Raw genomic sequence first — 57,671 nt, forward strand, 5'->3', positions numbered from 1 at the left:
GCATTAGAAATGCATCGTAAAGCACATGAGCATCTTACAACGGAACGCCGCTACACCGCCTTAGAATCCGTAATAGGCATGGACATTCGTCATTTATCTCTTGTGGATCATGTAACAGCAGTAATGTTGCCACCAGAGGATCAAAAAGTTCGTAGCAAAACGCATGCACAACTTGTGCGCCGTTATATCATTGAAAATGAACCGACTGTTGAAGAATTGTTAGCACGCCCAGAAGTAATTGGCTCTGCACATCTAGTAGCAATTGGTACACCACAAGATATTGTGAATCAGATTGTCACTTTTTATGAAGAGGGAGCATTGGATGGCTTTATTGCTGTGCCAGGTGGTCCTCCAAAATCTTTAGATTTATTCTTTAGCGATGTTATACCGATGCTAGTCGAACGTGGCTTATTCCGAGCTGAATACAAAGGAAACACTTTGCGCTCACACTTAGGATTAGATGCATAATTACTTATTTAATTGAAACAAATTGATAGAATTGAACGAAAAGGGCAAATGGTGTTGAGCAAAACACACTTTTGCCCTTTTGTTGTTGGTAATCGCATGTAAACAGGTTGAACAGCTATAATTCGTTAAATGGTTAAGAAGAGCTGTAAATCATATGCAAAACTCCAGACCGTATCAACCGAGTAATTTTTTATGATTTCAATATACAAAAAAAATTCTTCAATGGCCGCATGTAGATGCAAGTATATACAATGTAGACGGTAGTAGAGGTTTTGTTTAACGAACGAGAGCTTTCATAAAAGAACAATAACAACTTACAAACAGCTAACTGGACTTTGGTATTAATTCATAAAATTCGGACAAACTAAATAATAGTTTCAAAGTAATAGTGTATACTTATTGTATGCAATTAATTTTTTATCGGAGGAATAATATGAAACTAGGAGCATTCTCTGTAAGTTTAAGTGTAAAGGACATTAATATATCAAAATCATTTTACGAAAATCTAGGATTTAAAGTATTGATGGGTGACATTACCCAAAAATGGCTCATTATGAAAAATGATAGTTGCGTAATTGGTCTATTCCAAGGAATGTTTGAAAAGAACATTTTGACGTTTTATCCAGGATGGAATGACAATGCCGAAAATCTTGATTCGTTTACGGACATTCGAGACATCCAAAATCAACTTAAAGAAAAGGGAATTAAAATACTGTCTGAAGCAGATGAAACAAGCGATGGGCCTGCGAATTTTACAATTGAAGATCCTGATGGTAATACCATTCTTTTGGACCAACACAGATGAAATGAAGGGAGCGATTCTTTATAAGAATTGCTTTTTTTGTATAACTGAAACCCTCTGCTGTGTAGGGGGTTCCGGAAAGCTTTAGCAATGGACAAAAAAAACCTTTCGTACAATAAAGTCTGGTCAACCGATTTCGTACGAAAGGAGTATCCAAATGGATAATAAAAGTTTAATACATACAAAATGGAATTGTCAGTTGTGTCAATACAAAATCAAAAATATGCTCTATCAGTTTTAACAGATATTAATCACCCAACTGACAATACTGTAGCAAAAATATCAAATATCCATGGATTATTAATCAGCATCTCAGAATCTAAGAATCGTGCTCATTCTATAAAGGGTAATTTTGACCAATAGCTATGTCTACAATTTTCAATCATTATGGTAAATAATACTTGAATGAATAATGAAAACAAATAATTAATAATATTAAACAACGAATTAATATTATTGATTTTTTTAATAAAAAAATTTAATTTTATTATTTATATTTTTGATTTCTTGTTATATAATCAAATCAACTAAAAGAAAGGAATTTCATAATGGCTTATAAAGTAATCACAAATTGTCCTGTCTGCAGTAAAACATTAAAAATTACAAAGTTGCAGTGCTCTCATTGTCACACTACGATTGAAAATGAGTTTGAATTATCTAAGCTGGCATCCTTATCGACGGATCAGCTTCATTTTGTGGAAGTATTTTTAACATGCAGAGGGAATATCAAAGATGTTGAAAAGGAACTGGGTATTTCGTATCCAACGGTTCGAGGCAAGCTAACAGACATCATTTCATCCCTTGGCTATGTACAAAAGAAGAAGAAAAATGAAGTAGACGAGAAAAATGTTGTTACCATGTTGGAAAATGGCGAAATCACACCAGAAGAAGCCATTAAGCTCTTAAAAGAGGAATAAGGAGGAATTTATCATGAAAGAGGAAATTACAAGAGTGTTAACAATGGTTCAAGAAGGGAAGATTGATGCAGATAAGGGATCAGAACTGATTCAAATATTACAAGGAAAAGAAGAAACAGGTAATAAACTGTTGGAAAAACCGACGAAATATTTAGATAAAACATTAAAAATTCGTGTAGTATCAACCGAAAATGATAACGTCACGGTCAATTTGCCTATAAAACTTGTCAAGGTCGTATTAATGGCTGGACACAGCATCGCAGCGAGTATTCCTCAAGCGGAAAAATACGTGAAAGATATCGACATCAGCCTTATTATTGAAGCAATCGAAAACGAACTAGATGGCCAAATCGTTGATATTAAATCGGCAAACGGAGACACCGTTTCGGTCATCATTGATTAGTGATTTGCTTATGATGCATGTAAAAGTGAAAACAAAAGACGTTCGGTTTACCATCCCAGTTCCATATGTTATTTTAAATATTGCTATTTCCATTTTATCGTCAAAATTTTTACAGCAAAATGTAAACAAATGGACAAAAGAGCACTTTGAAAGAAAAAAAATCGACTTTACCTTTCCACTAATAGACAAAGAATCGCTAAAGCCTATTGTCAAGGAACTAAAAAATTATAAGGGAATCGTGCTAGTAGATGTCAAAGCTAAGGACGGTACTGAGGTTAAGGTTAGACTATAATTTATTATAGAATACACCAACCACAGACTGGAGTTTTAAAAAAAACCTAATTTCTAGCTTACTATACCGAGAAAATTGTAAAAAAGACAAAAAAGGTATTTAAGCTCAAACAAACATAACCCCGTTCTAAATTTAGGACGGGGTTAATGCTTGTTTGATTTTTGATTGTAAGAATATTAGCCACTTGTACGTGGACAAGAACTTCCGGACTTTGTATAATAAACACAAGAATTTCCATACTTTCATATTGGTTTATAATCGATAGAAAAAAACTCGCATCCGTCTCTAAAATATTTGCAATTTTGTTAATAGAGCAAGAGGGTAAACTGAGTTTAGACGATTCAATGTATACTATAAATTATCCAAACAGAACAAGGAGGGAAAGTAATGACTAGAAAGCAAAAAGTTATAATTGTTGGTGCAGGGATTGTTGGTGCATCTATTGCTTATAATCTATCAAAGGAAAATCAGGATGTCACTTTAGTTGAGAGCCATTCAAAAGCAGGATGTGGTGTAACATCAACTTCCTTTGCTTGCTTGGATTAATCCTTCAGGGCGTGTTCCAGATAACTTTCAACATTTGTATGACGGGTCATTAGCAGAATATCATGTATTGGAAAAAGAGATCCCAGAATTAAAGGTAGATTGGAACGGCTCCCTTTCATGGGGAATTCCTGTAAACAGCCATAAATCTTATATAGAAAAAATAACTCGCCAGCAAGTATCAGACTTAGAACCTCATTTAAAAGAATATCCAAAGGAAGCTCTATATGCTTTTAAAGAAGGTGCGGTTGACCCTAATATTCTAACGAATCTTTTAGTAAAGAAAGCGCAAGAAAATGGGGTAAATATATTGTTCGACACAAAAGTAACACAAATTAAAAAGGAGGACGCTAAAGTTGTTGGCATACATACTTCAAAAGGCTTTATAGAATCAGATGTCATTGTATTGGCAACTGGTACAGCTATACCTGAGCTTTGTAAGCCTCTTAGTATCGATGTTCCTGTTGAGTCATCACCTTCTATTATTATTCGTATGAAATCTCCAAAAAAGCTTATTCACACATTAATTTCTAATTCAAGGTTTGAGGCAAGACAACTATCTGATACTACTATAATTGCTGCTGAAGATTATTTGGATGACCATGGAGAAAACGGACCAGAAGAGGTTGGAAGAAGAGCTTTTGATACCCTTCGAAATGATTTTATAAAAGGAGAATATCTCGAGCTAGATAGTATTCAAGTAGGTAAACGACCAATGCCTAAGGACGGCTATCCTATTGTTGGTTTTCATGATCAAATAAAAGGACTTTATTTAGCAGTAATGCATTCCGCAATCACGTTATCTCCTATTATTAGTCGATTGGTTGCGAAGGAGATCGTAGATAATGTGCAGTTAGAAGAACTAGAAGCTTGTAGACTATCTCGATTTTACCCAGTAAATGAATAATGCCTGATTTTACTTAAGTGGCTTTATAATCATCTGGACATTCTTGTCCCTATTAAAAATACATTTAAATGTGATCTGCCTAATTTTAATAAAACATTGGCGCAGAATCCCTTTTTTATTGGGAATTATACGGCATAACCCTTAAAATTTAATTATTTTGAAATATTAATTATTTAAGATGCCAACAGAAGTTAAACAACTTTAAAGAGCCTTACTACAAATAAAATGTAGCAAGGCTCTTACAATTTTTTGAAACTAATCCATCTACTCTAAATCATTAGCCAAAAAGGGGAAATTAAACGGAGAAAAAGTATTTTTATATTCATAATAATCAAATAAATATTACGGGAATCACCATTTGTGTTAATTGTACAAGTGGTGATTCTTATAAATTTTCAGTCAAGGAGTGAAGTAAATGAAGGTAGTAAAAATTACCGACAGAGAAGCTTTCCCTATATAAACTTAGTGAATAAAACTAAGTTACCCATTTAACCCATTTCATCATAGCTTTCATTTACCAATATAACATTCGAAGCTGTTTTCAGAAATGCCTTTAATGCACGCGTTTTATAGCTATTTTTTTTAACTACAATACCTATTTTCCAAGGTATATATTGACTACTAATTCTTTTAATACAAAGATCCTGTGAGTGTACTTTAACTAGGGGACTTGGAAGAATGGTAACACCTAAATCATTACGAACCAACGCCATTAACAAATCCCATTGAGTCGTTTTATATACAGTATTAGGCACAAAATTTTCTTTGCAACAACTTTCTAAAATTACTTGACTAAGGGCAAAGGACGAATCAAAAGATATCCAATCATCGTTTTGTAGTTGTGAAAGTGTAATAGACTGTTCATTTTGTAAAATGTGATTCTCGGGTAAACAAGCAACAAACGGTGCTTCAAATAATAATTGTTCTTCTAGTTCTTTGCTTTTAGTTGGAATTACAACAAAAGCTACATCTATTTCTCCTTTTTCAACTAGTTTTTCAATAGTCAAACCACCATCTTCAACAATTTCAATAGTAACCTCGGAGAAAGCCTGAGAGAAAGCTTTAGCAACTTGTGGAAAGAAAAAGGTACCAATAATTTGTGGAAGTCCTACTCTTAAATGTCCTTGAATGTTTTTTGTTGTATCTTCTAGTTCTATAGATAACTCTTTCATTTGTTGTAACATTATGATGGCTTTTTCATAGACAAGTTCCCCTTCATCAGTTAAACGAAAAATTCGGTTTGAACGATCAAATAATTTTACACCAAGATTTTTCTCCAACCTTTGAATGGTCTTAGTTAGAGAGGGTTGTGCAATAAATAATTTTTCACTTGCTTTTGAGAAACTTTTGCAATCTGCAATGGTCTTAAATACCTCAAGTTCACGTATATTCATTTTTTTCCCTCATTATTCTATTTAGTTATACTTATTATGATTAATATATATTGTTCATTATAATTGATTTCTTTTAAAATGTTTAAAAATAGGAGGATGTTACATGACAACTTGTAAAGTGGCCGTAGTTCAAGCAGGTTCAGTAGTTATGAGTAAAGTGAAGACTATTGACAAGGCAGTGAAATTAATTAAAGAGGCAGGTGAACAAAATGCCAATATTATTGTTTTTCCTGAAGCCTTTATTCCAGCCTATCCACGTGGAATGAGCTTTGGAGCATTGGTTGGAAGTCGGTCAGACAGTGGACGAAATGATTTTTTACGGTATGCAAAAAATTCTATAACGGTACCTGGTCCAGAAACAGAACAATTAGGTGCTGCGGTAAAAAAAGCTGGCGCTTATACAGTTATCGGTGTCATTGAACGCGACTCTCAAACTAGTGGAGGAACACTCTATTGTACTGTAATTTTCTTTAGTCCAGATGGAAAACTGATTGGTAAACATAGAAAATTAAAACCAACTGGTAGTGAACGTCTCATTTGGGGTGAGGGGGATGGTAGCACGCTCCCAGTCTTTGATACACCGTATGGTAAAATAGGAACTCTTATTTGCTGGGAAAACTATATGCCTTTAGCACGTGCTGCTATGTATGAAAAGGGCATACAAATTTATATTGCTCCAACTGCCGATGCGCGTGATACATGGTTTGCATCTATGAAACATATTGCCATTGAAGGACGTTGCTTTGTACTATCATGCAACCAGTACAGCACAAAGGAGATGTATGAGGAGGATTTACTAGAAACAGAGGAAATGCAACAGATGCCTAATGAGATCACAAGAGGAGGCAGTTGTATTGTAAATCCATTTGGTGAATTTTTGGTTGAACCTGTATTTGGCAAAGAAGAAATTCTGTATGCTACTTTAAATTTAGATGATATAACACGTGGGCATTTTGACTTTGATGTAGTAGGGCATTATGCACGCAAAGATGTATTTCAATTGAACGTGAATGAAAATAAAAGAGGCGTAAGTCAAAATTAAATTGATTTTAACAAAGACATACCCAAAATATGAAAGATTAAAAAGAAAGTTATTGATTGATTAAATTACAAAGGAAACATGAAGTAATAAAAAAATGTAAAAACTAATGAAAAAAACAGATAACCAATTACTGTTATCTGTTCAGACAAAGTCGATTTTTTTTTGATTGGGCTACTATAAACACAATCTTTTTAGATTTTTAAAATGTAGCTTTGTAAAGAAGATTGATCGTTTATATTAAAGATTGATAATTAGTAATAAAGTTTGATAATAATCATCTCTTAAGTTATTCTTTGAGATGATTTTTTTATTGGACATTTATGTTAAAACTGATGTTCCTGTAGTGAAGAATTTTATTAAGTATGTCTTTGTTCAACAATCGAGCCATTTAGTTGAATAAGGTGTATTGAGATAACCGGGCAGAATAGTTCAGCAATTTGCCTGCATGAATATAATTATAATAAGGTATATAGGATTTTTTCTCGAATGAACTAAACCTATTACTGATGTAGGCTGATATGCGGTTGTAATGAACACATACTTAGGTTGAAAGGAGGTTTTTATTTGTGACACAAACATCAAGAACTATTCCTGATGCCGCAGTACGCGGAACGGCATCTGGTGTATTTTTCATGGCGTTTTTTGGTACTCTGTGGGCGTACACAGGAATTATGGGATTGCAGGGCTGGGGAGTTCCATTATTGTTAGTTACTGCTGTTGCCATAGGTATAGCGTTGTTCATCGGTGGTGTTTCATTATTACGCGCATCGGGAGAATTGACGAATCAGGTTTCAAAAACAGCCTTAAGGCATGGGAAGCGTACGAGGTTTTGGTTTAACATTATTTTTGCGGCAGAGGGTTTGGCTATAGCAATCACGATTGCTGTCAGTAACGCTACTCGTCACCCTGAACTTATACCTGTCGTAATAGCTATTATTGTCGGTGTTCATTTTCTCCCATTGGCACCTCTTTTTCAAATCAGACTCTATTATTTTACAGGCACATTCCTTTGTTTACTTGCTATTATTACATGGCTGTTTGTACCTGCAAAAGTCACACTGGGGGAACATCAGATCAATGCATTTATGTCTGTAGTGGGCTTTGGCTCTGCCCTGATTTTGTGGGGAACTGGTCTTGCAATATGGCTAATGGGTAGAAGATTGCTAGGTATCGTCCCAAAATAAATAACATAAAAAGTGAGATTGGACTTTACACCGAAAAAATATGTTTATTATACAATAATATGAAAAGCAGAGTTACTTTCTTATTCAGCTAACGGGCGCAATTCTGTAGCAAGAATTGTGTCTTTTTCTTTAGGGAAGGACCATTTAGTTGAACAAGGGAAAAGTAAGTTATTATTAGAGAAGAATGAGGAAAAGAGGTGGGGAAAATGGACATGAATGCACGAAAAGCCAGATTAGAGCTGCTCTTACAAAAGCAAAAAGAGAAAGAAAAAAATGATGAAATACAGATGCGATTAGTTTGGATGTTAGAACCTTTCTCAACTAAAGAAGGTATTAGGTTGTTAGATGATAAGGAAAGGGAAAAAATGAAAACTGAACTTATAGAGAGCATCCCAATAATTGAGTGGGTAAGTCTAGATTTAGAGAAAATGAATAACAAGTTCGTGATACACAATGTTAGTAGGGATAAGGTGGCATCGTTTTTTAAAGATAAAGAACTATACACGGAGAATTCAGTTTATCTTTTCTTACAAGACGACCTGCCACCTTTTAGCACATGGCCGTGGGTAAAGATGCCACTATCAAAGATTATTGAAAATAGTATTGATCTAGCAGCAGAAGATGCCTATCCACAGTATGTATTTAGCCCATCACCCAGATTTGTAATAGAATTCGTTGAATCGGACTTAATCACCATTGCTTGGTAACGGTGAACATAACTTAGTTACTCCATAAAAGGGCGCTTTTCTGTAAAAAGGAAAGTGTCTTTTATCTTGTATTTGAAGGTCTCTCATGGTTCGGCAATATCTCATATTCATCGTGATGTATGGATCGGCTGTGCCTTTTTACTTTGCTCTCTATCAGGCTTTTAATCTTTTACGATACATTGACGAGAACACAGCGTTCTCGGAATTATCTGTAAAGGCGTTAAAGAACATAAAGTGCTGTGCCATTTTAATCAGTGGTTTGTATGTATTAGGTTTGCCAATCTTCCATTTTATAGCAAAGAAAGTTGAACCTCCTATTGGAATAATGGGACTCATCATCATTTTTACTTCGTTGATTATCGCCGTTTTTGCTGCTATCCTCCAACGGCTTCTACAAGAAGCGATTAATATAAAATCAGAAAATGATTTAACGGTCTGAGGTGGATGATATAGCAATTATTATTAATAAAGGTGCCGAAAAAATAATGATTTAAATTATGATACAATAGCGCCCTCTGAACAAAGGTGGGTGCTATTTGACGCTTTCATTTATTCTTTCTTTGCTTTAAAATTGTGCGGCTTTCCTCGGATGAATCCTTATATTTGGTATAATAAAGTGTAGATTTTTGGGAACGGAGCGATTGATATGAATGTAGCGCAAAAAGCGTTTTTTGAAGAAAAGGAGCGTTCACTTGGCGTTCGTCTAAATGATGTGCAAACGAAGGCAGTGTTGCAAACGAATGGGCCGCTGTTACTATTGGCATCTCCGGGTTCAGGAAAAACGACAACGATTATTATGCGTATTGGCTATATGATCGAGGTGCTTGGTGTGAAACCTTCTCGCATAAAGGCTGTCACGTTTAGTAAGGCATCGGCCGGTGATATGAAGGCACGTTTTGCAACGTTTTTCCCGCATTTGCCACCGGTTGATTTTTCGACGATTCATAGTTTAGCATTTCAAGTTGTGCGACAGACACTTGAACGCCAGGCTATTTCGTACGGCATCATTGAAGAATCGGACAAGCCTGATGTTGTTTCAAAAAAACGAGTGCTTCGCGGGATTTTTGAACAGTTAAATGGCACAAAAATTACTGAAGATCAGTTAGATGATCTACTAACGTACATAACGTTTATCAAAAATAAAATGCTGCCAGAACAGGAATGGGATATTGCAGAAGTAAAGGTGCCAAGAAAAGTCGAGATTTTACATCGTTATGAGGAATATAAACGCACAGGAAGTGACCGTTTGTTAATTGATTTTGACGATATGCTATTAATGGCGAATGATATTTTCTCGAAAAATCGAGAGGTGCTGGCGCAATACCAACGCCGCTACGATTATTATTTAACGGATGAAAGTCAGGATACATCGCCCGTTCAACATGCGCTCATCGCGAAGCTCGTCGCAGTCCATCAAAATTTATGCGTCGTTGCGGATGAGGATCAGGCCATTTATAGTTGGCGCGGTGCAGAGCCAGATTATTTGTTGAATTTCCAAAAGATATATCCGGAGGCGCATGTGTTACTTATGACGCAAAACTATCGTTCATCTGCAACGATTGTAGAGCCAGCCAATATATTCATTCAACGAAATAAAAAGCGTTATAACAAACAAATGTTTACGGAAAATCCTGCAGCAGAGCCCATCTCGTTTAAAATCCTAGAGAATTATAATTTACAGGCCAAATATTTAGTGGACCAGTTGAAAAATCTGTCTAAGCGCGGCTCAACGGCGATTTTATATCGAAATAATACGTCAGCCATTCCGCTTATGGACGCGTTTGACAGAGCAGGTTTGCCTTTCTATATGAAAGATTCCACGATTCGCTTTTTCACGCATTGGGTCGTGGAGGATATTAAGAACTTCATGCGTCTAGCATACAATACAAAAAACATCAAGGTATTTGAAAAAGTTTACAGAAAAATGAATGCTTATATTACACCAATGCAATTGAAGGCACTACAGAAAGTGCCGGAGGATGGCTGTGTATTCACACAGTTGTTAGAGCATGTTGAATTAAAGGATTATCAGCCTGAATATATTAAGCGGATTCGTAAAACATATGATAGCATTCAATTTGATAAAACGACACCAACAGCCATGCTAGAGCATATCCGTTATGATTTTGGTTATGAGCGTACTTTAAAGAAAATGAGTGAGAAACTCGGTTTTAATTATGAAAATTTGCTAGATATTGTGAATGTACTTTGTTTAATTGCTCGTTATACGCCGACGATGACCGAATTTGCGGGTCGTTTGAAGCAGCTTGAAAATTTAGCACGTTCGTCTCATATGAAAAATGAATTGAATGCAATTACACTGACAACATTGCACAGTTCAAAAGGCTTGGAATTTGACCGTGTGTATTTGATTGACTTGATTGAGGGGATTCTACCTAGTGAGGCAGAAGAAGAAATCGAGGAAGAAACACGACTCTTTTATGTCGGTATCACGCGAGCGATTCACCATTTGGAATTAATTTCGTATAGTAAGCGCTTTAAAACAAGTGTGGTGCCATCGATTTTCATGAAGGCGTTAAAACAAATCGTCTCACCGCAGGAATTGCCAAAGAAAGCGCCGAAAAGTCCAAGGAAAGAACTGAAACAGTACCGTAATGAGCGGACGATTACAACCGAGTCAACGTTAATCGTTGGCTCAAAAGTAAAGCATATGATTTTTGGAGAAGGGGAAATATTAGCTGTTACGAGTAGCACGATTGAATTGTCATTTGCTTCCGGGATTAAGAAGTTTTTGACGGATACATGTTTACAGCAAGGCTATTTAGAAACGGAAGATTAAATGAAGCGTATTCGGGATTTTTTCGAATACGCTTTTATAGTAGTGCTATTTTGAAGGGGAAGTATTCCTCTTGGTCAGTGCTACACCGTATCATCATTACAGTGACAAGTAAATTGGCAAAATCTAGTCTTCTGCTGGCACAGCTGTAGCTACAACTAAAAAGCCTGAGACGCATCAAGAATCAATAAAATGTACCGTCGCTTATCTCAATTGCTCTCATAGCCCTAAATAAAAAGCGCTTTTAAACACGAACTATTTTTAGTGAATCTAATTAAAAAGTTCGTTTTTAAGTAATAGAAGTGCTATTCGTCCATCGGCTGGATGCTTCATAATTATAATAAAACACGAATATTGCAGTATATTTAAACGTAACCAATAAAGACTGTTTTCACTAAGAAAATAAACTTAAGAGAGAATCATTCGAAACTTATACTTATTTGTTTAGTCGAGATTAACACTGATGAAGGGAACTTTAGAACAAACTCAGCCTTTAAATGAGTGCATTTGAGTTATGATTGTTGCTATAAACAAAACACTTTGGATTATGTTGAAATGGGAATAGATGTCCTATTAAGTATCTTAATACCAAATTTTAGTAAATTGCGTGAAATCATTAACAAGATAGTATTCTTTAAAATTCAAAGACAAGAATGTACAGACAAACATGTTAAATTTTTTATAAAGAAATAGTTGTTGATGGATAAGATCCTTCTCAGTTGGATAAAATATTTGCGAACTTAAAAAGTTCAAATTTCAAGGATTGGGAGGACTAAACATGTCATCTGAAATGGGAGAAATACATCGTACTGGTCGAGACATTAACGACGTAATAGTACATTTTGGTGGGCAAGCTGAGAGTGTTTTTAGTTCATTGGCTGAACCAGGTCGACTTTCAATACAAAAGAAAGCAGACGAATTTGCTGCACAGTATCTTGAAAGTAATCCTAATCCAGACTATTATGATTGTGTAAAAATTGTAGCAGAGGGAGTTTTGACAGCAGGGAACGAAATAAAGGCTAGCAGTGGTTCTTGGGGGGATTCAGTAGATGCAGCACTTGGTGCTGGTGTTGGAATTCCAGCAGCAAAAATAGCTTGTAAAAGAATAACGATGTCTTAACATTAATTTTTGAAAAAGCGTAGGCGTAAAAAGCTTATGCTTTTTGATATTTATTGATTTCTTTTATCCTCTCCTCAATAGTAATTTTAGTTGTCTGGACATTCTTATTCGTATATATTAAATGAATTAACTTAACCATTACAGAATCAGAACTATTTGTCCTTTTAACCATAAGGAACTTATACATTTTTTATGCACCTTATATGAGTATAAATTACTGTAAAATAGAGTGGACTTAATTTTAAATATAAAAAAGTCGGAATGACTAACTGTGTAAACTTTGTGTCCCGAAGTGAGACATCCTTGTGTCCTTTTACACTAAACTCGCTTCGTTTACTAAGAATTAAGTAATCTAAAGACACCAAAGATTTTACTTCGGTGTCTTTAGATTTTAGACATAAGAAATGTCCGGACATTCTTGTCCAAATACACATATGGGGAGTTGACGTATCCAATCCCTTCTCCTCGCCAAATAATTTTAGTTTACATAATATAAATACCTTGGTCACAGCTTTCTAATTATCGGATGTTTCTCATAATTTATCGTTCAAAGGGGGATTATTCGTTTGAATAATGCTAATTATCGTTCAATGTAGACTTGTCCAATATTCATAAAAAATATTCATTAGAGTGACAAATTTAGCTGGTTGTTACAGAATCAAGATACATGTTGGTTGAAGAATAAATACATATATTATTGATATTAGAACGGGAATATCTGAAGAGTCGAACGTGCAAATTTGTATGTTCGACTCTTCTTAATTGAGTTACATAATATATAGAACAATTGATAAATCTGTTTTAAAATATTGGTGAATCATTTAGATTTAAATGGGGTCCCTTTAGAAAAATGTGGATTTACAACGTTAAGGCAAATATGAATAAACAAGAGCAAGCACAACCTTATTAGGTGTTGTGTTTGCTCTTGTTTCAAATAGCGATAGATTGTGGCTTTGTAGCCAGACCTAGATTAAAATAGAATAATAAAAATATTTTAATTTTATGCAACTAATTACTATTAAACCGGTCTATTATTAATGGTGCCATTATCCATATATGAAACTGAACGGAATTGTGGTAATCGATTTGACGAATGTTAATCCGAAGTAAGAAGAGGTGGAGTCAGATTTATGCGGATACAACGATAAGGACAAACATACCCAAACCACGCTTTTTGGTGCATTTTTACTTCAACTTACGTGGCAGAATAATGAAAAATTAGTTAATATTAAAAATAGAAAAGGGGAGAAATTTATGTTTTCTAATGAAGAAAGAGAGTCTATTTATAAAGTTATTTATAATAGGAGAGATATTCGAAGTTTTTTATCAACTCCTATCCCTGAGAACATTATACATAGAATATTAAATGCAGCTCATCATGCACCTTCAGTAGGATTTATGCAACCTTGGAACTTTATTTTGATTTCCACTGACGAAATTAAAGAAAAATTGGCTTGGGCAGCAGAAAAAGAAAGCCGAGCATTAGCTGTTCATTATGATGGGGGGAAAAAAATGAAATTCCTTGATTTAAAAATTGAGGGTTTAAAAGAAGCTCCTATAACTATTTGTGTTACATGTGACCCTACAAGAGGAGGTTCCCATGTATTAGGACGAAATTCAATTCCTGAAACAGATATATTATCAACAGCCTGTGCTATTCAAAATATGTGGTTAGCAGCTTGTGCTGAAGGACTTGCGATGGGGTGGGTAAGTTTTTATAAAAAGAATGATATTAGAGACATTTTAGAAATACCACCACACATCGATCCCATTGCTCTTATATCAATCGGTTACACTGAAAATTACCCAGAAAAGCCCATTTTAGAGTTAGCTAATTGGGAAAAAAGACGTTCTTTAGAACATCTTATTTTCGAAAATAAATGGGGACAAAACTAAAGACTTATTAATCTATCAAGGTGCGTTAATTGAATAATGTTGAATTGCATAGGCAACTCTTTTTTCTTTATTGACCTAATGAAGTAGTTTAATTTAAGAAAGACTTATTAATAAACAGCCAGAATAGTATAAAGATGCTGTTAAAAAGGGGGGATTTCAAACTCGCTACATTTACATATCTAGAAAATAACGGGGGGAAGTTATAATATATGAACCTAGCGTTAAAACACAAGTGAAAAATTGCAAGCCATCCAAAACAGTTTTGGGGTTCAGTTCAACTTTGTTCAAAATGAGATTAATTTTTAGCAGTAAAATCAATTAAAGTATAGCTTTTTTGATTAATTTTTTAATTAAACTTACAAAAATACTTGCAACACCTATTATAGTACTGTACAGTACTAATTATGACAAGGGTAAAACTAATGAATCAAAAACGTGTGATTGAAGTAGCTGCAACATTATTTTTAGAAAAAGGGTTTGCTTATACAAGCATGGATGAATTAGTTCGTGTAAGCAAAGTTTCAAAGTCTAATGTGTATTATCACTTCTCTAATAAGGAAGAATTGTTGGAAGGGGTCGTTGATTATTGGATTGAAATGTATCAATCTGCAATTGATGGCTTACTATCTCAAAACCAATTATTAGTTGAAGATCGTATCCAACTGTTTTTAAAGCAATTATCACAAGGAGTTCAGACGAGAGAATATAAGGGGAGCTGTCCATTTATTACGCTTTATATTCAAAGCCCTACAAATGCCACAAAAGTAAAAGAAAAAATAGGTCTTTTTTTTGCAGGATTACAAACGAAAGTTTCTCTATTACTTAAACAAGGGGTAGAGAATGGTGAATTTAGAAAGACAATTAATATTGACGAGGTTGCATCTCTTTTTATTACAAATCTTGAAGGAGCGCTATTTATTTCAGAAACACTGAAGGATGCAACTGTTATCATGAAAACAGCAGATCATTTTTTTAACTTGCTTCGATAAAAGAAGCATTTTTTTTACATCAAATTAGTACTGAATAGTACTAAAAGGAGGATTTATATGAGAACAGTATTTTTAACTGGTGGAACAGGTTTTATTGGAAAGCAATTAGTGAAGGAATTAGCCAAAGAGCATGTTACGATTCTTCTATTAGTGAGATCGAAAAGTAAAGCAACACGCATTTATCAAGAAAGAGGCATCTTAAAAGAGGCAGTTATGCACTTTATTGAAGGTGATTTGACGAAAATAGACTTAGGTCTAAGTGCTGAAGATAAGGAGTGGGTATTGAAAACGGATGTGATTATTCACGCAGGAGGCCCCATGGATATTCAAGCGACAAGCAAAGAGGCAGCTTCTGTATTTTTGAATGGTGCCCAACATATTAGTGAATTCGCTAAAAATATTCATCAATTGAAGGGATTGAAACAATTTATTCATGTTGTAGGCTATATGAGTCCCTTTGATGATAAAAATAGCAAGATTGCGATAGATGTGTTTAAAGAAGGAAACAATTTTTTGAAAATAAAAAATCCATATGAGAGAACAAAGTTTTTAGCAGATCTTTATATCCGTCAGCAGGCATCAACAGTAGGTTATCCGCTTTCAGTAATTAATCCACCAACTGTAGTTGGTAGTAGTAAAACAGGGAGTACGGAGCAAACAGGAGGCTTAGGCTTGCTTGTGAAGAGTATGCGAAAAGGGCTAATGCCAGTGATTCCTGGAGGTAAGGAATATAGATTACCACTTATTGCAAACGATGAACTAGCAAAGTTTATTGTGCAGGTTTTCAGATTGGAGCAACCAACTATACAAACATATACACTTGTTGAAGATAAACAACATGATCAGAATATTTCAGAATTATTAGATGCTATGTCAGAAAGTATGAATATGACTGCACCTAAAATCTCTGCCCCATTGCCATTTATGAAAGCACTTATGAATAGTGGCGTAAGCAAAATAACCCAAATTCCTGCTGATGGGCTGAACTTTATTACAAATCGAACATTTTCAAATGGTTCAGCGAAAAAGATTATGGGAGAAGATTGGTTTAAGGAGACAAATGTAATGAAATTTTTCCCAGCCGTAATAGCTGATCTGGATTATCGCATGATGTATCAAAATGGCCAGCACAGTCATTTATTTAAACGAACATTATGTAATAATACTACCATTTACCAATCACAAGGAGAGGGTAAACCGTTTATTTTATTACATGGTTTATTAAGTGATGGAGAGGATTTATTTCCTTTAGGGAAAGAGCTTCATGAAAAAACGTCCCAAACCTGTATGGATCATGGACCTTCCAGGTTTGGGACGTTCTCCTTTTAAACGAGAGAAAAATCTTTTAAATATCTATTTGAATGTAGTGAAAAAGTTATTGGAGAAAGCTACTAATGGTGCCCATCTAATTGGCCATTCATTTGGTGCGTATATTCTTTTGGAAGCATTAGTACAAAAGTACATAGATATGAAGTATACAATTACTTTACTTCAGCCACCTGTTGCTAAAAAAAATGCTAAATCGATAAATATTCCTCAATTTATGAACAAATGGACATTGAAATTGGCAACTACTAATTTGATAGAGCGTTATTTATTAAGTAATGGTTTATTTGAAAGTACGGAGAACATCCCTGAACATTATATTGAAAAAATAAGTAACAGTTTTACTTCTCCTAGAATTTTAAATACTACGGTTCAGCTTAACAGTTTACTATTGAAAAACGATCAAGGTGATTTCAATGAAGTAACAAAGTATAATCTTCGCATTATTTGGGGGGATTATGACAGAGGCTACTCTGCTCCTTCGCATCTGGGTAAGGTTGATTTTGTTCCATATGGTCATCATTTTCCTCTTAACCATCCGAGTGAAACGGCTAATTTGGTAATAAAAAATAGTAGTACTAGCAGATGAGAGTGTGGGATAAATAAAAAGCGTGTAGTAAGATCGTTGTGTCTTTGAAATAAAGTCGTACTGTTTGAAAAAAAGATTGTCTACATGAACGCTGGATATATTTACTTAAGAATCTAACAGCTAATCAATTACAGCGTACATATCAGTATCCTGAGGTAGTAAAATGCGAATTGAACAAAGTATTGCTCCTTACGCATGGCATGTAATCACCTTGTGAAGAAATATACTTAAACTCCCATGAAAGAACGTAATAATCTTTCAAAAAACAAACAAATTATTTTATGTTGCATGTAGTCGAGCCATTAAATCCCTAGTGCTGATTAATTATATATGATTAGCAAAATAACACAGGAAATAAGTAAAATACAACCTTTACAAGAATTAAAAAGGGTAAAAAATATTACAGGTAATATAAGCGAATTTTTATCTGATATAAGCGATTGGAACAATACTAATTTGTTCGAATTAAAAGAATCTAATCAATAGTTATTTAATTTTGCTTCTTAATATTTAAACCTACTCAGAATGTACCATAATGAGTAGGTTTACTTCTTTAATATGAATATAAGGTATATGCATATTTTATTCATCATAAAGAGATGTAAGTGAATAATTTATTGAATCAACTTAATTAAAACACACACTATAGTATTTTATTTGTTTAATATTAAAAGTCTGGACATTCTTGTCCAAAAAGTAGGGTGTAGATTCTTGTCTTTTTACATGCAAGTCGAAAAGTACAGATATTATGGGGAGTTGACGTATCCAAGCCCTCCTCCACGCCAAATAATTTTAGTTTACATAATATAAATTATAGGAAGTTATGTTTCATTGCTAAGTATACTTATAATATTGAGACAAAAATGCAAAAATAAGCTCAGATAGCCATGTAGACTTCTGAGCTTATTTTTTATTTAGTTAAAGCTTTCATATCTGCAACGATTGTTTCTACCGGTACATTTGTAGCGCCGTCGTAATCTTTAACGACTTGGCCATCTGCATTGACTAAATAATAGCTCGACATATGTACGACTTGGTCATTACCTGGAGATTTTTTCACTAAAGAATTAAATGATTTTCTTGCAAATTGCTCAATATATTCTTGCTTATAACCGGTTAATAGCTGCCATTTACTACTATCAGCAACCGAATAAGAATTTAAATAATTTGTTAACACTTCTGGCGTATCTACATCAGGATCCACGCTAAACGCTACAATGTTATAGTCCTCAATGTCTTCATCCTGGAGAGCCGTTTGAATCTCTGTCATATTAAATGTCATAGGCGGGCAAACTGTCGTGCAATTTGTAAAGATAAACATTGCTAACCACGGCTTACCTTTTAAGTCGTCTAAGCTAACTTCCTTATTATTTTGATTTGTAAGCGAAAAATCCTGCACCTCTATATTTAACTCAGGTTCAAATTTATAGCTTCCACAAGCTGCCAATAAGCTACTTACTATAAGTATCCCAATCAGCATGATACTTCTCTTTTTCATCGATTTATTCACTTCCCTTTAATTTATCATCGCTGTTAATTGTATAAATTATAGAATCTAAATACAAGATAACGGACTTGAACTTTAAAATCTTTTTAGTTTCTAGCTGGGTTTTGTATAATTTCGGTAACAATTAATCCTTTATATTCCAGAAAATAAAGGATTCTTTAAAAAAATTTTTTTATATTTTGGTTATTTCCCAAGGGTCATAAAATTGTTATATAACAATTTATTTTTGCTTATCTCTCCTTTCGTTAATTTAATAGTAAAATAAACGAAATACTCAAAATTCTCTTTCGTGTCCATATTTTCTCCTACATTCAAAATTATTATCACTAAGTTATTTCAATAATACTATTTCACTCGTTAATCTCTTTCTCTTCTATGCGTATTATTTCTATTAAATCCTTATTATTTCTACATTATTTCCGTTTGATTAATAAGACTAAAAATTAGAAAAACTCAAAATTTAGTATTGCATTATAGGAATCTTCCTCATAAAATAAGTGAATATAACGACGAAACAAAAAGAAATATGTCGTTTAAAACAGCAATATATAACTTTAGGGGGAATAATAATGGCTAATATTACTAAGAACAAAAACGTGCAATCAGTTGACTATAATGCAATTGAAGCTATGGAATCGTTCAACAAATTCGTTAAAAAGAAAAATACTTTCCTTTTTTCGATGACAGCAGGGTTTTTATTTCTTTATATCTTATTGCCAATCCTTGCTTTTCAACCTGTACTACAACAACAAGTTGTTGGTAGTATTACGGGGGTTTGGGTTTACTCAGCGGGATTATTCATCATGACCATTGTTCTTTGTACAGTATATGTAAAAAAAGCTACTTCATTCGATAGAGCTGCAGCTGCAGTTTTAGCAGAATATCATGCGAAAGGTGGAAAATAAATGAATTTAGTATCAGTTGGATTCTTCTTAGGCATCGTTGGCTTAACACTAGTAGTTACGTATATTGCAGCGAAGCGTACTTCTTCTGCAAGTGACTTCTATACAGCTGGCGGAGGTCTGAAAGGATGGCAAAATGGTTTTGCGATTGCTGGTGATTATTTATCGGCTGCTGCTTTTCTTGGGGTTTCTGGTGCCATTGCGCTGACGGGTTTTGATGGTTTCTTCTTCTCCGTTGGCTATGTAGTAGCAAACCTCGTTCTTCTATATGTAATTGCTGAACCTATGCGTAACTTAGGTCGCTATACTTTAGCAGATATGTTAACAGCTCGTTTCAATGAAAAGCGTGTTCGTGGTGTTGCGGCCACAGGTACAATTATTATCGTTATTCTTTACATGATTGCTCAATTAGTTGGTGCGGGCGCATTGATTAAATTATTATTTGGTATTGAGTACTGGGTTGCGGTGTTAATTGTCGGTGTCATGATGACGACATATGTATTATTTGGTGGCATGACAGCTACATCTTGGGTACAAATTATTAAAGCTGGCCTTCTATTATTTGGTACAGGCTTACTAGCTACACTTGTACTGATTAAGTTTGACTTCTCTTTAGTCAAAATGTTCGATACAATTTCTGCAAATCACGGCGAACAATTCCTAGTGCCAGGTTTAAAATACACAAGTTCAATTGACTCTGTTTCAATGATGATGGCCCTTGTATTAGGTACGTCTGGTTTACCACATATTTTAATGCGTTTCTTCACAGTAAAAGATGCAAAAACAGCGCGTGCGTCTATTTCTTGGACAACTTGGATTACAGCTATCTTCTTCTCTTTAACTATTTTCCTGGGCTTCGGTGCTATGCATTTTGTAGGTCTTGATAACATTATTGCTGAGAGTAAAGCTGGTAACACGGCAGCACCTCTACTTGCCGAATTCCTTGGTGGTGACGTGTTAATGTCGTTCATCTGTGCGGTAGCATTTGCAACAATCTTAGCGGTAGTTTCTGGTTTGGTTTTAACAGGTGCATCTGCTATTTCACATGATATTTATGGTGAAATCATAAAAGACGGTAAATTAACAGAGAAACAACAAGTTTTAGCAGCTCGTACAGGCTCTATTTCTATTGCCATTGTTTCTATTATTCTTGCATTATTTGCACAAAGCTTAAATGTATCATTCTTAGTATCATTTGCTTTCTGTATAGGGGCATCTGCTAACCTTCCAGTTATTCTCTACACAATCTATTGGAAAAAATTCAACTCTACAGGCGCTGTTACGGCCATGGTAACAGGTTTGGTTTCATGTTTAATATTAGGTGCAATGGGTCCAAACGTATGGAGCCCTATAGAAGGCGCTGCTATCTTTGTTGGTGATCCACTAGTACCACTAGCTGTTCCGGCCATTATTACCATTCCGCTTGGCTTTATAGCAGGTTATTTAGGCTCTGTTCTTACTGCTAACAAAGTGTCACAAGAAGAAGCAGAACGTATTTACAAAGAAATTCGCGTAAAAGCAAATACAGGTGTTTCTGTTTCAGATATTTCTCATTGATTTTTTGACATTTCCATCATCTATTTTTAAGTGAAAATTGCAACTAAAAAGCTCGACTTCGGTCGGGTTTTTTCTGTTTATTATTATAAAAATTCAAGTATTTTACTTATCGAACAATACTATTTCTTTTCCAAATATCAGCAAAAACCCATTTTTCACTAGTTAAATAGTGTTTATTTTTTCTGTAAAAAACGCTTTTTTTCTCGGTTTTGAAACTCTGTTTTTTGTCAAGAAGCTAGGATTATCCTAGTTTCTTGTATTTATCTGAATATTCCAAAACCCTTTAATTTCTAGGCTTTGTCACGAATTTTCTGTTTAAAGTCTATTTTTCAGAAAATTTTTTTTGCATAATTTTTCTGAAATGTATTGCAATTTTGTGAACTCTCTCATAAAATTAAGATGTGAATTCACTAAAGTAGCAAAATCAAGCATTAAAGCAGTAAAAATAAACACAAAATGGGGAATGTTTATGGCGAACAATCAAGCAAGCAAAAGCGTCGTTATCGACTATGATGCAATTGCAAATCAAGAATCGTTTAAAACACTTGTAAGAAAAAAGAATGCATTTCTTTGGTCAATGACTGCATTCTTTTTAGCGGCTTACATGTTGCTTCCAATTCTTACTTCATACACAACAATCTTACACCAGAAGGCATTTGGGGAAATTACTTGGGTGTGGATTTACGCAGCAGGACTATTCATTATGACTTGGAGCTTATGTCACTTATATGTTGCGAAAGCAAATAGTTTTGACAGAGAAGCGAAAGCAATTATCGCTGAATATGAAAACGGAGGTGGCCGTCCATGAGCTTTATAGCAATATTTTTCTTCGTAGCAATCGTTGGTCTTACATTAGTCATTACATGGTGGGCATCTAAACGTACTTCATCTGCAAGCGATTTCTATACTGCAGGCGGCGGTTTAACAGGTTGGCAAAATGGACTAGCTATAGCTGGTGACTACTTATCAGCAGCTTCTTTCCTAGGTATCGCTGGTGCTGTTGCACTATTCGGATTTGATGGATTCTTCTTCTCTATTGGTTATTTAGTAGCTTACTTAGTGGTACTTTATATTGTGGCTGAGCCATTACGTAACCTAGGTAAATTCACTTTAGCTGACATGATCACTGCACGTTTCGACAACGCAAAGGTTCGTGGTACAGCAGCTTTAAGTACAATTACAATTGTTTTATTCTACATGATTGCACAGCTAGTTGGTGCAGGCGCACTTATTCAATTACTTCTAGGAATCGACTATTGGATTGCAGTTTTAATCGTAGGTGTTATGATGACTACTTACGTTTTATTCGGCGGTATGACTGCCACTTCTTGGGTACAAATTATTAAAGCTTGTCTTTTAATGTTAGGTACAGTAATTATCTCATTCCTAGTATTAAAAGAGTTTGGCTTCAGTATTTCAACAATGTTTACAGAAATGACAACTGTAACTGAAAGCGGTGCAGCGTACTTAAACCCTGGTCTTAAATACACAAATGGCATTGACACGATTTCGATGTTAATTGCGTTAGTATTAGGTACTGCGGGGCTACCACATATTTTAATGCGTTTCTTCACTGTAAAAGATGCAAAAACAGCTCGTTCTTCAGTAATTTGGGCAACTTGGATTGTAGGACTGTTTTACGTTTTAACAATCTTCTTAGGCTTCGGTGCAGCTGCATTCGTAGGTAAAGAAGAGATTATCGCGGCAAACGCTGCTGGTAACATGGCTGCTCCACTTCTTGCGGAAGCACTTGGTGGCGACATCCTATTCTCATTCGTTTGTGCGGTAGCATTCGCAACAATCTTAGCGGTAGTTGCTGGTCTGGTACTGTCAGGTGCTTCTGCCCTATCACATGATATTTATGGTCAAATTATTAAAAAAGGAAAAATTACAGAGAAAGAGCAAGTACTTGCAGCTCGTATTGGTTCAATCACAATCTCTGTTATCTCTATCTTACTTGCACTTGGTGCACAAACATTAAACGTTGCATTCTTAGTATCCCTAGCATTCTGTATTGCAGGTTCTGCAAACTTACCAGTTATTATTTACACAATTTACTGGAAGAAATTCAATACAGCCGGTGCTGTGACAGCAATGTTAACAGGTTTAATTTCAGCTTTAATTCTAGTAGCAGTATCTCCTAACGTATGGAATCCGGTTGAAGGTAAAGCAATTTTCGTTGGTGATCCGTTAATCATGTTAACAAACCCAGCCTTAATCTCAGTACCTCTTGGATTCTTAGGTGGATTCATTGGAACGTTACTTTCTAAAGAATCTAACGATGCAAAATACCGTGAAGTGGATGTTAAAGCTAACACAGGTATTTCTGTACAAGACGTATCACACTAATAGAATGACAGTAACCTCGTAGGCTTCTAGCTTGCGAGGTTTTACTTTTTCTCCCCTATTCGGTACTATTATGGGTAAAGACAGTTGGAGGTAGAGAACGATGACACAATCTGGGGCAAAAAAGAAGCGAATGCATATCAAACGTACAAAAGGTAAGGATGTAGAGAAAAATCGTCAGTCTTCCCCGTTCAGTACGCATGAACGTGTAACAAAAACGAAACGAGAATCCATCGACCGTAAATTTACAAAGTATAAAAAGCAGCAGCATGTAGACGAGTAGTCGCTCTATACGCTGTTGCTTTTTCGTATCCATATCCTTATAGCCTATAAAATGCTTCCGTATTTTGAGTAATGTTAGTAGCCGCTTCCTGCATGGATAGACCCTTAAGTGTTGCAATGACCTCTATCGTTTTGTGCATCATTTGTGGTGATGTGCGTTTATTTGTAAAAGGACCATCAAACGGCCATGGTCCATCTGTTTCTACCATCATGCGTTCTATTGGGACCTTTTTGATAAGCTGTTGAATTTCCGTTTCATACGTACAATCTGGTGTAATGGACATAAAATAACCGTTATGTATCATACGTTGAATAACCTCGTCATCGCCTTTAAACCAGTGGAAATGTGCGTTGGTGACGCCATGCTTTTCAAGTAGATCACATGCCATGGAGGCATCTTCATAAACAGCATGTAACACAATTGGTTTTTCTAGTTCTTTTGCAAGCACGATAAATCGTTCTAATAACGAAATATAAGGTATATAATCAACGGCATTTTCTTGCTTTAAGTAATAAGGTAGACCTACCTCACCGATTGCCACCATCTCTTCTGCGTGTAGACGTATCCAAGTGAAAAGAGCGTCTTCCTCTTCAGAATTAGGTAAAGCTTGTTCAGGATGAAAGCCAAAAGCAGCTTTAACCTGAGGATAGGCTCGCGCCAAGGTTAATGTTTTTTCACAAGATTCTAAGTCTGTGCTAACAGCCACTACCTGCTTAGCCTCTTTCAGCAATAACGGAATTTCATGTTCCTTATACTGATCTAAATGAATATGCGCGTCAATCAACATAAGCATCGTCCTTTTCTTCTTTTAAATAGTTAAATAACTGTTGTTTTAACGCATTAAAGCTTGCTGTATGGCGAATGTCCTCTGAACGGGGTCTAGCAAACGGTACGATTATTTCCTTCTTGATAGTAGCTGGGCGCTTCGTTAACACGATAATGCGATCTGCTAAAAATAGAGCCTCTTCGATATTATGTGTGACAAACAAAATCGATTTTCGATGTTTTTCCCAAATAGATAACAGCCATGCCTGCATTTCTAGTCTCGTAAACTCATCAAGCGCTGAGAAAGGCTCATCTAAGCATAAAATAGGTTTCTCACTTACGATTGCCCGAATAAACGATACACGTTGCTGCATGCCTCCAGAGAGCGCGTTTGGAAAGGCATTTTCAAACTGTGCAAGTCCTACCTTTTCAAGCCAAGCCCTTGCCCGCTCTATATTTGGTTTATGCTGTAGTTCCTCAACAATCGTAACATTCTCTAAAATTGTACGCCAAGGGAGTAAACATGGTTGCTGTGGCATATAGCCGATGCTTCCTCTTTTTAGCTGTATGTCTTCATCGTTTAACAAAATAGCTCCCTCGTCTATAGCTGAAATACCACCAATTAACTGAAAAAGTGTGCTTTTTCCACTACCAGATGGGCCGATAATCGCAACAAATTCGCCTCTCTTTACTTCGAAGGACAGATTTTGTATGACTTGCAGTGAACCAAAGGCTTTATCAATGTCTTGAATGTTCAGCATGTAATCCCCTCCCTTTCACAACAAGTTTTTCGAGCATACGAATAACACTAAATAACAATAAGCTTAATAAGACAATCGCAAAGATGGCCACGAATACACGGTCCGTACGAAAGGAAGATTGTGCAAGTGTCATATAGACACCAATGCCCTTTTTAGCACCAAGCCACTCTGCAATCACGGCACCCATAACGCTATAGGTAGCTGCAATCTTTATACCTGAGAAAATAGCAGGATAGGCATATGGCCATTCAAGTTTCCAAAATGTTTGCGCTTTCGTTGCTCCGATCATCGCAAAATAATGTTTTAACTCAGGTGAGGTTTGCCGAAATCCGTCCATAGCTGCAATAACAATTGGAAAGAAGCAAACCAAACAAATAATGATGAGTTTAGGTAATAAGCCAAAGCCAAACCAGATGATTAACAGAGGTGCCAAGACAAGTACAGGTACATTTTGTGACACAATTAGAATGGGATAGAACAATGCCCGAATCATAGCTGAACGATGTAACAATACTGCGACACTTAACCCAAACAATATCCCAATAGCTAGACCTAAAAGTGCCAATTGGACAGTGGCTAAGACATGTGGTAAAAATGCTTGATACGATTGAATCGCTTCTATTAAAATGGCACTCGGTGCTGGTAATAGCCAATGCGGAATTTGTGCAAATTGAACAATTAGTTCCCAGACGAATAAGAGGAAGACGATAAAAATGATCGTCCTCCCTTGCTTTATCGCCTGTTTCATGCTCGATATTTCTCCGTTAATGTCCCCATCGTTATACCTGTTGGTTGATATAAAATTTTCACTTGTGTAATAACGTTTATAGCCCCAAGCGCAATCATTTTTTTATTCATTTCTTCTATGATTTGTAGCAAAGTAGAGAGCTCGCCTTCCATTGTCGTTTCAAGTGGATGTACCTCATATTTCACTCCTGAAGCATCAATAATAGCGATAGCCGCATCAACAAAAGGAATAACGTCCTCATATTTTTCAGTTTTCGGTATGATTTGTACACTTATTAATGAATTTGCCATTTACTTTGCCTCCTTAGTAGGTAAAAAATCGTTGGTAAACGCCTTTTCTGGGTTGAACTCCCCTTCTAAGACTTTATTACTTGTCATCCAATCAGCATAGTTTTTCCATACGGCTAATTTTTGCTCACCCCATTGTGTGGCATCATCTTGATACTTGTCTGCTAGCCATTCCTGACTTTTATGTACAAGCTCTTTATCTAAGTCTGGTGCCGCTTCAAGTAGTATATCCGCCGCTTCTTTCGGTTGGCTGATAGCATATTCATAGCCCTTTGCAGCTGCCGCAATAAATGCCTTTACCGTATCAGGATTCTGTGAAATCATTTTTTCATTGGTTGCAAGTACGGGTGTATAGTAGTCAAGTTGTTCACTATAGTCTGTTAAGTACATCATGTTGAGTTTTTCCCCACGTAGTTCCGCTTCAATACCTGTCCAAGCATAGTATATCCAGGCAAAATCAATATCTTTCTGCAACATGGTGAAGAAATCTAAATCACCGGCATTGACGATATCTAATTTATTGACATCTGCATTCTCTGTTTGCATTAATGATTGCAGTACAGCCTGTTCAAGAGGCGCACCCCAACCGCCGTACGTTTTGCCTTCAAAATCTTTTGGAGAAGTTATACCATTCGCAGCAAGTGACGCAAAACCAGACGTATTATGCTGAATAACGGCTGCAATCGAAACTAAAGGAACTTGCTGGACACGTGCCTGTGTAATCGCTTCTTGGTAGCTTACGCCAAACTCAGCCTTGCCTGATGCAACGAGTTGATCAGCCCCTGCATCGCCAGGTAATAGAATGTCTACGTCTAAGCCCTGTTCCTCAAAGTAGCCAAGTTTTTTAGCTACGTAAAGCCCTGTGTGATTTGTATTAGGTGTCCAGTCTAGTACGACCGATACTTTTTTTAATGCATTCGACTCTTTTTTATCCTCTTTTTCGTTACAGCCAACTAAGGTTAATAGCGCTGCAACAAGAATCAATAACCATCTCTTCATGCTGAATCCTCCCAGTAAGTAGTGTGAAAGTGTCCATGTTTGAATGATTTACCAGAAGAAAAACGCATTCGCTCCTTTTCACGTAAATAGCGCTAAGTATTCCAAAATGACTGGGGTACATGTACCTGTCTGTCACATATGAATTTGAAGCGACACGAGCGTGTGCGCGAATACCAAGACATAAAAAAACGCCTAGGAGTCATCCCAGACGTTTGAAATCGGTATCAAAAAAATAACATACACTATTTTTGAATAGATGTTCCCTACGCTGGTACGAGCCAAATCAGGTTCAAAGGGTCAGCGTCTTAACGGACACAATCTCAGCTGGCAACTACCAGCCCCCCTACATTCTTAACTTATGAACTTTTCGAGGACTATTATACCCATATCTCAATGGAAATGACAAGACTCTATTTATGTACAGAGCGGATTGTGAACTATGAAATCACAAAAAGCCCAGTTCTCGGTAAGAACATGGGCTAGATTGTTTACCTAATTTTATTTATCATTTTTTACTTTTAAAACATGGGCGATCGCACCGTCAGTCGCTATATCGACTTTAAAGGAGCCATTTGAGTGACGATCTGAGCGCGTTAGCCCTTTCACATCAATTACTTCTTGTACACCCTTTTCCGTTTCTACCAGGATTTGCTCTTCATCAGTAGCTCGGATAACCGCCACAATACGATGCGGATTAGCTTTTAATTCTGTTAATACTTTTAGTCCGCGTTTTGCACGACTTGCCATATCTACCTCGGCGACATTCATTTTCTTCGCTGCCCCACGCTGTGTCACAATCACAACGTATTCCGTGTCACTTGGCTTTAAGATTGTTACACCTACTAAAGCTTCGCCTTCTTTCAGCGTTATGCCTTTAACCCCACCTGTTTTCACACCCGTAACAGGCAATTCTTCTATCGGGAAGCGAATCGCATAGGCTGTATCTGTTATTAATAATAACTCTGCTTCGTCAGTGATGATATCGGCAAAAATCATTTCATCGCCAGTCTTCACATTCATCGTTTTAATTGGCTTCGAATAACGCGTTACCGCATAATCTGCTAGTGGAGAACGCTTAATTTGCCCATCTTTGGTCGCCGTTAAAATATAGGTATTTGGCTGTTCAAATGTTTCGAAGCCATATACTGCTATAATCGACTCGTCTTCACTAGTCGGTACAATACTTGAAATATGCTGGCCGAGATCCTTCCAGCGGATATCTGGTAATTCATGCACGGGCTGATAAATATAATGGCCACGATTTGTGAAAAGCAGCACATGATGTTGCGTATTTAAATTACCCTCATACAGTAAATAATCAGAATCCTTCATAGCAAAATCTTGGCCATTTGACGCAGCATGAGAACGTGTAGAGGTACGCTTAATATAGCCATCCTTCGTTACCGTAACAACTACTTCTTCACTAGGGACAAGCACATCTAATGTAATCTTAATTTCTTCAATTTCATGTTCGATTTTTGAACGACGTGGTTCAGTAAAGCGTTTTTTGATATCGAGTAATTCTTGCTTTATGACACGCACGAGCTTTGCCTCACTATTAAGAATGCCTTCAAGCTTTGCGATAAGTGTATTTAATTCTTCCTGTTCTGTGCGAAGTTCCGTTATATCTGTGTTGGTTAAACGATATAATTGTAAGCTAACAATCGCCTCTGATTGCACTTCAGTAAAGTCAAACTTCACTTGTAAATTCGTTTTAGCGTCACGTTTATCATTAGAAGATCGAATTGTCGCAATCACTTCATCTAAAATTGACAGCGCTTTTATAAGCCCTTCTACAATATGAGAGCGATCCTTGGCTCTTTGTAAATCATAAATAGAACGATTTGTGACAACTTCCTTTTGATGTGTGATATAAGCATCAAGCAATAAAGGTAATGTCATCATCGTCGGTCGTCGATTATGAATAGCGATCATATTAAAATTATAAGCTACTTGCAAATCAGTTGTTTTAAATAAGTAATGTAAAATACCTTGTCCAGGAATATCTTTTTTCAATTCAATAACAACGCGTAAACCTGTACGATCCGATTCGTCACGAATTTCCGCAATCCCTTCAAGACGTTTATCGACACGTTGCTCATCAATTTTCTTCACAAGGTTCGCTTTATTGACATCATACGGTAACTCGGTAATAACAATCTGCTCTTTGCCCCCTTTTAAAGGTTCAATCGCTGCCTGGGCACGTACGATAATTTTGCCACGCCCTGTTTCATACGCTTTTTTAATACCGTCTACACCTTGTATGATGCCCCCAGTTGGGAAATCAGGCCCCTTGATGACCGTCATCAGCTCATCAACCGTTGACTTGGGGTTATCTAAACGCATTAAAACTCCATCTAGCACCTCGTCAAGGGCATGCGGTGGGATATCTGTAGCATAGCCGGCTGAAATCCCTGTTGAACCATTGACAAGTAGATTTGGGAAGCGAGCGGGTAAAACAGTAGGCTCCATATCCTGGTCATCAAAGTTTGGCACAAATTCAACCGTTTTTTTGCCAATATCGCGTAACATCTCCGCTGCAATTGCAGAAAGTCTTGCTTCTGTATAACGCATTGCCGCAGGTGGATCGCCATCAACTGAGCCGTTATTACCATGCATTTCAATCAGCATATGACGTGCTTTCCAATCTTGGCTCATCCGTACCATCGCTTCGTAGACAGAGCTATCACCATGTGGGTGGTAATTACCGATAACGTTTCCGACGGTTTTAGCCGACTTCCGGAACGGTTTCTCATTTGTATTCCCTTCTGTATACATGGCAAATAGAATACGTCTTTGTACAGGCTTTAGACCGTCGCGTGCATCAGGCAACGCGCGGTCTTGGATGATATATTTACTATAGCGACCAAAACGGTCACCCATTACTTCTTCTAATGGTAAATCTTGAAACTTTTCCGTACTACTCATGCTTGGTCCTCCTCTTGTTGGATGAATTCATTGTCTAAAATATTCGAATCATCCTCCATACCGAAGTTTACATTTGCTTCGATCCATTTACGACGTGGTTCTACCTTGTCGCCCATTAACGTTGTTACACGTCGTTCAGCACGTGCGCCATCCTCAATCGTCACACGAATTAATGTACGTGTTTCAGGGTTCATCGTTGTATCCCACAGTTGATCAGCATTCATCTCACCAAGACCTTTGTAGCGTTGAATAATATAGCCCTTCCCTACTTTGTTGATGGCATGTTGTAGATCATTTTCAGTCCAAGCATATTCAATGACCTCTTTTTTACCTGTACCCTTTGATACTTTATAAAGAGGTGGTAACGCGATGAAAATTTTCCCTGCTTCGATTAATGGACGCATATAACGATAGAAGAACGTCAATAGCAATACTTGGATATGAGCACCATCTGTATCAGCATCGGTCATAATAACGATTTTATCGTAGGCTGAATCCTCAACGGAAAAATCTGTGCCAACGCCAGCGCCAATAGCATGGATAATGGTTGAGATTTCTTCGTTTTTCATAATGTCTTGGAGCTTCGCTTTCTCCGTGTTAATCACTTTACCACGCAACGGTAAAATCGCCTGGAACGTACGATCTCGACCTTGCTTAGCTGAACCACCAGCAGAATCGCCTTCGACTAAATACAATTCGTTTTTAGCAGCGTTCCGTGACTGGGCAGGCGTTAACTTACCAGACAGAATGGTGCTCGCTTTTTTATTTTTCTTGCCGTTACGGGCATCTTCACGGGCTTTACGCGCCGCTTCACGTACTTGCTGGGCACGTATAGCTTTACGAACTAGGGATGCTGACAGCTCTGCGTTTTCTTCAAGAACATACAATATCTGCTCAGATACTACGGAATCTACCGCAGAACGAGCTTCACTTGTACCGAGCTTTCCTTTTGTTTGTCCTTCGAATTGCAGTAAATGTTCAGGAATGCGGACTGAAACAATCGCAGCCAACCCTTCACGAATATCTGTTCCTTCAAGGTTTTTATCTTTATCTTTAAGTAAGCCTATTTTACGTGCATATTCGTTAAAAACACGTGTCAAGGCAGCTTTAGCACCTGTTTCATGTGTTCCGCCATCACGTGTACGTACATTGTTCACGAACGACAAAATAGTTTCAGAATAGCCATCATTGTATTGGAAGGCAAACTCTACTTCAATATCATCTTGTATACCTTCCACATATTTCACGGGATGGAGTACATCTTTTTCCTCATTCAAATACGCAACGAAAGCTTCAATGCCGTTCTCATAAAAGAAAACATCACTTTTACCTTCCTCGCGTTCATCGATTAATTCAATTTTTAAGCCTTTTAATAAAAACGCAGACTCACGTAAACGTTCCGCAAGTGTATCATAGTTGAATTTTGTGACTGAGAATATTGTGTCATCTGGTAGGAAATGTACGAGTGTGCCTGTTTGTTTAGTTTGACCAATTTCTACAAGTGTTGTAACAGGATGTCCACCGTTTTCAAAACGTTGCTGATATTTTTTGCCATCTCGATGAATCGTTACTTCTAAAAATGTCGACAAAGCATTGACTACAGATGAACCTACACCATGTAAACCTCCACTCGTTTTATAGCCGCCTTGTCCAAATTTACCACCTGCATGTAGCACAGTAAAAATAATTTCTGGAGTAGGCTTGCCCATTTTGTGCATACCTGTTGGCATACCACGTCCAAAATCTCGAACACTTAAGCTTTGATCTTTGTGAATTGTGGCAATGATATGAGAACCAAAGCCAGCGAGTGCTTCATCCACCGCATTATCCACGATTTCATAAACAAGGTGATGAAGTCCTCGGCCGTCTGTAGAACCGATATACATGCCGGGTCGTTTTCGTACCGCTTCTAATCCTTCTAATACTTGAATGGCGTCATCATTATAGACGCTAGGTGACTGTTTATTCGCCAAAAAATTTCCCCTCCAAAAAACAAACGCATGTTCTGATTACGTTCTCTTCCTAATAATAATAGCATTTCTTGTCAATAGCTAGTAACAGGCACAAATAATTTTTTTATAATTTAGCCTCGCTTGGAAATTAAAGATAGACTTCTATTCTACCAAAGGAATGTGTGATTGACAAAATTGCCATTTTACCTATATTTTAAAATTGAGCAAAAGTTCATTTAAATAGATTGTGACAATATATCTTCCCTTATTGTACCTTAAGTGGGTAAGTTACTTATAAGTTCAGTGAAGAAATATTCCCCATTTGATATTGAATTCAAGGCAAGTGATGAAATCTCCTTCATGACATTGAAGAATAGTGAGAAAAAGTGTAAAATACTTATTACAAACTATTAGTACCAAGTAATGAATTTTGGATGAAAGGAGTCCACCTATGCTAAATGGACTTATTATTTTATGTGCTTATGTGATCGGCTCTATACCTTCTGGGTTGTGGGTAGGCAAAATTTTTTATAAAACAGATATCCGCGAGCATGGTAGCGGCAACTTAGGTGCTACCAATACATTCCGTATTTTAGGAAAAAAAGCTGGTTTAGTCGTAACGATCATGGATGTTTTAAAAGGTACAGCAGCGGTATTATTAGTGACTCTACCTGTGTTTGCTGAAGTGTCAATCCACTCATTAATTCTTGGGATTGTAGCAGTTATGGGGCATATGTTCCCTATCTTTGCAAGTTTCCGTGGAGGAAAAGCTGTTGCTACCTCTGCAGGCGTATTGCTCGGTTATTCTTGGCCACTATTTATCTTGCTATTTATTACATTCTTTATCACTTTAAAGCTAACGAAAATTGTCAGCTTAACATCGATGATAGCCGCTTTAGTAGCACTTATTTATTCAATCGTCTATTATATTGTTACAGGGGATTTTGCGTTAGGTATTTTAGTAGGGTTTTTATTTAGCTTTATTGTTTATCGCCACCGGACGAATATTTCTCGTATCAAAAACGGTACGGAACCAAAGGTGAAATGGCTTTAACAAGAAAGGGGTACATCATGAATATCACATTAACAGACAATGCGCTGCAATGGTTTAAACGCGAGATGGAAGTTGAAACCGGCGATACCATTCGATTTTACGCAAGGTATGGAGGCTCAAGTCCATTCCATGAAGGCTTTTCCCTTGGTATGACACGCGAGGAGCCAATTGAAGTTGGTGTGCAATCGGTAATAGAAGGCATTACCTACTACATCGATGAAAAAGATTTATGGTTCTTTAATGATCATAACTTACATGTAGATATTGACCCTACAATGGATGAATTAAAGTACGACTATACAAAATAATGCAGTGTTTCCTTTCAAATGTTGAAGGGAAACACTGTTTTTTTGTACAGCAAATAATTATTGTTTCATTTAATTTGCAAACTTGTTTATCTCTTCTTAAATTTGTATATCCTCTTATTAGTCATCATGCTTACATGGAGGAGGAATAAAAATGCCTAATACAGAGAATAACGACACCTCCCAACCAATTTCAACACAGAGCCCACTTTTTACTTCTCTTTTAGAAAATATTCAAGCCGTAAAAACAACACTGGGTAATAGTGACGACATTATTGTTCGTGAAATTACTATAGGCAAAAAGGTGAAACAGGTTATAGCGCTTATCTATATAGATGGATTATCCGATACAACGGCGATTACTGACTTCATCATGGAAACGCTGATGTTGGAATTAGAGGATATACCTGAAGTTCAATTAGGAACAGTGAACCAATATTTAAAGAAAAATTGTTTAACAATTTGTGATGTAAAAGATATTGAAAACTTTACTACATTGTACAGTTCCGTACTTAATGGTGAAACAGTCATATTATTTGATGGTTTAGCCACTGCTATCTCAGCAAGTACAAAAGGTGCAAAAGATCGAGCAATTGCCGAACCTTCTACCGAATCAGTTATCAGAGGTCCTCGAGAATCCTTTACAGAAACACTACGCACAAACACAGCTTTAATTCGTCGAAAGATTAAAAGTCCAAATCTGTGGATAAAAACAAAGATTATTGGAGAAGTAACGCAAACGGACGTTTCAATCATGTATATCCATGGCATTGCGAATGACGAAATTGTAGAAGAAGTTCTTTCTCGCTTAGATCGTATCGACATCGACGGGATCTTGGAGAGCGGGTATATTGAGGATTTTATTCAGGATTCTAAGTTTTCATTGTTCCCTACAATCTATAATTCCGAACGCCCTGATGTGATTGCTGGAGAATTATTAGAAGGAAAAGTTGCTATTTTAGTGGATGGTACACCTTTTGTGCTCATTGTGCCTGCTTTATTTACATCATTTCTACAATCAGCCGAAGATTACTATCATCATTGGATTATTAGTTCACTTATTCGTCTATTAAGGTTTTTCGGTATTAGCCTTGCTTTAGTAGCACCTTCGCTCTATGTGGCAATTACTACCTTTCATCAGGAAATGTTACCAACACCCATGTTGATTAGCATCGCTTCTCAGCGGGAAGGTGTGCCGTTTCCTGCGGTAGTTGAGGCACTCATCATGGAAATTGCCTTTGAAGTATTACGAGAAGCAGGTCTTCGCATGCCGCGAACCATTGGACCAGCAGTATCAATTGTAGGCACATTGGTTATTGGTCAGGCTGCTGTTGAAGCAGGTGTAGTATCAGCCGTAATGGTCATTATTGTCGCATTAACAGCTATTTGTAGTTTTTTGTTCCCGGCTTATGGCTTGTCTAACACCGTGCGTGTCTTACGTTTTCCACTCATGATTTTAGCAGCTATGTTTGGTTTATTCGGGGTAATGTTTGGCATTATAATAATTATCCTTCACCTATGTAGTTTACGATCATTTGGTGTTCCTTATATGAGTCCTTTTGGGCCGTTAATTGTTAATGACCAAAAAGATGCAATGGTATTGTTTCCACGCAGTTTTTTATTAACACGACCTCGGTTAGTAAGTAAAAACAATACTACCCGAGGCCATAAATTTATTGCTCAAAAAAAAAGAAATGATGATTAACCTGCAAATGAGGAAGTCAATATGACCAAAACAAAATCGTTATTTTTACTTTTCATTGTTACTTTATTATTAAGCGGCTGTTGGAGTAAACGTGAACTGAATGAATTAGCCATTGTCGTTGCATTAGGGGTCGATAAAGTAGACGATGAATATGAAATATCTGTACAGGTAGTGGACCCTAGTGAGATTTCAACAAAACAACCTTCTAGCGGTCGATCGCCTGTTGTTACCTACCACGCCAAGGGAGAAACTGCGTTTGAAGCGATTAGGAAGATGACAACCTTAACACCAAGGAAGGCCTATTTTTCTCATCTGCAAGTGGTGGTATTAGGTGAAGAATTAGCTGCAGATGGGATAAATGATACATTAGACTTTATCGCACGAGACCATGAATTCAGAAATGATTTTGATGTCATCGTATCGTCTAAGTCCACTGCCAAAGAAGTGTTAAATGTACTTACCCCCATAGAAAAAGTACCTGCAAATAAAATGCTAAATTCTATTAAAGTTTCACAAAAAGCTTGGGGTTCTACATTATCTGTTAGTATCGATGAATTAGTAAATACACTAAATAGTAATAAAAAAAGCGCAGTATTAACAGCCATCGAACTAGATGGGGATAAGAAATTAGGAATTGATCAAACGAATGTCGAACGCATTAAAACCCCCGTAGTCTTGAAGTTTGTAGGTTTAGCGGTATTTAAAGAAGATAAATTACAAGGGATTTTAACAGAAGAAGAAAGTAGAAGCTTTAATTTTTTAAATGGAAAAATTGAAAGTACTGTTGAAATTATTGCTTGCCCTGAGCAAGGACAATTAACAACTGAAATTACACAGTCAACAACCAAAGTGAAAGGACAATTTAAAAATGACACGCCACAAATGAATGTTCAAATCGATGTAGAGCAAAATGTGGGCGAAGTTGAATGTGATATTAATCTAACAGAAAACAAAACGATTGCTTACATTAATAAAAAAACAGCCGAGTTGATTGAGGAACGCATCAAACAAACACTGATGACGATTCAAAAAAATTACCAGTTAGACATTTTAGGATTTGGCGAAGTACTTTATCGAAAAGATGCTAAAAAATGGAAGGGAATTCAAGGCGAATGGTCAACCATATTTCCAGAATTAGCAGTAAATGTTGAAGTTCGTGTTACAACACAGGGGTTAGGGACGATGCAAAATTCTTTATTACACAGAGCAAAGGAGTAATAATCGATGTTTATGACGCTAGGTATATTAATTATTGCTGCCATTATTGCATATTTTGTCATCCCTCCTTTAAAGAAAAAACACGAGACTAAAACCATTGTAGTCTTTTCAATTTTTTTAGTACTCGGAACGGCTTTAAATATTGCCCTTAGTTTAAATGTATCAATACCGAGCCCAGCAGACTTGATTTCTTTTATTTTTAAACCAATCAGAGAGTTAATTATCACGCTGTTCCAATAATTATTTCACAATGAAAAGAAAGGGTGGTTGTTTATGGGCAAACAAATAATCAGTTCAAGACAGTTTACAATCATTACCCTTCTCTATTCAATTGGTACAGGTATATTAATTATTCCAGCAAGTATTACAAAAGATATTAAGCAAGATGCGTGGATTGTTGCCATAATAGGTGTCGTTTTAAGTCTTTTACTCGTAAAGCTATTCATTTCTTTAGCAGATAGGACCCCCACCTTAACTTTTGTGGAGGCCAATGAAAAAATATTAGGCAAATTCTTCGGTAAATTTACAGCCATTGGTTTTATCTCACTCACCTTTCTTTCGGCAGGTGAATTATTATATTTCATTGGCATTTTTATGAAAACGGAAGTTATGCCAGAGACACCTACCATGGCATTTGCACTTCTATTTAGTATAATTATTGTATTTGCCACGTACTTGGGGATTGAAGTTTTTGCACGTTCAGCCGAGATATTATTCCCTATGTTTATGTTTATTTTTATTATCTTTGTCGTTTGTATCTCTCCGGAAGTGGATATCAAAAATATTCAGCCGATCTTCGAAGCAAGTTCCAAATCAATGGCCTCTAGTATAGTTTTATTTATGAGTATTTTTTCATTTCCGTTGGTTGTGTTATTAATGATTTTCCCCTCTACTGTCAATGTGCATAAATCAGCTAAAAAAGGTTATTACATTGGCACAATTATTGGCGGTATGGTGCTTATTATTATTATTGCTTTATCGATTCTTGTCCTTGGGTCAACAAATACAGCCCAACGTGCATTTCCAAGTTATGCACTAGCACAAAGGATATCGATAGGGAACTTTTTACAACGAATTGAGATTGTCATGGCTTTTATGTGGCTGTGCTCCATATATATACGAACTTTTATGTAATTTTATGCGTCTGTCATTGGCATAGCACAAATCCTAAAAATAAAGGATCATCGCCCCCTCATATTACCACTTGGTATGATTGCCATGGTCATTTCTCAAATTGTGCATCCTGATATCGTTCACTCTAATAATTACAATAAGGAAACCTGGCCTCTTTTTTCATCCGTGTTCGCAATTTTCTTGCCACTACTGTTACTTTTGGTCGCTAAAATACGAAAAATTAAGGGTTGAAGGTGCCTGGCACGCAAACAATTTACAAACAATTCTCCAGTGACAGAAAAAGGAATTATCATGAGCATGTCTCGTATAGACTTGCCCGCTGATAATTCCGCAATAGAAACGTTTCAGTTGTGATAACTCACATCAAATATGAAATTCTATATGATCTTCGGCAAAATCCCATTCATATGGTGTTTCTTGGTAGACATAGTAATTTAGCCAGTTTGAGAATAATAAATGCGTATGTGCTCGCCATGTATTCATCGGTTCATTTGATGGGTTATCATTTGGGAAGTAATTAACCGGTACCGTAATATCTAATCCTTTAGCAACGTCACGACTATATTCGTCTGCTAGTGTTGTCGCATCATATTCAAGATGTCCCGTGATCATAATATTTTTATTGTCTTTGGATTGGACAATAAAAACGCCCGCTTCTTCAGAATAGGATAGTAAGTGTAAATCAGGATGGTTACGCACTTCATCAATCGATACGGAAGTATAACGTGAATGTGGCGCTGTAAATAAATCGCTAAATCCACGTACTAAATCCACGGTTAAATCCGTAATCACATGCGAATATACACCCGAGCATTTTTCTGGTAATTCGAATTTACCAATTCCGTAATGGTGATAAAGTGCAGCCTGAGCACCCCAACAGATGTGCATTACAGAAGTTACGTTTTTCTTTGACCAATCCATTATTTCTGAGATTTCTTCCCAATAATTCACCTCTTCATATGCCATTTTTTCAACAGGTGCACCTGTAATAATCATGCCATCAAAACGACGATGACGAACTTCTTTAAACGTTGAGTAGAATAACTGTAAATGTGATTTACTGACATTCTTCGATTCATGGGTGGCCGTATTTAAAAACGTAATATTTACTTGCAAAGGAGTATTACCTAGTAGACGCAGTAATTGGAGCTCCGTTTTTTCTTTTTCTGGCATCAGATTAAAAATTAAAATATTTAACGGACGAATTTGTTGTGTTTTTGCTCGGTCTTCTTCCATCACGAAGATTTTTTCCTCACGTAAATGTTCGCCAGCTGGCAAGTTTTTCGGAATATTAATTGGCATGTTGCATTCCCCATTTCATTTCATTTTATTTTTTTCTCTGTATATAAAAATCAAAAAATCCCCCTCATTCCATACGAGCAAGAATGAGAAGGATTTATCATCACGTTCACTCTTATCTCTCAAAGGAAGAATCCTTTGCTGGAAGTAGCACCTTTCTAACGAAGTTAGAGGTTGCTGAAGCGTCATAGGGCCAAATCCCTCAGCTTCTCTTGATAAGATTATTTAATTAATGAGAATTGTATCATGAACAATTAAGAATTTCAATAATACATAGAATATTTCGTTTATATGTTTTCTATGTCGTTAAAATTTTTAAATTTACATTATCCATATAATAGTACACTCGGTTGGGTGTTTTATATCATTTTCGATGCTCTTTTTTCGCATCGATGACGATTATTTGCACAATATATGCTCAAGATGCTGCCTCTATGTATCATAAACTGAATCATTCCACAGTCGCGAGTAGGATTCGTCTGCGTATGCTTGTCATTTGCTTTGTAGCACGGGCTACCAAATATTTTCATGCTTACGTTTAAATTTTTTGCCATTGTGCTCATACTAGCTTTACTCTATTGGACAACACTCGTTTTCGCATTTTGTCATAAGAGAAATTGATAATAGCTACCACGTATGAATTATGTTAAGATATACCTTATGTAACAGAGAGGAACGTGAATATTTTGATTAAAATTGAACTACCAAAACCAGATTTAGTAATTCGTCAGCGCGAACAAGTGTTAAAACCAGGTGATGTGCCTATCACGCCTTACCATGGATTTATCGACTTCCACAAGATCACACGCGAAAATGGCGGCATTTTCTTTTTCTACAATGAGAAAAACGAACTTTTATATGTAGGGAAAGCACGTAAAATTCGTCAACGTATAAAAAAACACTTTGAAGACAATGTATCTCCTATGAAAAAATACCGCGATGAAATTTTCAAAATTGAAGTGTACGAAATTGAAGATCCAATGGAACGTGAAATTTACGAAACATACGCTATCAACACTTTCCGTGCAAAATACAATCTTGATAAAGTATTTTTTGAATAAAAAAATTAGGGACTTACTCAATTATTTGAGTAAGTCCTTTTTCTATTACTACTGTAGGTTCTTGATAAAATTCATTCTAAAAAAACACGCCGTAGATAGTACATTTACGGCGTTGCTTTCTAAATAAATAGTTTTTCATTTTTAAATTTATGCGCTGTACAGAGACTAACGATAACAAAAACAATGAATGAGGCGATAATTGGAATGGTTACGGTATGCATGCCAAACACAGAAGGATAAAAACGGTCAATGACAATATACAACGTCATGCCGGTAATCATTGATGCAATCGCTCCATATTTGTTTGCCTTTTTCCAATAAAGCCCTAGTACTACTGACCATATAAAGACTGCTTCCAATCCCCCGAAGGCAAATAAATTTAACCATACGAGTAAATCTGGAGGATTTAAGGCAAATACAACGACAGCTAAGCCAATTACCGTTGTGACGATAAAGCTAGCCCGTTTAATTTCTGCATCATTTGCAGTTGGCTTCACATAGTTTAAATAAATATCCTTTACAACCGTTGAGCTGACTAGCATTAACAAAGCATTGACCGTAGACATCGTTGCCGCCATTGGAGCAGCTAACACAATACCCGCTAAAAACGGTGGTAATACTTTTAACGTGAGCATTGGCATTACCTTATCGCCAATGTCGATACCCGGCATTACTGGTCGTGCTAAGACACCAATTAAATGCATACCAAACATTATCGTCCCTATCGCAATAGTGCCAATAATAATTGCTAAATGCATGCTTTTTGAATCTTTATAGCTCATGGCACGTACAGCAATTTGTGGGAGCCCTACTACCCCTACACCAATTAAAATCCAAAATGTTGACACGTATAATGGCGTTAAGTCCCCATCTGCTCCGAATGGTGACACAAGATTAGGGTTTTCAGCGACTAGTGATGCCATAATATTATCAATTCCACCACCCGCAATGATTGTCCCAATTAGTAAAATGACAGTTCCTATGACCATAATTGAACCTTGTACAGTGTCTGTTAACGCCACCGCACGGAAACCACCAATAATCACATAAATTAATACAGAAACCGCAAAAATAAAGAGTGCAGCTGTATAGTTTAGTCCAGTTAACGATTCGATTAGACGCGCACCACCAACCCACTGTGCCATCATCGCAGAAAATAAAAAGACGATAATACTAATAGCAGATAAAATAACGATGACATGGCTTTTATAGCGTTCGCGTAAAAAATCAATTAACGTAATAGCTTGATAACGCCTTGCGATAATGGCAAATTTCTTGCCTAATATCATAAGCACAAAATACCCAGCTGGTAATTGCGCCATCGCCAGCAGTACCCAGCCAAGTCCTTTATTGTATGACACACCGGGTCCTCCAATGAAGCTACTTGCACTACCGTATGTGGCAATCATGGTCATCGCGAGGATGAAGCCACCCATTTCACGACCACCTAGGAAATACTCCTGCAAAAATGAATTAGATGTGCGTACATGCTTATTCGACCATATCCCTATACCAAAAATGATTACTAAAAATAGGAAAAGTGGTAAAATGACCTGCCAATGCATTACTCATCCACCTCCTCATCAAATGGCACCTCTTTGAAAAAGAGTTTCATGACGAGCCAGATAAGCACAATCATAAAGACGGTCCCCGCCATACAGCTGTAGAAAAACCAAGACGGGAAGCCCAAAACATACGTATAATTAACTGGATCACCAGCACCAAGCCCATACGCAAAGCCGTACCAAATAGCAAAATTGACAATGACAAGTGCAATGCCAATGAGCGCCTCCCGATGCGCAATTTTAAATCGGTAATCTTTCAAAGTTGTATCCCCCTAACCTACTCTATTTTACTGATATGGACGTATTATGGGAAGCTTTGTGTAGAAATAGGTGGAAATAAATAGTCAGAAACCGTTATTTCCGTTCCAGGCGCTCCCTTTCTACAGGCACGGCGCCAACTAATTTTTGCGTCGGGTCGCCGCAAAAGTGGATTTTCCGCACGTGCTGTTCCTGCAGAAGTGTCGCGCCTTCCTCTCCAATCAACTTGTATCGCTTACTGATAGCCTATTCTACTCCTAACCTGCTAAAAATACTTTAGGGGATGAAAATTCGACGCGCCCAACAATAAAAAAGATCGAAACGAATAGGGCATATCGTTGGTTTAGGATTTTGTTTTCATACATAAAATTCAGGGGGAATTTGAATTCAACTACCTTCAAAAACGACAAAATACCCTGAGAGGTGAAACTCTCGGGGTATTTTGTAGACAGTCTGACATTTGCACAAATCTTACTGTGCTTTAGCAATATAGGCATAATTATAATTTCATAACTTCACAAACTTATGCAACTTCAGCTAACTTGTCGCGCCTACAAGTAATTTTATTTCTTTTATTTGCTCTATGTGCCGCTGTTCATGCAAATAAATCTGTTCAACCCATTGATCGAGATGCAGATCACCTAAAGCAGGATGCTTCACTGATTTTTTCGCTAATAAGGATGAATCTGCAATAGTGCTCAGAAAAGTCACCAATTTATTTCTCGAATCGTTTAACAAATCGACTATTTGTTGTACTTCAAACGGTTCTACATTTGGTTCTACAATCTTTGGTGCATTAATCTTTTTCGTTCTATCCAATATTAGTAGATGTACTTTTTTACGTTCCTGTAGCGTACTATCACTCTCTTGTAATCCCCATGCAATCGCCTTTAGAGTTGCTTGTTCAACTAGTACTAAGTGATGGCAAACCTGTGCGACACTCCACGTATTCGTATCAGGCTTATAATTAAATTGAGCCTCACCTAATAAAGTAATCTCCGTTACTAGGTTATTTCTCGTTTCTGCTAGATTGTCATGTACTAATTTATTCATTAAAATACCCCCTTCATCCTAAAGTGCGTTGCTAGATGCGTCTTCTATCTATATTCTTGATGATGAAGACATTTTCCTTTTTACCCCTCAACATATAAATTTTACTGAGCGATTAAAAGTTCGTATGGTGCTCGACTTAAGAAATTGTAAGGTATAATTGCAATGCTTTTTTATCAATTTTGCCAACAATCGTTTTTGGTAGCTCCTCTATGAAAATAATTTTTTTAGGCATTTTATAGCGCCCTAAAGATTCCTTACAAAGTGCTGTTATTTCTTGTGAAATAACAGCTGTTTTATGGCTACACACTATAAATGCCGTGACGATTTCTCCCCAATAATCGTCTGGTGCCCCAATAACTGCAACTTCTTTGACTAACTGGTGCCGTAAAATACATTGCTCTACTTCTTGTGGGTAGACATTTTCACCACCACTAATAATCATTTCTTTAAGCCTACCAACAATATAGAAATCCCCATCCTCATCCATCTTTGCTAAATCGCCAGTCTTTAACCAGCCATTGTCAATGGTTTTCTCCGTTTCAAGTGGATTATTCCAATAAAACTCAAACATATGCTTCCCTCTGATGAACAACTCTCCTACTTCATTTGGTACACAGCTTTTTCCCGTTGTATTGACAATTTTAGTGTCATTGAACTGCATGCTTTTACCAACTGCCCCCTTTTTTCGATAGGCATCTTCGCGTGAAATATAAAAATTATTCGGCCCTGCTTCCGTTAATCCGTATCCTTCTTTGAAGAATAATCCCTTCTTAAAGAAAGCATCGTATATGGGATGTGGACATGGGGCCCCTCCCGATAAAAACACATTGACAGTTGGAAAATGAGTTTCTTGAAAATACGTAGTCGTAATCATTGCCTGATACATTGTTGGGACAAAAAGAGAAATGGTCGTTTTATATTGATTGATAGCAATCAGCGCGTTTTCTGCTTCAAATTTATCACCTATAACCACTGTACCACCCGCCATGAGTAAAGGGATACATAAGGCATTTATGCCACCAGTATGAAACATCGGCATATAATTCAAAGTACAATCATCTTCACGCAGTCCCCAGCTAATAATCGTATTAATAGCATTCCAATTAACTGAATTGAATGAAAGGACGACCCCTTTCGCTTTTCCCGTTGTACCACCTGTGTAGATCATGAGCCACGGAGCATTCATATCCATTTGCGTAACACTAGGAGAAGCGGCCGGTTCAATCCTTTGTTGGATGGACTGTCTATTTTCACATGTCAGCGGACAGGAAATACCCTCATCGTAAAGAAGTAAGGAAGGCGTGGCATCAGCCATAATTTGATTTAATTCTTCCAGGCTCAAACGCCAATTTAACGGTACATAAATCAGTCCCCTTAACCCACAGGCAAATAATATGGCAAAGAGGACAATGTTATTGCGCGCAAAAATAGCTACTCGACTTCCTTGTTGCAAATTTTGACGTTCAAAGAAATGACTCCATTTTGCAATTTCAGTTGTTAACTGTTGATAGGTCCATTGTTCGTTCGTTTCTAAGTTGATCAATGCTAATCGAGTAGGAGTTAAGGAAGCGCGTTTTACTATCCAAGCTTGCTCCATAAACATGTTGAACGCCCTCCTTTATCACATCATAATGGCGCCATCCACATGAAGCGTGTGGCCATGTACATAGGATGCCTCATCAGATGCTAAAAATAGATAGGCATTGGCAATATCTCGTGGGGTACCTAATCGTTGTAACGGCACGATAGAGCGCATTTGTTCAAGAATTTTTTCTGGCATTTTCTTTACCATTTCAGTTTCTGTAAAGCCAGGTGCAACTGCGTTGACATTGATGCCTTTTCGCCCTAGCTCCTTGGCCCAAGTTTTGGTCATACCGATAATAGCTGCCTTCGTTGCGGCATAGTTTGTTTGACCAATATTGCCGTATATCCCACTAACAGAAGACGTATTGATAATTTTGCCATGACCGGCTGCAATCATATGCGGGATGACTTCTTGTGTACAATGAAAAACTCCTGACAAGTTGACATCAAGCACCTGTTGAAACTGATCTTCCGTCATTTTAATGAGCATAGCATCGCGTGTTATTCCTGCATTATTGACTAAAATATCAATTCGACCAGCTTGCTCTATCACAGCTGCGACTAATCTTTTAACACTTTCCTTATCAGCGACATTTGTTTGCACAAAGGTTGCTTGATTACCAAGTTTATCTGCTGCTAGAGCACCCGTTTTTTTATCAAAATCAGCTATAAAAACGCTCGCCCCCTCTTCTATAAAACGTTCTGCAGCAGCATAACCTATCCCATTGGCCGCACCCGTAATAATGGCCACTTTATTGTTTAAGCGCATAATTCTTTCCTCCAATTTCTAAAAAGGTTTCTATTTTCGATATAAGCTGGGGCAAATCATCAATTAATGGCGAATGCCCGCAATTTTCTAAACATATAAATTCCGCACATTGGCCTAAATCTTGCATGATTTCATCATTCATTTGCTCTGTTATCACGTAATCACGATCTCCCCTTAACACGAGCGTCGGAATATCAATTTGCTGGGCTTCATGCGTCCCTTTTGCCACCTCATGATCAAAGGCACTTATATTGAACATGTTCAATGCATGGTACACTTCCGCAAGGTTTCGTTGACTAAGCATATCCTCTACATATGCCTCATACTGTGCTGTGTCAGGCTGTAGATGTGTGTAAATCAAAGCGTTCCAAATCGACTGTAAGCCTTCCACATTATTCGTATCATAGAGACCTTGTACTAATTTCGTTTTAGACGAATCGACGAGTACCTCCTGGTAAGTGGATGCTCTTTTTAAGGATGCTTGATTGCCTGTACCTAAATCACTATAAAATGGATACCCTCTCGTGGAAGCTGAGGCCAGTAAAATGAGTCGCTGGCAATAGCCAGGATAATTTGCAACAAATTGCATACTTACAGCCCCACCTGTGGACCAGCCAATCATGTCAAACTGTGACAATTGGATTGCCTCAACAAAAAGCCTCACATCTTCGCTAAAATCTTTGATAGAAGTGATTGCTTGACGATAAGACGAACCACCAAATCCCCGTAAATCTATTGCATAAATGGTGTATTTAGTATCTAAAGACGCGATTAGTACATCCCAATGCTTAGAAGAGGTCATATTGCCATGAATCAGCAATAAAACATGTGATCCACCAGCACGTTTTCGATATGAAATGGATTCCCCATTCGATAGTTGAACTGTTTGTAGCATTGCTCTTCCTCCCTATCCCCAACGAATTGTAATTGCTCCCCATACATAGCCAATGCCTGCACTGACTAATGTTACAGTGTCCCCGTCCTGAATACGCCCTTGCTCTAATGCAAGCTGTAGCGATAAGATTTGATCGATTTGCCCGATATGTCCATAATCTTGTAAATAGATTGATTGGTCTTCCTGTAATCCGAGCGCTGAAAGGATGTAATCATGGGCAGATTTCTTCATATGAAGCATTGCTAAATAGTTAATATCTTCTTCGCTACGTTCGCTTTTCGCTAAAGACGACCGAATTACCTTTAAAAAATTACTTAATGATTTTTGCTCAAGACGTTCCTTCAAGCCGACTGGATCTAAAACGTCTAATTGATAGTGATTATTTTTTAAATCTTCTGGTGTCAGTGGCTTCTTAGTGCCACCGACTGGCACAACCACATCCTCTGAAAAAGAACCATCTGTCATAATATCCGCCTCTAATAAATGATTCTTTTCATAGTTTTTTTGCAAAACAATTGCCCCGCCGCCAGCTGCTAAATTATACATAAAGCGTGTTCTCGGATTTGTATAATCTATAAAGTCAACATTGCGGTAGCCACCTGCAAGCAGAACCGTGTGTATGGAGTCATCCGATTCCATTAAGCTCTTTGCTAGTTTAAGTGCCATAATGGTCGTGCCACATCTTAGCTGAACATCGAATGCCCAAGCATTTACTGCACAAAGTTCCTCTTGCATTTTTATGGAAGCCGTCCACAGAGGATATTCCTTATGCTCTTCCCCCATATACATCACTACATCAATGGATTTTGGTTCAATATTGGCCTTTTGTAATGCCTGTTGTGCAGCCCATATGCCCATTTGTACGGTATGATCGTGTTTCCCAGGAATCGGCTTTTCGTGAATGCCCATTTTCTGCCGAATAATTTCTTCCGGAATACTAGAAAGTACCGCAATTTCTGATGATGTCATTTTCGTTTGAGGAATATAGATTCCTGTGCTAACAATACCTACAGTCATTCAAATCGCTCCTTTTTATGTGGAAGGGCAGCTGGTGGCTTTCTTCTTTCTTTTTGTCTCGAACGCCATTTCCAAAACATGATACGTATAGAGCCAATGATACCTTTCGGGAAAAAGAGTACTGCTAAAATATACAGTATCCCAAAGAAAATAATCCAACGTTCAAATATTGGATAGTCACGTGCCAACCCTGATAACGCATGCTGTGCATACTCAATAACTGCCGCTCCGAGTAATGGTCCTACTAATGTGCCCACGCCTCCGATAATTGTCATTAATAATGCATCCAGTGTAATATCCATCGTCATTACACTTGTATTAACAAAGCGCAGTGATAGTGAATATAATGATCCAGCTAAGCTTGCCACGATACCTGCAACTACAGAGGCAATCACCTTATAGTGTAAGGTGTTGAAGCCTAAAGATTTTGTTCGTTGTTCGTTCTCACGAACAGCAATTAAAATCCGTCCTGTTGGCGAATTTACAAAGCGATACAGTGCTATAAAAATTACCACTAAACACGCTAAAACAAAGAAATAAAACGCGATGCGATCTTTAAAAATGTCAGGAGCTCTAAAAGTAAAGCCATCATTGCCATACGTAACTGAACGCCATTTTTCTGCAACAACTAAAAATAAGCCAGAAAAAGCTAATGTGAGCATGGCAAAAAAGTGACTTTTTAAACGTAGCGTCAGTAATCCGACGAGGAAGCTGATGATGCCCGCAAAAAACATCCCAGCCACAATGGACAAAAAGAACATTGCCAGCGTTGCATCTAGTTGTTTCAGCATGACAGCCGTTGTATATGCGCCTATTCCAAAAAACATTGCATGACCAAAGGACACGATGCCTGTATAGCCTAGTAAAATATCGTAGCTCATTGCTAAAATACCAAAGATAAAGATTTGCGTTAATAAAATAATGAGTGTCCGTGAATCATTGACGAAAGGGAGAATGACGAGGCTAGCTAGAATCAGTAAAAAACTTACATGTTTCAAAGGTATTTTCATGTCGATCTCTCCTTTCTCATCGTAAATAAACCTTGTGGACGGAATATTAACACAATGGCCATTAATATCATGTTGACCGCAAGCGATAAAACAGGCACATAATACGCCATAAAGCTACCAGCTAGACCAACTAAAATGGCTGCAAGTAGAGAACCAGAGAAACTCCCCATTCCCCCAATCACTACAACAATAAAGCCTAATATGGCATATTCCATGCCCATCTCTGCATAAATTACCCCTGAATAGGGTGCCATTAACATGCCGCTCAGTGCTGCAAGTGCCGCTCCAACCATGAAGACATATAAAAATACTTGCTTTATATGAATACCAAGTGCCTGTGCCATTTCCTTATCTTGTACACCTGCGCGAACAATCAGCCCAATCTTAGTACGTTTCAGCATATACTGGAAAATGCCGAAGATCACAAATCCTACTACAATGATAAATAATCGATATTTAATAATAATGACGTCGCCAATTTCCCAACTGCCCGCTAAAAAGCTTGGTGTCTTCACTGGCACACCATTTGGTCCGAAAACAACCTTTATCATTTCTTGTAGAACAAGCATTAACCCTAATGTAATTAAAATTTGCTGAATATGATTGCCATAGACTGGTGTAATGATTAACTTCTCTGTTACAAGACCTAAAAGAGCACCTGTACCAATGGCCCCTAAAATGCCAATTAAAAAACTTTCCGTGTGCATATACATAAATATCCCTGCATAGGCACCCCACACAAATAACCCACCATGTGCAAAGTTCAATACGTCCATTAAGCCAAAAATTAACGTAAGTCCAGCCGCAAGTAAAAAGATTAACATGCCTGTCGCCAAGCCGTTAATAATCAAATTCACCATTACTTCCAATGAAAACACCTCCTTTATCCAATTCCTAAATATTTACGTTTCAGTTCTTCGTTATGGACAAGATCTTCCATTTTGCCCGCATGCACAGTCCTGCCATCGTCAATCAATGTATACGTATCGCCTATACGGCTAGCCATGATGAAGTTTTGCTCTACAAGAACAATGGATGTTTGCTTCTTCATTTCAACGATGGCCTCCATTACTTTCTCTACAACAATCGGAGCTAATCCCTTTGATGGCTCATCAATCAAAATCAATTTACTATCATTTATAAAGGCCCTTGCCATTGACAGCATTTGCTTCTGACCACCAGAAAGATGACCGCCAGCCTTTTTCCAAAATTTTTTTAAATCCGGAAACAGTTCAAGCACATAATTTTGTCGTTCTAGGGCTGCTGTATCCTCTTTACGCATGGCCACCTTCATATTTTCTTCAACAGTTAAATCCGCAAAAATCCCTTGATTTTCTGGTACATAGCCAATGCCCAGTTTGGCAACTTTGGAAGTAGGGTTCTTCCTTATAGATTGCGCTCGAAATTCCACCTCTCCTTTAGAGGCCGGCGTTAAGCCCATAATGGTTTTTAGGGTAGTCGTTTTTCCAGCGCCATTACGACCGAGAAGTACACTAACCTGCCCCTCTATTGCTTCAAAATTGATACCCTGTAAAATATGGTACTGACCGATGTGCGTATGGACGTCATTTAACTTCAGTAAGGTGTTCATCGTACAGCCCTCCTAAATAAGCATTTTGTACGGTTTCGTTTTGCATGATTTCATCGGGTGTACCATCTGCAAGGAGCTGGCCATTAAATAACACCATAATGGAATCTGACAAATCTAATATCATATCCATCTTGTGTTCGATGAGCAGAATGGTTTTATCACCCTTATTTTTTATCGTACGAATAACCTCTAAAATGGCAGGGACTTCTTCTAAAGACATGCCTGCTGTAGGTTCATCAAGTAGTAGAATTTCAGTATCCAATGCGAGCAACATGGCGATTTCAAGCTTTCTTTTTTCACCGTGCGACAACATTGTTGTGAGCGCCTCTCTTTTGTTATCGAGTAAAACAAGCGTTAAAAGTTCTTCTGCTTTTTCTGTAATAGCTTGATAACTTTTATAATGACGAAACAATTGATAGCGTATTTTTTCTTTTGATTGCACAGCTAATCGGACATTTTCTAATACCGTCAAATTTGGAAAAACGTTAGTAATTTGAAACGACCGCCCCAGTCCCATGCGTGTTCTGGCAATGGATGATTTTTGAGAAAGTGATTGTCCTTTAAAAAACACATCTCCTACAGTCGGCTTCAACTCCCCGCTGATTAAGTTAAAAAAGGTTGTTTTACCCGCACCATTTGGACCAATTATCGATTTCAAATGTTTTTCTGGCATATTAAAATTCACATGATCAACGGCAGTATGCCCGCCGAAACGTATCGTTAAGTTTTCTGTTCTTAAAATAGGTTCCATCGTAAATCTCCTTTCAGGTACTTCTATCTCTCTTCAACCACTCTTGCATGAAAATAGCTGAAGAGAGACAGAATCGGTTGGTCATTCTGTCTCAAATTGAACTAATTTAATACGGGTGGAGCTGTTTCTTCAGGGCTAAGCTCACGAATCAGCACGGGCACTGGATAATCTACACCATCTTGTTTTTCTAAACGAATGGAATACATGGATTGCAGGGCTTGATGATCTTCTTCTCGGAATGTCATTGTGCCTTTTGGTGTTTCAAATGACATGCCTTCCATAATCGTAATCAGTTTTTTAGCATCAGCATCACCTTCTGATTTTTTTAAGGCTTCTACGATAGAAATCGCAGCTGACATGCCACCTGGGGTAAATAAATCAGGCACTTCATTAAAGCGATTTTGATGTTCCTCTACTAGCCATTTATTCACATCATTTTGCGGTAATGTATGATAATAAACAGAGAATCCTTCCATGCCAATTAACGGATTCATAAATTGCAGTGCAATAATATCGGGGGCACCAGTAGAAATTTTAATGCCCTTATCTTGAATCTTTAAATCGGCAATTTGATTCCACGGAGAGTTTGCCCCCGCCCAGACAACAAATAAATAATCGGGCTTTGCATCAATTACTTTTTGTAGATTCGATGTAAAATCTGTGGCTGCTGGATCTGCATATTCCTCTAAGACAATTTCTGCACCTAGAGCTTCTGCAGCTGTTTTAAATGCCGTTACTCCGTCCCACCCAAACGAATAATCAGGCGCAAACGTTGCGATTTTAACGTCTTTACCAGCAATTGCTGCCGCTGCTGCATAGGCATCCTGAGAGGAGTTTCGTCCTGTGCGGAAAATATACTCATTAAATTCTGAACCTGTAATACTATCAGCAACTGCAGGCTCAACAACCATAATTTTTTCGTATTCCTCCGCAAGTGGCAGTACCGCTAACGTATCACCAGAGCTTGAAGAACCTACTAAGAAATCTACTTTGTCATCTTCTAAAAGTTTGGTAGCCTTCTGTACAGCGACCTCAGGTTTTGTTTCGGTATCCTCATAAACGATTTCGATTTTCTTACCATTTACCTCCATAGTGCCATCCGTAGCGTATTCTATGCCCAAGTCAAAGCCACGCTGTGTTTGCTTCCCATACGATTCAAGTGCACCTGTTAACGAGGCAAGTACACCGATTTTAATCGTGCCACCTTCGCCTGACGCATTCGTTTCTTGTCCTTCATCAGGAGACGCACTGTCTGAGCCATTATCCTTCGTATCTTCCCCCCCACATGCCACGATCATCATTGTCAAAACGAGTAAGAACAACGTAAGCCAATACTTTTTCACAATCAAACCCCCTTTTCATAAAAATTTAACGAAAGCGCTTTCGTAGCTATGCCCTAACTATACAAAAGTCCAGTTACAAATTAGTTACAAAAAATGAGTTGCCCCAGATTTGGGCAACTCATTTTTCTGCGCGAAGTGCAGCGTAGCGTAACGGCAGCGACCAAATAGATTTTCTGCGTGAAAGTACAGCAACTGTGTAACGTAAGCGACCAAATTTTCTGTAGCGAAAACGAAATAGCAGCCACAAAATAGCAGTCTTAAAGGAACATCATTACAATAAAAAGAAAAACTTTCCTTTTTTGCGCGAGTGTTCCAATAAAAATTCGTTATAGTATGTATAACAGTCAAAGGAAGTGACAAAATGAAAGACTTTATCGAGCGCCTACAACGGCAAGATGAAAGTGCACTTCGATATGTGGTAGAGCACTATCTAGGTTATGTGAAAGCAATTACATTAAAAATTTTGGAAAAGCCCTCCGATTACATGTTGGTCGAAGAATGTGTGAATGATGTATTTCTATTAGTTTGGCAAAAAAGTAACTATTTTATAGGAGAAGATGCGGATTTTAAGAGATGGATTGGGATGATAGCTAAATACAAAGCGATTGATATTTATCGTAAAATGCAAAAATCACATGCTACACTACCTATGGAAAATGTACCGCCCCTAATAGCTACAAATAATATCGAAAAACAACTAGAAAAATCCTATGAAAAAGAACTACTTCTTCTTGAAATCATGCAACTTACACAATCAGATAGAGAATTATTCTTAATGAAATATTATTTAGATTACACAAATGGTGAAATAGCAGAAATGTTACATATTTCAAAATCTGCAGTAGAGAATCGTTTGTATAGAGGAAAGAAAAAGCTTGCTAAAAATCTAAAATTAAGGGAGTGTTTGACTTGAAAAATGAAAAAGATTTCTTGCAAATTGACATAGAAGAAATTACGTCTATTGAGGTTGCCAAGGAAGAAAAACAAGCTGTGATTAGGCATATTTTACAAAAGCCAGTAAAGGTATTTAGGCTACCTAAATGGGTTGTAGCTGCACTGATTGCAATTGGCATTAGCTCAGTCGGAATTATGAGTATATCGACAGTAGCATCAAAATTACCAATTGTTGAACAGTTCCTTTCTTACTTTTCAAAAGACGAACAACTCTCACGTTTTGCTGACAACTCGAGTATTGTTGCAACAACATCAGTGAGTAATGGGATAACTATGAAAGTAGAAGATGCCCTCTATGATGGGAATTTGGTTTCTCTCAGTTTTTCGTTAGAATCGGAGCAACCATTGGATAATCTACTTTTCATGGAGAATCTTCCTAAATTAGCAGGACATGAAGATGGAAGTGATGGTGGATTCAAATTTAAAAAAATAAATGAGGATACTTATATTGGTTTTTTAACAATAACGTTGAATAACACTACACCATCTCCTTCTTCTATTGAATTAACTTGGGAGCCTGGCAGTTTCTTAGATATTAATCGAAATACGCTTGCTTCTGGAGATTGGAATTTCTCTATTGAACTAAATAAAATTCAAGGAAATGAATTAACTGTAAATCAAACAATATCGTTAAACCCGCATGAATTAGTCATTGATTACCTTTCCTTTACAAAATATGCAACCGTGATTTACTTTAGCGGTGACCTTGATTTTGCCACTGAAATCGTAACCTTAGACATTACAGACAACCTCGGAAACCACTATGAGGAAGCTCCAACTACAACAATGAAAGTAACAGATAAATATTCTACAGGAACTGTGGTAATAAACGATTTCAATTCTAGTGCCACGTCAATATTTATTACACCAACTATTCATACAACGGGCGTAAAGTGGGAGAAGATCGAAAAAAAACAACTAGAAACAGTCGAAATTCACTTAAATGAATATAATTCCCAGAAGTGAAAACAACACCTCAAGCGCTATGGCGCTCGGGGTGTTGTACCTTACTAATTGTAGGCTAACCCATGATTAAATCATAAACGGCCATTGTCGATTCCATTGGTGTTGCGTTCAGCTCTTTTTGAAGTTGCTGTACACATTTTTCATACCATTTTAACGCGAGGGAGCGGTTTTGCAATTGGTAGTGACTATACATCAAAAGTCGATAGCCTTCTTCCCACAGTGCATCCTCACGAATCATTTTTTCTGCATAGTAAACCGCTTGCTTAAAGTTTTGTTGTCTTGTGGCATTTTGCGCTAATCTTTCGAGTACTTCAATGTATAAAGTCTGCAACTTCTCTCGATCTTGCGTCAGCCAATCTACTTGTTTTTTTTCCACATAAAGCGTATCTGTATAACTCGACTCCGCAAGTTGCAACCATTCATTCGAATATTGTGGATCAAATTCTTCCATTCCTAACGCAAAATAAAAAAGAAAACGTTCCACATCGATTTGCAAAAAACGAATATGCTGCAATTGATACATATTATTTTTTCGATGAATAAAAAAACTTTCCTGGCGTGCATTTCTATTTGGTTCAAGAACCTTTAATAGTGTATTTAAGACAACTTTAAAATCACGATCAAGTGTATCGACTAATCGTTCTGGCCACAACGTTTGGGCAATCTCTTCCTTGGGAATATACCGATGACGATGACAATATAAATAGACGAAAAGCTCCTTGGCTTTTTCCCGTTGCCATTCTTTGTCCTCAAGTTGCCGATGATTGCGGATTAAATTTAAATTTCCAAAAAGATTTACTTGGATTTCATGTGCTGGATAAGCCATTGTGACCTCCACTTGGAAATAGTTGCACATCGTTTGAATCGCTATGTTTTCACTTGCACAGGTATAGCTATATTGTAAAAGCTCATAAAAAATGATGGCATTCGACGGTCCTAAAATGGTTCTACGTTGAAAAAAGTATTCATAGCCATTGTCGATACATTGGCTGGCAAATTGATTAAAATAAGCGATAAAGAGTTGTGCATTATTCTCTTTGAAAGCAATAACCGATTGGTAGAATAAAACATGCATGTCCCCGTTTTGATCGCCACAGACCTGAAATAACCGCTGTGCCTTCAATAATAGTTGCTTTGCCTTATCAAATTCATTTTGCGAAAGAATTATTTTCACTTCAGCAAGTAAAATAAGGGCAGTCATCCAAGCATCATGTACTTGCTCCGTTTCCTGCAAGCCTAATGCCAAATATTTTTTGGCGGATACAATATCCCCTTGTGCATGTTTGACAATGGCAAGCCCCATATACGGTTCAGCCTTAACACGAGAAATATTCATCCTATTCATTAGCGAAATAGCTTTGTCATAAGCGTGACAGGCGCCTTCATAGTCTGGGAATTCTACTATTAACAAAGCATGTGCCTTACGAATATAGCCAACAGCTTCTATAAAAACCGATTTTTCACGGACTCCCCTTCGAATTCCTTGCTGGGCAGCGTACCATGCTTCTTTCCCTTGTCCTAGTAGTGCATAAACAAAGGATGCTAGCAATTCGCTTTCCCTGTGCGTCGATAGCAATTGTGGGGGTAGTTCCAGTCTTTTCGTCAGCAAATTTTTGGCATCAAATAATTGACCAGTTCTTAACAATATACGTACATCAACATTTGCCCGTTGCACAACGCTTTCGTTTAAAGTCACTTTTTCAATAAATTGTTTTGCCTCTTTTGCTTTTCCTAAATTCACAAGATTTTCAGCATACTGTCGTTGAAGTTCTAAGCGTTCTTCTGTACTTAGTAAATTGTCATGCACTAACGCTAATGCCTGTTTCAAATACGGTTCGGCTAACGCTGGCTGAATCGTATCAAGGTAAATATGTGCTAATCCTGCTTGTGCTTTCGTCATAAAGAGGACATCATTTGCACTTTTGGCGATGCTTGTACACATTTCATAGGCATGCTTTGCCTTTTCATAATATGCACGATAGCGATGACATTCCCCTTCAAAATAATACAATTTGTAAAATTTCATTTTCTCATTTGACGAAAAACGATTGATCTTTTCTAATAGCCACTCAAATTGACCAGCTTGTACTAGACTATCAGCATAGTTTTGTAATAATTCTCCACAAAAATCTGGATCATTCGTTTTAAATGCATGATGTAGAATCGCCTGAACGTTTTTCTTATTTACATAATACAAAGCCGCTTTTTTATGTAAAATAGTATATTGTGTAGCGTTTTGTTGCCATTTCATTTCTAAAAATCGACTAAATAAAGAGTGGAATCGATATAATCCATTACTAGCTATTGGTTGAATAAATAAATGCTTATGGACGAATTGTTCTAGTGCTTCTGCTACTTCTATGTTATAAAATTGAGCGATTAATGGCTCTGAGAACGTAGGGAAAATCGCAAATTGCAGTAATGCTTCTTGCTCAAATTTACTCATCTTCAAAAAAACTTCTTCTGATAAATAGGAGAACAAATCATTTGTGTGACTGTTTAGCCAGTGGTCAAGCACCTCACTATGCCATTGCTCGGCCAATAATGAAATACTGATAGCCCAACCTTCTGTAATTTCGATTACTTTTGAAGTCTCTTCCTCCGATAAGTGAACATTTACATAATCTTCAAAAAAAACAGTGACTTCTTCGGCAGAAAAGGCTAAATCTGTTTCAGCAATAATCAACAATTGCATTTGCAACTTCATTTTTCTAATGATATCCCAATTCGGTAAAGCTCTAGAGGCAATAATGAAATGGATGTTAGGTGGTGAAAATTCAATTATTTTTTCCATTACATAGTTAATATGAAATTCATGATCCACTAAATGGTAATCGTCAATAACAATTACAAAGGGCTCTTCTGTCTCACATAAACAATTAACGAAAAGTTTATACCAACGATCTAATTCTTCTATTTTTGGAAAGCGTGATAGCTGATCCCATGTATCGAACCCTATTCCAAAATGGGGAATGACTCGTTGAAGACTATGAAACAAATATCTTAGAAATGGGAGGATATTATCGTCCTCTTCGGAAGCGCAATACCAAGAAAATCTAGTGGTTTCCGTGTGGAGAAATTGTGTGAGAATCGTGGTTTTCCCATATCCTGCGCCACTATGGATAAATGTACATGTCAGGTCAAAACTTTTTTTTAGCTTTTTCATTAGCAAAGCTCGACTAATACAATGATTTGATGGCTTTGGTGGAATACATTTCGACTGAATAATAATATCTGTTGTCATTAAATGATAACCTCCCCATTTTACTGACGATTAGTAGGTTACTGAACGGAGCTCCTAGTTACATCTCATTTCCAAACATAATATAGTTAAATTATTGACAGTTTACCATATATTATATGTGATATTACAGAATTCAACCCTACAGCAATATAAAAGGAGACATCTCCATATCTTTGAGATATCTCCTGCTAAGAGCGATAAGCCCCCATAAATTATTTAAACATCAACAACAAATAACGTGTTCAATGAAAAATTGTTAAACTTCAAAAAACCCCAATTATCATTAATTGATAATCGGGATTTTGACCATAAATTATAGCAAACCTTTGCGTAACTCCGCAGCTGATTTTGGTGATAACAGACCGAAAGGAATATCAAATACTGTTTTAGCACCTTTGTCGCCAGCTTGGCTTAAACGATGTGCTGCACGAGCATAAGCTACAAGCACACTCGATGTGAAGTTTGGATTACTTTCAAGTTTTAA

51 protein-coding genes, 2 pseudogenes and 2 riboswitches (2 of these 55 cut by a window edge) are annotated in these 57,671 nt (G+C 37.0%); of the genes and pseudogenes, 29 read left to right on the plus strand and 24 right to left on the minus strand.

Annotated elements, in window-relative coordinates; translation table 11 throughout:
• From H131_RS11695 to H131_RS11720, 6 genes and pseudogenes are all read left to right on the plus strand, one after another.
• On the plus strand, positions 1-468 hold the 3' portion of the coding sequence (locus H131_RS11695) for an NtaA/DmoA family FMN-dependent monooxygenase (RefSeq protein WP_010859349.1). The gene continues 807 nt to the left of window position 1, outside the view; only the last 468 of its 1,275 coding nucleotides appear in the window; its start codon lies beyond the left edge, outside the window; it ends in the stop codon at positions 466-468.
• Positions 469-901: 433 nt separating this feature from the next.
• Entirely contained in the window at positions 902-1,273 is a 372-nt protein-coding gene (locus tag H131_RS11700) for a VOC family protein (RefSeq protein ID WP_010859350.1), read from the plus strand.
• Positions 1,274-1,818: 545 nt separating this feature from the next.
• Positions 1,819-2,187, plus strand: coding sequence for a DUF2089 domain-containing protein (locus H131_RS11705; protein ID WP_010859351.1), 369 nt, complete (start codon positions 1,819-1,821; stop codon positions 2,185-2,187).
• 13 nt (positions 2,188-2,200) lie between these two features.
• Positions 2,201-2,590 carry an SHOCT-like domain-containing protein gene (locus tag H131_RS11710; RefSeq protein ID WP_010859352.1) on the plus strand — a complete coding sequence of 130 codons (390 nt, stop codon included), beginning with the start codon at positions 2,201-2,203 and terminating at the stop codon, positions 2,588-2,590.
• Positions 2,591-2,600: 10 nt separating this feature from the next.
• Positions 2,601-2,882, plus strand: a complete 282-nt coding sequence (locus tag H131_RS11715) for a hypothetical protein (protein WP_036131400.1) — start codon at positions 2,601-2,603, stop codon at positions 2,880-2,882.
• A gap of 387 nt (positions 2,883-3,269) precedes the next feature.
• Positions 3,270-4,332, plus strand: a pseudogene (locus H131_RS11720) (NAD(P)/FAD-dependent oxidoreductase).
• A 488-nt stretch (positions 4,333-4,820) separates the two neighbouring features.
• On the opposite strand, the gene H131_RS11725 reads toward H131_RS11720, so the two are convergent.
• Positions 4,821-5,726, minus strand: coding sequence for a LysR family transcriptional regulator (locus tag H131_RS11725; RefSeq protein ID WP_010859354.1), 906 nt, complete (start codon positions 5,724-5,726; stop codon positions 4,821-4,823).
• A gap of 103 nt (positions 5,727-5,829) precedes the next feature.
• Between H131_RS11725 and H131_RS11730 the strand changes: the two genes are divergently transcribed.
• The 9 genes and pseudogenes from H131_RS11730 to H131_RS11770 all read left to right on the plus strand — a co-directional run bounded on the left by H131_RS11730 (position 5,830) and on the right by H131_RS11770 (position 17,376).
• Positions 5,830-6,768, plus strand: coding sequence for a carbon-nitrogen hydrolase family protein (locus tag H131_RS11730; protein ID WP_010859355.1), 939 nt, complete (start codon positions 5,830-5,832; stop codon positions 6,766-6,768).
• Between the two features lie 566 nt (positions 6,769-7,334).
• Positions 7,335-7,952 carry a DUF7010 family protein gene (locus tag H131_RS11735; RefSeq protein ID WP_010859356.1) on the plus strand — a complete coding sequence of 206 codons (618 nt, stop codon included), beginning with the start codon at positions 7,335-7,337 and terminating at the stop codon, positions 7,950-7,952.
• A 212-nt stretch (positions 7,953-8,164) separates the two neighbouring features.
• On the plus strand, positions 8,165-8,659 hold the full coding sequence (locus H131_RS11740; RefSeq protein WP_196228888.1) for a hypothetical protein: 495 nt from the start codon (positions 8,165-8,167) through the stop codon (positions 8,657-8,659).
• An 85-nt stretch (positions 8,660-8,744) separates the two neighbouring features.
• Positions 8,745-9,098, plus strand: coding sequence for a DUF2975 domain-containing protein (locus H131_RS11745; protein WP_010859358.1), 354 nt, complete (start codon positions 8,745-8,747; stop codon positions 9,096-9,098).
• A gap of 207 nt (positions 9,099-9,305) precedes the next feature.
• Positions 9,306-11,459, plus strand: a complete 2,154-nt coding sequence (locus H131_RS11750; RefSeq protein WP_010859359.1) for an ATP-dependent helicase — start codon at positions 9,306-9,308, stop codon at positions 11,457-11,459.
• Between the two features lie 775 nt (positions 11,460-12,234).
• Positions 12,235-12,576 (plus strand): hypothetical protein, encoded by a 342-nt coding sequence (locus tag H131_RS11755; RefSeq protein WP_010859360.1) that lies wholly within the window; start codon positions 12,235-12,237, stop codon positions 12,574-12,576.
• A gap of 1,254 nt (positions 12,577-13,830) precedes the next feature.
• A complete protein-coding gene (gene bluB / locus H131_RS11760) occupies positions 13,831-14,472 on the plus strand; it encodes a 5,6-dimethylbenzimidazole synthase (protein ID WP_036130192.1) in 642 nt (213 codons plus the stop codon).
• 422 nt (positions 14,473-14,894) lie between these two features.
• A complete protein-coding gene (locus H131_RS11765; RefSeq protein ID WP_036130195.1) occupies positions 14,895-15,461 on the plus strand; it encodes a TetR/AcrR family transcriptional regulator in 567 nt (188 codons plus the stop codon).
• A gap of 57 nt (positions 15,462-15,518) precedes the next feature.
• Positions 15,519-17,376 (plus strand): annotated as a pseudogene (locus H131_RS11770) (alpha/beta fold hydrolase).
• Positions 17,377-18,286: 910 nt separating this feature from the next.
• On the opposite strand, the gene H131_RS11775 reads toward H131_RS11770, so the two are convergent.
• Complete coding sequence (locus H131_RS11775; protein ID WP_010859363.1) at positions 18,287-18,874, minus strand: SCO family protein; 588 nt, start codon at positions 18,872-18,874, stop codon at positions 18,287-18,289.
• 578 nt (positions 18,875-19,452) lie between these two features.
• On the opposite strand from H131_RS11775, the gene H131_RS11780 reads away from it, so the two are divergent.
• The 5 genes from H131_RS11780 (at position 19,453) to H131_RS11800 (ending at position 23,971) form a co-directional block, all read left to right on the plus strand.
• Positions 19,453-19,788, plus strand: a complete 336-nt coding sequence (locus H131_RS11780) for a DUF485 domain-containing protein (RefSeq protein WP_010859364.1) — start codon at positions 19,453-19,455, stop codon at positions 19,786-19,788.
• Positions 19,789-21,342, plus strand: a complete 1,554-nt coding sequence (locus H131_RS11785) for a solute symporter family protein (RefSeq protein ID WP_010859365.1) — start codon at positions 19,789-19,791, stop codon at positions 21,340-21,342. It begins immediately after the preceding gene.
• A gap of 469 nt (positions 21,343-21,811) precedes the next feature.
• Positions 21,812-22,150, plus strand: coding sequence for a DUF485 domain-containing protein (locus H131_RS11790; protein WP_010859366.1), 339 nt, complete (start codon positions 21,812-21,814; stop codon positions 22,148-22,150).
• Entirely contained in the window at positions 22,147-23,691 is a 1,545-nt protein-coding gene (locus tag H131_RS11795) for a solute symporter family protein (protein ID WP_010859367.1), read from the plus strand. Before H131_RS11790 ends, H131_RS11795 begins: the two co-directional genes overlap by 4 nt.
• A gap of 100 nt (positions 23,692-23,791) precedes the next feature.
• Entirely contained in the window at positions 23,792-23,971 is a 180-nt protein-coding gene (locus H131_RS11800) for a hypothetical protein (protein ID WP_010859368.1), read from the plus strand.
• A gap of 37 nt (positions 23,972-24,008) precedes the next feature.
• Here H131_RS11800 and H131_RS11805 read toward each other — a convergent pair whose 3' ends face one another.
• From H131_RS11805 to parE, 7 genes are all read right to left on the minus strand, one after another.
• Positions 24,009-24,758, minus strand: coding sequence for a TatD family hydrolase (locus H131_RS11805; protein WP_080647655.1), 750 nt, complete (start codon positions 24,756-24,758; stop codon positions 24,009-24,011).
• Positions 24,748-25,497: an ABC transporter ATP-binding protein gene (locus H131_RS11810; RefSeq protein ID WP_010859370.1), complete on the minus strand. Its 750-nt coding sequence runs from the start codon at positions 25,495-25,497 to the stop codon at positions 24,748-24,750. Before H131_RS11810 ends, H131_RS11805 begins: the two co-directional genes overlap by 11 nt.
• Complete coding sequence (locus tag H131_RS11815; RefSeq protein WP_010859371.1) at positions 25,475-26,245, minus strand: ABC transporter permease; 771 nt, start codon at positions 26,243-26,245, stop codon at positions 25,475-25,477. Before H131_RS11815 ends, H131_RS11810 begins: the two co-directional genes overlap by 23 nt.
• The gene (locus H131_RS11820; protein WP_010859372.1) at positions 26,242-26,535 is read right to left on the minus strand and encodes a thiamine-binding protein; all 294 of its coding nucleotides are present in this window, start codon (positions 26,533-26,535) and stop codon (positions 26,242-26,244) included. Before H131_RS11820 ends, H131_RS11815 begins: the two co-directional genes overlap by 4 nt.
• Positions 26,536-27,531, minus strand: coding sequence for an ABC transporter substrate-binding protein (locus H131_RS11825; RefSeq protein WP_010859373.1), 996 nt, complete (start codon positions 27,529-27,531; stop codon positions 26,536-26,538). It abuts the gene before it with no gap.
• Between the two features lie 243 nt (positions 27,532-27,774).
• Positions 27,775-27,886: riboswitch (TPP riboswitch) on the minus strand.
• A 143-nt stretch (positions 27,887-28,029) separates the two neighbouring features.
• A complete protein-coding gene (parC, locus tag H131_RS11830; protein WP_010859374.1) occupies positions 28,030-30,459 on the minus strand; it encodes a DNA topoisomerase IV subunit A in 2,430 nt (809 codons plus the stop codon).
• Positions 30,456-32,432 (minus strand): DNA topoisomerase IV subunit B, encoded by a 1,977-nt coding sequence (gene parE, locus H131_RS11835; RefSeq protein ID WP_010859375.1) that lies wholly within the window; start codon positions 32,430-32,432, stop codon positions 30,456-30,458. The genes parC and parE overlap by 4 nt, the downstream gene beginning before the upstream one ends.
• Before the next feature lie 430 nt (positions 32,433-32,862).
• Here parE and plsY point away from each other — a divergent pair, with 430 nt between their 5' ends.
• From plsY to H131_RS11865, 6 genes are all read left to right on the plus strand, one after another.
• The gene (plsY, locus tag H131_RS11840) at positions 32,863-33,465 is read left to right on the plus strand and encodes a glycerol-3-phosphate 1-O-acyltransferase PlsY (RefSeq protein WP_010859376.1); all 603 of its coding nucleotides are present in this window, start codon (positions 32,863-32,865) and stop codon (positions 33,463-33,465) included.
• 17 nt (positions 33,466-33,482) lie between these two features.
• Complete coding sequence (locus H131_RS11845) at positions 33,483-33,773, plus strand: HesB/YadR/YfhF family protein (protein ID WP_036130203.1); 291 nt, start codon at positions 33,483-33,485, stop codon at positions 33,771-33,773.
• A gap of 151 nt (positions 33,774-33,924) precedes the next feature.
• The gene (locus H131_RS11850; protein ID WP_010859378.1) at positions 33,925-35,475 is read left to right on the plus strand and encodes a spore germination protein; all 1,551 of its coding nucleotides are present in this window, start codon (positions 33,925-33,927) and stop codon (positions 35,473-35,475) included.
• Positions 35,476-35,496: 21 nt separating this feature from the next.
• Positions 35,497-36,693 carry a Ger(x)C family spore germination protein gene (locus H131_RS11855; protein WP_010859379.1) on the plus strand — a complete coding sequence of 399 codons (1,197 nt, stop codon included), beginning with the start codon at positions 35,497-35,499 and terminating at the stop codon, positions 36,691-36,693.
• 6 nt (positions 36,694-36,699) lie between these two features.
• Positions 36,700-36,933 carry a hypothetical protein gene (locus H131_RS11860; protein WP_010859380.1) on the plus strand — a complete coding sequence of 78 codons (234 nt, stop codon included), beginning with the start codon at positions 36,700-36,702 and terminating at the stop codon, positions 36,931-36,933.
• Between the two features lie 33 nt (positions 36,934-36,966).
• Positions 36,967-37,827, plus strand: coding sequence for a GerAB/ArcD/ProY family transporter (locus H131_RS11865; protein WP_010859381.1), 861 nt, complete (start codon positions 36,967-36,969; stop codon positions 37,825-37,827).
• Between the two features lie 363 nt (positions 37,828-38,190).
• Here the strand turns inward: H131_RS11865 and metA are convergent, their stop codons facing one another.
• The gene (gene metA / locus H131_RS11870; RefSeq protein WP_010859382.1) at positions 38,191-39,129 is read right to left on the minus strand and encodes a homoserine O-acetyltransferase MetA; all 939 of its coding nucleotides are present in this window, start codon (positions 39,127-39,129) and stop codon (positions 38,191-38,193) included.
• 109 nt (positions 39,130-39,238) lie between these two features.
• Positions 39,239-39,348, minus strand: a riboswitch (SAM riboswitch).
• A gap of 464 nt (positions 39,349-39,812) precedes the next feature.
• On the opposite strand from metA, the gene H131_RS11875 reads away from it, so the two are divergent.
• The gene (locus tag H131_RS11875; RefSeq protein ID WP_010859383.1) at positions 39,813-40,187 is read left to right on the plus strand and encodes a nucleotide excision repair endonuclease; all 375 of its coding nucleotides are present in this window, start codon (positions 39,813-39,815) and stop codon (positions 40,185-40,187) included.
• A 119-nt stretch (positions 40,188-40,306) separates the two neighbouring features.
• Here the strand turns inward: H131_RS11875 and panF are convergent, their stop codons facing one another.
• From panF to H131_RS11935, 12 genes are all read right to left on the minus strand, one after another.
• Positions 40,307-41,752, minus strand: a complete 1,446-nt coding sequence (gene panF / locus H131_RS11880; RefSeq protein WP_010859384.1) for a sodium/pantothenate symporter — start codon at positions 41,750-41,752, stop codon at positions 40,307-40,309.
• The gene (locus tag H131_RS11885) at positions 41,752-42,012 is read right to left on the minus strand and encodes a YhdT family protein (RefSeq protein ID WP_010859385.1); all 261 of its coding nucleotides are present in this window, start codon (positions 42,010-42,012) and stop codon (positions 41,752-41,754) included. Before H131_RS11885 ends, panF begins: the two co-directional genes overlap by 1 nt.
• A gap of 535 nt (positions 42,013-42,547) precedes the next feature.
• Positions 42,548-43,063 carry a DinB family protein gene (locus H131_RS11890; protein ID WP_010859386.1) on the minus strand — a complete coding sequence of 172 codons (516 nt, stop codon included), beginning with the start codon at positions 43,061-43,063 and terminating at the stop codon, positions 42,548-42,550.
• A gap of 136 nt (positions 43,064-43,199) precedes the next feature.
• Positions 43,200-44,666 (minus strand): AMP-binding protein, encoded by a 1,467-nt coding sequence (locus tag H131_RS11895; RefSeq protein WP_010859387.1) that lies wholly within the window; start codon positions 44,664-44,666, stop codon positions 43,200-43,202.
• A gap of 18 nt (positions 44,667-44,684) precedes the next feature.
• On the minus strand, positions 44,685-45,416 hold the full coding sequence (gene fabG / locus H131_RS11900) for a 3-oxoacyl-ACP reductase FabG (protein WP_010859388.1): 732 nt from the start codon (positions 45,414-45,416) through the stop codon (positions 44,685-44,687).
• Positions 45,400-46,311, minus strand: coding sequence for an intracellular short-chain-length polyhydroxyalkanoate depolymerase (gene phaZ / locus H131_RS11905; protein ID WP_010859389.1), 912 nt, complete (start codon positions 46,309-46,311; stop codon positions 45,400-45,402). The genes fabG and phaZ overlap by 17 nt, the downstream gene beginning before the upstream one ends.
• 12 nt (positions 46,312-46,323) lie before the next feature.
• Positions 46,324-47,328 carry a 3-oxoacyl-ACP synthase gene (locus H131_RS11910; protein WP_010859390.1) on the minus strand — a complete coding sequence of 335 codons (1,005 nt, stop codon included), beginning with the start codon at positions 47,326-47,328 and terminating at the stop codon, positions 46,324-46,326.
• On the minus strand, positions 47,325-48,338 hold the full coding sequence (locus H131_RS11915) for a branched-chain amino acid ABC transporter permease (RefSeq protein WP_010859391.1): 1,014 nt from the start codon (positions 48,336-48,338) through the stop codon (positions 47,325-47,327). The genes H131_RS11910 and H131_RS11915 overlap by 4 nt, the downstream gene beginning before the upstream one ends.
• On the minus strand, positions 48,335-49,207 hold the full coding sequence (locus H131_RS11920) for a branched-chain amino acid ABC transporter permease (protein ID WP_010859392.1): 873 nt from the start codon (positions 49,205-49,207) through the stop codon (positions 48,335-48,337). Before H131_RS11920 ends, H131_RS11915 begins: the two co-directional genes overlap by 4 nt.
• A gap of 14 nt (positions 49,208-49,221) precedes the next feature.
• Complete coding sequence (locus tag H131_RS11925) at positions 49,222-49,929, minus strand: ABC transporter ATP-binding protein (protein WP_010859393.1); 708 nt, start codon at positions 49,927-49,929, stop codon at positions 49,222-49,224.
• Positions 49,904-50,680: an ABC transporter ATP-binding protein gene (locus H131_RS11930; RefSeq protein ID WP_010859394.1), complete on the minus strand. Its 777-nt coding sequence runs from the start codon at positions 50,678-50,680 to the stop codon at positions 49,904-49,906. The genes H131_RS11925 and H131_RS11930 overlap by 26 nt, the downstream gene beginning before the upstream one ends.
• A 101-nt stretch (positions 50,681-50,781) precedes the next feature.
• Complete coding sequence (locus H131_RS11935) at positions 50,782-51,981, minus strand: substrate-binding domain-containing protein (RefSeq protein WP_419185165.1); 1,200 nt, start codon at positions 51,979-51,981, stop codon at positions 50,782-50,784.
• Positions 51,982-52,384: 403 nt separating this feature from the next.
• Between H131_RS11935 and H131_RS11940 the strand changes: the two genes are divergently transcribed.
• Positions 52,385-52,936 carry a sigma-70 family RNA polymerase sigma factor gene (locus H131_RS11940; RefSeq protein WP_010859396.1) on the plus strand — a complete coding sequence of 184 codons (552 nt, stop codon included), beginning with the start codon at positions 52,385-52,387 and terminating at the stop codon, positions 52,934-52,936.
• A complete protein-coding gene (locus H131_RS11945; protein WP_010859397.1) occupies positions 52,933-53,943 on the plus strand; it encodes a DUF4179 domain-containing protein in 1,011 nt (336 codons plus the stop codon). The genes H131_RS11940 and H131_RS11945 overlap by 4 nt, the downstream gene beginning before the upstream one ends.
• Positions 53,944-53,998: 55 nt before the next feature.
• Here the strand turns inward: H131_RS11945 and H131_RS11950 are convergent, their stop codons facing one another.
• Positions 53,999-57,187: a BTAD domain-containing putative transcriptional regulator gene (locus H131_RS11950; protein WP_010859398.1), complete on the minus strand. Its 3,189-nt coding sequence runs from the start codon at positions 57,185-57,187 to the stop codon at positions 53,999-54,001.
• Between the two features lie 313 nt (positions 57,188-57,500).
• A protein-coding gene (locus H131_RS11955; RefSeq protein WP_010859399.1) for a diaminopimelate dehydrogenase crosses the window boundary here: on the minus strand, positions 57,501-57,671 show its end. The gene runs 810 nt beyond the window's last position; 171 of the gene's 981 nt are visible here — the last part of the coding sequence; the start codon falls outside the window, past its right edge; it ends in the stop codon at positions 57,501-57,503.

The organism is Lysinibacillus sphaericus OT4b.31 (assembly GCF_000392615.1).
GTDB classification, from domain to species: domain Bacteria; phylum Bacillota; class Bacilli; order Bacillales_A; family Planococcaceae; genus Lysinibacillus; species Lysinibacillus sphaericus_B.

Coding starts and splice junctions, on each gene's coding strand:
- H131_RS11700 (WP_010859350.1), top strand. CDS start 902: ATGAAACTAGGAGCATTCTCTGTAAGTTTAAGTGTAAAGGACATTAAT.
- H131_RS11705 (WP_010859351.1), top strand. CDS start 1,819: ATGGCTTATAAAGTAATCACAAATTGTCCTGTCTGCAGTAAAACATTA.
- H131_RS11710 (WP_010859352.1), top strand. CDS start 2,201: ATGAAAGAGGAAATTACAAGAGTGTTAACAATGGTTCAAGAAGGGAAG.
- H131_RS11715 (WP_036131400.1), top strand. CDS start 2,601: ATGATGCATGTAAAAGTGAAAACAAAAGACGTTCGGTTTACCATCCCA.
- H131_RS11725 (WP_010859354.1), bottom strand. CDS start 5,726: ATGAATATACGTGAACTTGAGGTATTTAAGACCATTGCAGATTGCAAA.
- H131_RS11730 (WP_010859355.1), top strand. CDS start 5,830: ATGACAACTTGTAAAGTGGCCGTAGTTCAAGCAGGTTCAGTAGTTATG.
- H131_RS11740 (WP_196228888.1), top strand. CDS start 8,165: ATGAATGCACGAAAAGCCAGATTAGAGCTGCTCTTACAAAAGCAAAAA.
- H131_RS11745 (WP_010859358.1), top strand. CDS start 8,745: ATGGTTCGGCAATATCTCATATTCATCGTGATGTATGGATCGGCTGTG.
- H131_RS11750 (WP_010859359.1), top strand. CDS start 9,306: ATGAATGTAGCGCAAAAAGCGTTTTTTGAAGAAAAGGAGCGTTCACTT.
- H131_RS11755 (WP_010859360.1), top strand. CDS start 12,235: ATGTCATCTGAAATGGGAGAAATACATCGTACTGGTCGAGACATTAAC.
- bluB (WP_036130192.1), top strand. CDS start 13,831: ATGTTTTCTAATGAAGAAAGAGAGTCTATTTATAAAGTTATTTATAAT.
- H131_RS11765 (WP_036130195.1), top strand. CDS start 14,895: ATGAATCAAAAACGTGTGATTGAAGTAGCTGCAACATTATTTTTAGAA.
- H131_RS11775 (WP_010859363.1), bottom strand. CDS start 18,874: ATGAAAAAGAGAAGTATCATGCTGATTGGGATACTTATAGTAAGTAGC.
- H131_RS11780 (WP_010859364.1), top strand. CDS start 19,453: ATGGCTAATATTACTAAGAACAAAAACGTGCAATCAGTTGACTATAAT.
- H131_RS11785 (WP_010859365.1), top strand. CDS start 19,789: ATGAATTTAGTATCAGTTGGATTCTTCTTAGGCATCGTTGGCTTAACA.
- H131_RS11790 (WP_010859366.1), top strand. CDS start 21,812: ATGGCGAACAATCAAGCAAGCAAAAGCGTCGTTATCGACTATGATGCA.
- H131_RS11795 (WP_010859367.1), top strand. CDS start 22,147: ATGAGCTTTATAGCAATATTTTTCTTCGTAGCAATCGTTGGTCTTACA.
- H131_RS11800 (WP_010859368.1), top strand. CDS start 23,792: ATGACACAATCTGGGGCAAAAAAGAAGCGAATGCATATCAAACGTACA.
- H131_RS11805 (WP_080647655.1), bottom strand. CDS start 24,758: ATGTTGATTGACGCGCATATTCATTTAGATCAGTATAAGGAACATGAA.
- H131_RS11810 (WP_010859370.1), bottom strand. CDS start 25,497: ATGCTGAACATTCAAGACATTGATAAAGCCTTTGGTTCACTGCAAGTC.
- H131_RS11815 (WP_010859371.1), bottom strand. CDS start 26,245: ATGAAACAGGCGATAAAGCAAGGGAGGACGATCATTTTTATCGTCTTC.
- H131_RS11820 (WP_010859372.1), bottom strand. CDS start 26,535: ATGGCAAATTCATTAATAAGTGTACAAATCATACCGAAAACTGAAAAA.
- H131_RS11825 (WP_010859373.1), bottom strand. CDS start 27,531: ATGAAGAGATGGTTATTGATTCTTGTTGCAGCGCTATTAACCTTAGTT.
- parC (WP_010859374.1), bottom strand. CDS start 30,459: ATGAGTAGTACGGAAAAGTTTCAAGATTTACCATTAGAAGAAGTAATG.
- plsY (WP_010859376.1), top strand. CDS start 32,863: ATGCTAAATGGACTTATTATTTTATGTGCTTATGTGATCGGCTCTATA.
- H131_RS11845 (WP_036130203.1), top strand. CDS start 33,483: ATGAATATCACATTAACAGACAATGCGCTGCAATGGTTTAAACGCGAG.
- H131_RS11850 (WP_010859378.1), top strand. CDS start 33,925: ATGCCTAATACAGAGAATAACGACACCTCCCAACCAATTTCAACACAG.
- H131_RS11855 (WP_010859379.1), top strand. CDS start 35,497: ATGACCAAAACAAAATCGTTATTTTTACTTTTCATTGTTACTTTATTA.
- H131_RS11860 (WP_010859380.1), top strand. CDS start 36,700: ATGTTTATGACGCTAGGTATATTAATTATTGCTGCCATTATTGCATAT.
- H131_RS11865 (WP_010859381.1), top strand. CDS start 36,967: ATGGGCAAACAAATAATCAGTTCAAGACAGTTTACAATCATTACCCTT.
- metA (WP_010859382.1), bottom strand. CDS start 39,129: ATGCCAATTAATATTCCGAAAAACTTGCCAGCTGGCGAACATTTACGT.
- panF (WP_010859384.1), bottom strand. CDS start 41,752: ATGCATTGGCAGGTCATTTTACCACTTTTCCTATTTTTAGTAATCATT.
- H131_RS11890 (WP_010859386.1), bottom strand. CDS start 43,063: ATGAATAAATTAGTACATGACAATCTAGCAGAAACGAGAAATAACCTA.
- H131_RS11895 (WP_010859387.1), bottom strand. CDS start 44,666: ATGTTTATGGAGCAAGCTTGGATAGTAAAACGCGCTTCCTTAACTCCT.
- fabG (WP_010859388.1), bottom strand. CDS start 45,416: ATGCGCTTAAACAATAAAGTGGCCATTATTACGGGTGCGGCCAATGGG.
- phaZ (WP_010859389.1), bottom strand. CDS start 46,311: ATGCTACAAACAGTTCAACTATCGAATGGGGAATCCATTTCATATCGA.
- H131_RS11910 (WP_010859390.1), bottom strand. CDS start 47,328: ATGACTGTAGGTATTGTTAGCACAGGAATCTATATTCCTCAAACGAAA.
- H131_RS11915 (WP_010859391.1), bottom strand. CDS start 48,338: ATGAAAATACCTTTGAAACATGTAAGTTTTTTACTGATTCTAGCTAGC.
- H131_RS11925 (WP_010859393.1), bottom strand. CDS start 49,929: ATGAACACCTTACTGAAGTTAAATGACGTCCATACGCACATCGGTCAG.
- H131_RS11930 (WP_010859394.1), bottom strand. CDS start 50,680: ATGGAACCTATTTTAAGAACAGAAAACTTAACGATACGTTTCGGCGGG.
- H131_RS11935 (WP_419185165.1), bottom strand. CDS start 51,981: ATGATGATCGTGGCATGTGGGGGGGAAGATACGAAGGATAATGGCTCA.
- H131_RS11940 (WP_010859396.1), top strand. CDS start 52,385: ATGAAAGACTTTATCGAGCGCCTACAACGGCAAGATGAAAGTGCACTT.
- H131_RS11950 (WP_010859398.1), bottom strand. CDS start 57,187: ATGACAACAGATATTATTATTCAGTCGAAATGTATTCCACCAAAGCCA.